At 72.4% G+C, this 56493-nt stretch carries 56 protein-coding genes and 1 pseudogene (2 of these 57 cut by a window edge); 45 read left to right on the forward strand and 12 right to left on the reverse strand.

What is annotated here, in order from left to right; genetic code table 11:
- A protein-coding gene (locus tag ABME02_RS17670) for an ABC transporter ATP-binding protein (RefSeq protein WP_353816677.1) crosses the window boundary here: on the reverse strand, positions 1-814 show its 5' portion. 161 nt of this gene lie to the left of the window's left edge; only the first 814 of its 975 coding nucleotides appear in the window; it begins with the start codon at positions 812-814; the stop codon falls past the left edge of the window.
- A gap of 42 nt (positions 815-856) precedes the next feature.
- Positions 857-1609 carry a TetR/AcrR family transcriptional regulator gene (locus ABME02_RS17675; RefSeq protein ID WP_353816678.1) on the reverse strand — a complete coding sequence of 251 codons (753 nt, stop codon included), beginning with the start codon at positions 1607-1609 and terminating at the stop codon, positions 857-859.
- Positions 1610-1794: 185 nt separating this feature from the next.
- Between ABME02_RS17675 and ABME02_RS17680 the strand changes: the two genes are divergently transcribed.
- Genes ABME02_RS17680 through ABME02_RS17690 form a run of 3 tightly spaced genes read left to right on the forward strand, consistent with a single transcriptional unit; the run spans position 1795 to position 4982 of the window.
- The gene (locus ABME02_RS17680) at positions 1795-2907 is read left to right on the forward strand and encodes an aldo/keto reductase (RefSeq protein ID WP_353816679.1); all 1113 of its coding nucleotides are present in this window, start codon (positions 1795-1797) and stop codon (positions 2905-2907) included.
- A 59-nt stretch (positions 2908-2966) separates the two neighbouring features.
- Positions 2967-4352, forward strand: coding sequence for a M16 family metallopeptidase (locus ABME02_RS17685; RefSeq protein WP_353816680.1), 1386 nt, complete (start codon positions 2967-2969; stop codon positions 4350-4352).
- Between the two features lie 24 nt (positions 4353-4376).
- Positions 4377-4982: a histidine phosphatase family protein gene (locus tag ABME02_RS17690; RefSeq protein ID WP_324613067.1), complete on the forward strand. Its 606-nt coding sequence runs from the start codon at positions 4377-4379 to the stop codon at positions 4980-4982.
- A 59-nt stretch (positions 4983-5041) separates the two neighbouring features.
- Here the strand turns inward: ABME02_RS17690 and ABME02_RS17695 are convergent, their stop codons facing one another.
- Entirely contained in the window at positions 5042-5533 is a 492-nt protein-coding gene (locus tag ABME02_RS17695; protein ID WP_353816681.1) for a GNAT family N-acetyltransferase, read from the reverse strand.
- Between ABME02_RS17695 and dapB the strand changes: the two genes are divergently transcribed.
- Together dapB and ABME02_RS17705 are read left to right on the forward strand one after the other, a co-directional pair.
- Positions 5532-6386, forward strand: a complete 855-nt coding sequence (gene dapB, locus ABME02_RS17700) for a 4-hydroxy-tetrahydrodipicolinate reductase (protein ID WP_353816682.1) — start codon at positions 5532-5534, stop codon at positions 6384-6386. The genes ABME02_RS17695 and dapB overlap by 2 nt on opposite strands.
- 26 nt (positions 6387-6412) lie before the next feature.
- The gene (locus tag ABME02_RS17705) at positions 6413-6826 is read left to right on the forward strand and encodes a hypothetical protein (protein ID WP_353816736.1); all 414 of its coding nucleotides are present in this window, start codon (positions 6413-6415) and stop codon (positions 6824-6826) included.
- Here the strand turns inward: ABME02_RS17705 and ABME02_RS17710 are convergent.
- From ABME02_RS17710 to ABME02_RS17725, 4 genes are all read right to left on the reverse strand, one after another.
- Positions 6798-7703: a TIGR01777 family oxidoreductase gene (locus tag ABME02_RS17710; RefSeq protein WP_353816683.1), complete on the reverse strand. Its 906-nt coding sequence runs from the start codon at positions 7701-7703 to the stop codon at positions 6798-6800. The two genes, ABME02_RS17705 and ABME02_RS17710, sit on opposite strands and share 29 nt — an antisense overlap.
- Before the next feature lie 2 nt (positions 7704-7705).
- On the reverse strand, positions 7706-8131 hold the full coding sequence (locus ABME02_RS17715; RefSeq protein ID WP_353816684.1) for an OsmC family peroxiredoxin: 426 nt from the start codon (positions 8129-8131) through the stop codon (positions 7706-7708).
- A gap of 87 nt (positions 8132-8218) precedes the next feature.
- Positions 8219-8704 carry a DUF4395 domain-containing protein gene (locus ABME02_RS17720; protein WP_353816685.1) on the reverse strand — a complete coding sequence of 162 codons (486 nt, stop codon included), beginning with the start codon at positions 8702-8704 and terminating at the stop codon, positions 8219-8221.
- Positions 8685-9179 carry a thioredoxin family protein gene (locus ABME02_RS17725; protein WP_353816686.1) on the reverse strand — a complete coding sequence of 165 codons (495 nt, stop codon included), beginning with the start codon at positions 9177-9179 and terminating at the stop codon, positions 8685-8687. Before ABME02_RS17725 ends, ABME02_RS17720 begins: the two co-directional genes overlap by 20 nt.
- A gap of 93 nt (positions 9180-9272) precedes the next feature.
- On the opposite strand from ABME02_RS17725, the gene ABME02_RS17730 reads away from it, so the two are divergent.
- The 9 genes from ABME02_RS17730 (at position 9273) to ABME02_RS17770 (ending at position 19554) form a co-directional block, all read left to right on the forward strand.
- Complete coding sequence (locus ABME02_RS17730; RefSeq protein ID WP_353816687.1) at positions 9273-10121, forward strand: thymidylate synthase; 849 nt, start codon at positions 9273-9275, stop codon at positions 10119-10121.
- Positions 10118-10645 carry a dihydrofolate reductase gene (locus ABME02_RS17735; protein ID WP_353816688.1) on the forward strand — a complete coding sequence of 176 codons (528 nt, stop codon included), beginning with the start codon at positions 10118-10120 and terminating at the stop codon, positions 10643-10645. Before ABME02_RS17730 ends, ABME02_RS17735 begins: the two co-directional genes overlap by 4 nt.
- A 176-nt stretch (positions 10646-10821) precedes the next feature.
- A complete protein-coding gene (locus tag ABME02_RS17740) occupies positions 10822-11766 on the forward strand; it encodes a type IV toxin-antitoxin system AbiEi family antitoxin domain-containing protein (protein WP_353816689.1) in 945 nt (314 codons plus the stop codon).
- A 221-nt stretch (positions 11767-11987) separates the two neighbouring features.
- Positions 11988-12962, forward strand: a complete 975-nt coding sequence (dapA, locus tag ABME02_RS17745; protein ID WP_353816690.1) for a 4-hydroxy-tetrahydrodipicolinate synthase — start codon at positions 11988-11990, stop codon at positions 12960-12962.
- Positions 12963-13093: 131 nt separating this feature from the next.
- Complete coding sequence (locus ABME02_RS17750; protein ID WP_353816691.1) at positions 13094-14770, forward strand: ribonuclease J; 1677 nt, start codon at positions 13094-13096, stop codon at positions 14768-14770.
- A gap of 89 nt (positions 14771-14859) precedes the next feature.
- On the forward strand, positions 14860-15351 hold the full coding sequence (locus ABME02_RS17755; protein ID WP_353816692.1) for a GNAT family N-acetyltransferase: 492 nt from the start codon (positions 14860-14862) through the stop codon (positions 15349-15351).
- 99 nt (positions 15352-15450) lie between these two features.
- On the forward strand, positions 15451-18375 hold the full coding sequence (locus ABME02_RS17760; RefSeq protein WP_353816693.1) for an FtsK/SpoIIIE family DNA translocase: 2925 nt from the start codon (positions 15451-15453) through the stop codon (positions 18373-18375).
- A 20-nt stretch (positions 18376-18395) separates the two neighbouring features.
- Entirely contained in the window at positions 18396-18998 is a 603-nt protein-coding gene (gene pgsA, locus ABME02_RS17765; protein ID WP_353816694.1) for a CDP-diacylglycerol--glycerol-3-phosphate 3-phosphatidyltransferase, read from the forward strand.
- A 40-nt stretch (positions 18999-19038) separates the two neighbouring features.
- Positions 19039-19554: a CinA family protein gene (locus tag ABME02_RS17770; RefSeq protein WP_353816737.1), complete on the forward strand. Its 516-nt coding sequence runs from the start codon at positions 19039-19041 to the stop codon at positions 19552-19554.
- Between the two features lie 19 nt (positions 19555-19573).
- On the opposite strand, the gene ABME02_RS17775 is transcribed toward ABME02_RS17770, so the two are convergent.
- Both ABME02_RS17775 and ABME02_RS17780 read right to left on the reverse strand, forming a co-directional pair.
- Positions 19574-20263: a response regulator gene (locus ABME02_RS17775; protein ID WP_353816695.1), complete on the reverse strand. Its 690-nt coding sequence runs from the start codon at positions 20261-20263 to the stop codon at positions 19574-19576.
- The gene (locus ABME02_RS17780; protein WP_353816696.1) at positions 20260-21927 is read right to left on the reverse strand and encodes an ATP-binding protein; all 1668 of its coding nucleotides are present in this window, start codon (positions 21925-21927) and stop codon (positions 20260-20262) included. Before ABME02_RS17780 ends, ABME02_RS17775 begins: the two co-directional genes overlap by 4 nt.
- A gap of 188 nt (positions 21928-22115) precedes the next feature.
- Here ABME02_RS17780 and ABME02_RS17785 point away from each other — a divergent pair, with 188 nt between their 5' ends.
- From ABME02_RS17785 to dapF, 10 genes are all read left to right on the forward strand, one after another.
- Positions 22116-23183: a Bug family tripartite tricarboxylate transporter substrate binding protein gene (locus tag ABME02_RS17785; RefSeq protein ID WP_353816697.1), complete on the forward strand. Its 1068-nt coding sequence runs from the start codon at positions 22116-22118 to the stop codon at positions 23181-23183.
- A complete protein-coding gene (locus ABME02_RS17790) occupies positions 23180-23770 on the forward strand; it encodes a tripartite tricarboxylate transporter TctB family protein (protein ID WP_353816698.1) in 591 nt (196 codons plus the stop codon). Before ABME02_RS17785 ends, ABME02_RS17790 begins: the two co-directional genes overlap by 4 nt.
- Positions 23763-25352: a tripartite tricarboxylate transporter permease gene (locus tag ABME02_RS17795; protein ID WP_353816699.1), complete on the forward strand. Its 1590-nt coding sequence runs from the start codon at positions 23763-23765 to the stop codon at positions 25350-25352. Before ABME02_RS17790 ends, ABME02_RS17795 begins: the two co-directional genes overlap by 8 nt.
- A 145-nt stretch (positions 25353-25497) precedes the next feature.
- Positions 25498-25812, forward strand: coding sequence for a helix-turn-helix domain-containing protein (locus ABME02_RS17800; protein WP_155050770.1), 315 nt, complete (start codon positions 25498-25500; stop codon positions 25810-25812).
- Between the two features lie 63 nt (positions 25813-25875).
- Positions 25876-26112, forward strand: a complete 237-nt coding sequence (locus ABME02_RS17805) for a DUF3046 domain-containing protein (RefSeq protein ID WP_353816700.1) — start codon at positions 25876-25878, stop codon at positions 26110-26112.
- Positions 26113-26393: 281 nt separating this feature from the next.
- Positions 26394-27458, forward strand: a complete 1065-nt coding sequence (recA, locus tag ABME02_RS17810) for a recombinase RecA (RefSeq protein ID WP_353816701.1) — start codon at positions 26394-26396, stop codon at positions 27456-27458.
- A gap of 13 nt (positions 27459-27471) precedes the next feature.
- The gene (locus ABME02_RS17815; RefSeq protein WP_353816702.1) at positions 27472-28101 is read left to right on the forward strand and encodes a regulatory protein RecX; all 630 of its coding nucleotides are present in this window, start codon (positions 27472-27474) and stop codon (positions 28099-28101) included.
- A 43-nt stretch (positions 28102-28144) separates the two neighbouring features.
- Positions 28145-29731, forward strand: a complete 1587-nt coding sequence (gene miaB, locus ABME02_RS17820; RefSeq protein ID WP_353816738.1) for a tRNA (N6-isopentenyl adenosine(37)-C2)-methylthiotransferase MiaB — start codon at positions 28145-28147, stop codon at positions 29729-29731.
- Between the two features lies 1 nt (position 29732).
- A complete protein-coding gene (miaA, locus tag ABME02_RS17825; RefSeq protein ID WP_353816703.1) occupies positions 29733-30653 on the forward strand; it encodes a tRNA (adenosine(37)-N6)-dimethylallyltransferase MiaA in 921 nt (306 codons plus the stop codon).
- A gap of 28 nt (positions 30654-30681) precedes the next feature.
- Positions 30682-31563, forward strand: coding sequence for a diaminopimelate epimerase (gene dapF, locus ABME02_RS17830; protein ID WP_353816704.1), 882 nt, complete (start codon positions 30682-30684; stop codon positions 31561-31563).
- Between the two features lie 5 nt (positions 31564-31568).
- Here the strand turns inward: dapF and ABME02_RS17835 are convergent, their stop codons facing one another.
- Entirely contained in the window at positions 31569-32180 is a 612-nt protein-coding gene (locus tag ABME02_RS17835; RefSeq protein ID WP_353816705.1) for a class I SAM-dependent methyltransferase, read from the reverse strand.
- A gap of 43 nt (positions 32181-32223) precedes the next feature.
- On the opposite strand from ABME02_RS17835, the gene hflX reads away from it, so the two are divergent.
- The 3 genes from hflX (at position 32224) to metE (ending at position 37306) form a co-directional block, all read left to right on the forward strand.
- Positions 32224-33750, forward strand: a complete 1527-nt coding sequence (gene hflX / locus ABME02_RS17840; protein ID WP_353816706.1) for a GTPase HflX — start codon at positions 32224-32226, stop codon at positions 33748-33750.
- Between the two features lie 227 nt (positions 33751-33977).
- Complete coding sequence (locus ABME02_RS17845; RefSeq protein ID WP_353816707.1) at positions 33978-34970, forward strand: methylenetetrahydrofolate reductase; 993 nt, start codon at positions 33978-33980, stop codon at positions 34968-34970.
- The gene (metE, locus tag ABME02_RS17850) at positions 34967-37306 is read left to right on the forward strand and encodes a 5-methyltetrahydropteroyltriglutamate--homocysteine S-methyltransferase (protein ID WP_353816708.1); all 2340 of its coding nucleotides are present in this window, start codon (positions 34967-34969) and stop codon (positions 37304-37306) included. The genes ABME02_RS17845 and metE overlap by 4 nt, the downstream gene beginning before the upstream one ends.
- A gap of 88 nt (positions 37307-37394) precedes the next feature.
- On the opposite strand, the gene lexA is transcribed toward metE, so the two are convergent.
- Positions 37395-38072, reverse strand: a complete 678-nt coding sequence (lexA, locus tag ABME02_RS17855; protein ID WP_353816739.1) for a transcriptional repressor LexA — start codon at positions 38070-38072, stop codon at positions 37395-37397.
- Positions 38073-38342: 270 nt separating this feature from the next.
- On the opposite strand from lexA, the gene ABME02_RS17860 reads away from it, so the two are divergent.
- The 9 genes and pseudogenes from ABME02_RS17860 (at position 38343) to ABME02_RS17900 (ending at position 49891) form a co-directional block, all read left to right on the forward strand.
- A complete protein-coding gene (locus tag ABME02_RS17860; protein ID WP_353816709.1) occupies positions 38343-38723 on the forward strand; it encodes a LysM peptidoglycan-binding domain-containing protein in 381 nt (126 codons plus the stop codon).
- Positions 38724-38782: 59 nt separating this feature from the next.
- A complete protein-coding gene (locus tag ABME02_RS17865; RefSeq protein WP_353816710.1) occupies positions 38783-39877 on the forward strand; it encodes a histidinol-phosphate transaminase in 1095 nt (364 codons plus the stop codon).
- Positions 39878-39921: 44 nt separating this feature from the next.
- Positions 39922-40536, forward strand: a complete 615-nt coding sequence (gene hisB, locus ABME02_RS17870; protein ID WP_353816711.1) for an imidazoleglycerol-phosphate dehydratase HisB — start codon at positions 39922-39924, stop codon at positions 40534-40536.
- Positions 40533-41171: an imidazole glycerol phosphate synthase subunit HisH gene (gene hisH, locus ABME02_RS17875; RefSeq protein ID WP_353816712.1), complete on the forward strand. Its 639-nt coding sequence runs from the start codon at positions 40533-40535 to the stop codon at positions 41169-41171. Before hisB ends, hisH begins: the two co-directional genes overlap by 4 nt.
- 113 nt (positions 41172-41284) lie before the next feature.
- Complete coding sequence (priA, locus tag ABME02_RS17880) at positions 41285-42031, forward strand: bifunctional 1-(5-phosphoribosyl)-5-((5-phosphoribosylamino)methylideneamino)imidazole-4-carboxamide isomerase/phosphoribosylanthranilate isomerase PriA (RefSeq protein ID WP_353816713.1); 747 nt, start codon at positions 41285-41287, stop codon at positions 42029-42031.
- On the forward strand, positions 42015-42878 hold the full coding sequence (locus tag ABME02_RS17885; protein WP_353816714.1) for an SseB family protein: 864 nt from the start codon (positions 42015-42017) through the stop codon (positions 42876-42878). Before priA ends, ABME02_RS17885 begins: the two co-directional genes overlap by 17 nt.
- A 116-nt stretch (positions 42879-42994) precedes the next feature.
- Positions 42995-44417 (forward strand): annotated as a pseudogene (locus tag ABME02_RS18470) (pyridoxal phosphate-dependent decarboxylase family protein).
- A gap of 49 nt (positions 44418-44466) precedes the next feature.
- On the forward strand, positions 44467-49113 hold the full coding sequence (locus ABME02_RS17895) for an ATP-dependent helicase (protein ID WP_353816715.1): 4647 nt from the start codon (positions 44467-44469) through the stop codon (positions 49111-49113).
- A gap of 1 nt (position 49114) precedes the next feature.
- Positions 49115-49891, forward strand: a complete 777-nt coding sequence (locus ABME02_RS17900; RefSeq protein WP_353816716.1) for a DNA-formamidopyrimidine glycosylase family protein — start codon at positions 49115-49117, stop codon at positions 49889-49891.
- A 31-nt stretch (positions 49892-49922) separates the two neighbouring features.
- Here ABME02_RS17900 and ABME02_RS17905 read toward each other — a convergent pair whose 3' ends face one another.
- On the reverse strand, positions 49923-50342 hold the full coding sequence (locus ABME02_RS17905) for a DUF1844 domain-containing protein (RefSeq protein ID WP_353816717.1): 420 nt from the start codon (positions 50340-50342) through the stop codon (positions 49923-49925).
- 267 nt (positions 50343-50609) lie between these two features.
- Between ABME02_RS17905 and infC the strand changes: the two genes are divergently transcribed.
- From infC to pheS, 9 genes are all read left to right on the forward strand, one after another.
- On the forward strand, positions 50610-51227 hold the full coding sequence (infC, locus tag ABME02_RS17910; RefSeq protein ID WP_353816740.1) for a translation initiation factor IF-3: 618 nt from the start codon (positions 50610-50612) through the stop codon (positions 51225-51227).
- A gap of 57 nt (positions 51228-51284) precedes the next feature.
- Positions 51285-51479 carry a 50S ribosomal protein L35 gene (rpmI, locus tag ABME02_RS17915; RefSeq protein ID WP_067949205.1) on the forward strand — a complete coding sequence of 65 codons (195 nt, stop codon included), beginning with the start codon at positions 51285-51287 and terminating at the stop codon, positions 51477-51479.
- A gap of 32 nt (positions 51480-51511) precedes the next feature.
- On the forward strand, positions 51512-51898 hold the full coding sequence (rplT, locus tag ABME02_RS17920) for a 50S ribosomal protein L20 (protein WP_129234085.1): 387 nt from the start codon (positions 51512-51514) through the stop codon (positions 51896-51898).
- Between the two features lie 175 nt (positions 51899-52073).
- Positions 52074-52889 carry a TrmH family RNA methyltransferase gene (locus tag ABME02_RS17925; protein ID WP_353816718.1) on the forward strand — a complete coding sequence of 272 codons (816 nt, stop codon included), beginning with the start codon at positions 52074-52076 and terminating at the stop codon, positions 52887-52889.
- Positions 52890-52942: 53 nt separating this feature from the next.
- Entirely contained in the window at positions 52943-53725 is a 783-nt protein-coding gene (locus tag ABME02_RS17930; protein WP_353816719.1) for an amino acid ABC transporter ATP-binding protein, read from the forward strand.
- A gap of 55 nt (positions 53726-53780) precedes the next feature.
- The gene (locus ABME02_RS17935; RefSeq protein ID WP_353816720.1) at positions 53781-54656 is read left to right on the forward strand and encodes a glutamate ABC transporter substrate-binding protein; all 876 of its coding nucleotides are present in this window, start codon (positions 53781-53783) and stop codon (positions 54654-54656) included.
- 81 nt (positions 54657-54737) lie between these two features.
- Positions 54738-55385, forward strand: a complete 648-nt coding sequence (locus ABME02_RS17940; RefSeq protein ID WP_353816721.1) for an amino acid ABC transporter permease — start codon at positions 54738-54740, stop codon at positions 55383-55385.
- On the forward strand, positions 55382-56320 hold the full coding sequence (locus ABME02_RS17945) for an amino acid ABC transporter permease (RefSeq protein WP_353816722.1): 939 nt from the start codon (positions 55382-55384) through the stop codon (positions 56318-56320). The genes ABME02_RS17940 and ABME02_RS17945 overlap by 4 nt, the downstream gene beginning before the upstream one ends.
- 11 nt (positions 56321-56331) lie before the next feature.
- On the forward strand, positions 56332-56493 hold the beginning of the coding sequence (gene pheS, locus ABME02_RS17950) for a phenylalanine--tRNA ligase subunit alpha (protein WP_166548694.1). 879 nt of this gene lie beyond the right edge of the window; the window shows 162 of its 1041 coding nt (coding positions 1-162); the start codon lies at positions 56332-56334; its stop codon lies beyond the right edge, outside the window.

The following is a 56493-nucleotide window of genomic DNA, read 5'->3' on the forward strand; positions in this document are numbered from 1 at the left end:
CGTCGAGGGTCGCGGAGAGCGCGACCGTGCCGGGACCGTTCGGTGCCGCAGCGAGGCCGGCCACGCCGTGCAGCGAGTCGAGCGTGGCGCGCGCGTCCGCGGCATCCGCCTCGGCCACCACGACCTTGACGTGCCGCACCGCGTTCTCGCGGAGGGCGGCGACGCTCGAACGCTCGACGATGCGGCCCTCCTTGAGGATCGCGATCTCGTGCGCCGTCTGCTGCACCTCGCTCAGGACGTGCGAGCTGAGGAACACGGTCTGCCCCTTCGCCTTCGCCTCGTGGAGCATGGCGTGGAACTCCTGCTGGACGAGTGGGTCGAGGCCGCTCGTCGGCTCGTCGAGCACGAGCAGCTCGGGTTCGTGCATGAAGGCCTGGATGAGCCCGACCTTCTGCTTGTTGCCCTTGGAGAGGCTGCGCACGGGGCGGCCGAGGTCGACGCCGAGCCGGTCGGCGAGGTCGTCGACCGCGCCCGTGCGGACGGGGCCGGAGATCTCCGCGTAGTGCGCGAGGAACTCGCGGCCCTTCACGCGCGTGCCGAGGTGCAGCTCGCCGGGCAGGTAGCCGATGCGTCGCCGTAGCTCGGCGCCGCCCTCGCGCGGTGCGCGGCCGAGCACGGAGAGCTCGCCGGCCGTCGGCCGGATGATGTCGAGCAGCAGTCGCATGGTGGTGGTCTTGCCCGCGCCGTTCGGCCCGATCATCCCGAACACGCTTCCGCGCGGGATGTCGAGGTCGAGGCCGTGCAGGGCCGTGGTCGCGCCGTAGCGCTTGGTCAGGCCGCGCGTGCTGACGGCGGCCGCGGTGTCGTCGGTCATGTGGATCCTCTCGTCGGTCGATGGATGGGATGCCGCGGCGCGTCAGGCGCGCGCGGAGTCCCCGACCGGCGGGTCCGGATCCTGGACGGGGTTGCCCGGCCCCTTGTCGGAGCGCACCCGGGGTGCCGGATCCTCCCGGCGCGACTCGGGTGCGTGGGCGCCGGACGCGGAGTCGATGGCCTCGCGCGCCGCGTCGAGCAGGTGGGTGTCGGCGTAGAGGCCCTGCGTGTAGAACTCGAGGGTCGGCAGCGTCATGCGACGGACGACCGCTGGCGAGTCGAGCGGGGCGCCGAGCACGCGCGCGAGCTGCCCGCGGAGGAGCAGTGGCGCGAGCCCGTAGGCGGTGATGAGCACGGCGCGAAGTTCGGGGTCGCTCGACCCGTGGATGCTGCCGTCCCCCACGCCGCGTTCGAGCATGGCGCTCGTCTCGGCGAGCAGGAGGTCGAAGAGGCGGTCGGCGCCGGGGGACTCGTCGGCGAGCATGGCGGCGAAGTAGGCGATCGACGTGCGGAAGCGAGCCGGGTCGTCGAGCCACTCGCGGATCGTCGCGGCGACGGATGCGCCGCCGAGCCGGTCCTTCTCGCCCATGAGCTCGTGCACGAGCCAGTCGTCGCACGCGCGGCGCAGGCCCTCCTTCGAGCCGTAGTGGTGGATGACGAGCGCCGCGCTCACGCCGGCATCGGCGGCGACCTCGCGGAGGCTGGTGCCGGCGTATCCGTGCGCGCCGAAGCGGGCGATCGCGGCGTCGCGGATGCGGGCGGCGGTCGTGGCATCCTCGGGACGCACTGAACGCATGTTCAATATCCTAAACACTTGTTCAATCCGCCGCAAGACCGGGCGCGCACCGCGGCGCGCGGCACGCCGTCGACCGTGCGTTCCCCGGCCGTTGACCAACGGTTTCGTAACGCTTCGTTGTCATGTTCAACCACACGGTTCATTCCTGACATACGCTCGACTCCAATCCTGGGGAGGAGGATCGCGTGGCACGACGACACGCACTGCAAGGAGGCAGGCGCGCAGCAGGCCCGTCGGGCGTCAGCGGCGAGCACGAGGACTCGGGTCCGGAGCGTGCGCACGCGGGCGGACAGGAGCAGGGACTCCGACCGACGACGGGGAGCCTCGCGCTGCCGACCGAGCAGCTCGCCACGAACGCCGACTCCGGGCCGATCACGGTGCCGAGGCGCGTCACGATCGGCGAGACCGGGTTCGAGGTGCACCCGCTCGCCCTCGGCACGAGCGCGTTCGGCTGGACCCTCGACGCGGAGGCGAGCAGCGACATCCTCGACCGTTTCGTCGCCCTCGGCGGCACCCTCGTCGACACGGCCGACAGCTACGCCGCCGGGCGCAGCGAGACGATCATCGGCGAGTGGCTGGCCTCGCGGGGGGCTCGCGACCGGGTCCGGATCGTCACGAGGGTCGGGCGGCACCCCGATCACGCCGGCCTCGAGCCGGCCTCGATCGCCCGCGCCGTCGACGCCTCGCTGGCGCGTCTCGGCACCGACCGTATCGACCTGCTCTGCTTCCACGGCGACGACCCCGACGTCCCCCTCGAGGAGAGCCTCGGCGCGATCGACGCGCTCATCGCCGCCGGCAAGGTGCTCGCGGTCGGTGCCTCCGACCTTTCGCCGGAGCGCCTCATCGAGGCGCGCGTGCTCGCGGCGAACGGCCTGCCGAGGTTCCAGGTGCTGACGACGCGCTACAACCTCATGGAGCGCCGGGCGTTCGAGGGCGCCCCCGAGCTCGTCGCCCACGCGCAGGGGCTCTCCGTGATGCCCGACTTCGCGCTCGCCGACGGATTCCTCGGCGGCGCGATCCGGCGTCGCGCCGACGTGCGACGCGACGCGCGCGGCGAACGCCAGGCACGCCACCTCGGTCGTCGAGGGCTCCGCGTGCTCCGCGCGCTCGACGAAGTCGCCGCCGCGCATGGAACCGTCCCCGCGGCGATCGCCATCGCGTGGCTGCTCGCGCGGCCGACGGTCGTCGCGCCGGTGACCGGGGTCAGTCGGCCCGAACAGGTCGACGCCCTCCTCGCTGCGGCCTCGCTCGAACTGCACCGATCCGAGCTCGTCGAGCTCGATCGGGCGTCGGCCTGACCGTCGCGCCGCGCGGGTGCACGCGGCTCGCCCCGCCGGCGGTGACATAGGCTGGAGTCGTGAACGGCGCCGTCGACCTCCCGCTCGGTGAGCCCGAACTGGCCTTCCACGCCGCAGGCGAGACGCTCGTTCGTCGATCGGTCCTCCCGTCCGGCATCCGCGTGCTCAGCGAGCAGGTCCCGGGAAGCCGCAGCGCGACCATCGGGTTCTGGGTCGCCGTCGGGTCCCGCGACGAGCACCCCGCTGAGAGCGGCCACCCCGCCACGTTCGGCTCGACGCACTTCCTCGAGCACCTGCTGTTCAAGGGCACCGAGACCCGGAGCGCCCTCGACATCGCGATCTCCTTCGACGCCGTCGGCGGCGAGCACAACGCCGTCACCGCGAAGGAGTACACCTGCTACTACGCCAAGGTGCAGGACCGCGACCTGCCCATGGCGGTCGACGTCCTCGCCGACATGTTCACGTCGTCCGTCCTCGACCCGGAGGACTTCGAGAGCGAGCGCCGCGTCATCCTCGAGGAACTCGCGATGGCCGGGGACGACCCCGCCGACGTCGCGAACGAGCGCTTCTTCGAGGCGGTGCTCGGCACGCATCCGCTCGCCCGCCCGATCGGCGGCGACCCCGAGACGATCGGCGTCGCCACCCGCGACGCGGTCCTCGAGCACTACCGCGCGAGCTATCGCGCGCGCGACCTCGTGGTCACCGCGGCGGGCGCCGTCGACCACGACGACCTCGTCGCACGCCTGGCCTCGGCACTCGAGGCGGCGGGCTGGGATCTCGACGATGCGGCCGCCCCGGTCGAACGTCGGCCGGCCCGGCTCGCCATGGTCGACGGGCGCGCGCCGCTCGCCGTCGTCGAGCGCCCCGGCGAGCAGGTCAACCTCGTGCTCGGCGTGCCCGGCCTCGTCGCGACCGACGAGCGCCGCGCCGTGCTGAGCGTCCTCAACACCGTCTTCGGCGGCGGGATGTCGTCGCGGCTGTTCCAGCAGATCCGGGAACGCCGCGGGCTCGCCTACGCCGTGTACTCGTTCGCACCGGGGTATTCCGACGCGGGGGTGTTCGGCATGTACGCCGGATGTGCGCCGAAGAACGCCGCGACCGTGGCCGCGCTCATGCGCACCGAGCTCGAGCGGCTCGCCCACCACGGAGTCACCGATGACGAACTCACCCGCGCGATCGGATACCTCGGCGGCGCCTCGGCGCTCGCGCTCGAGGACTCCGACACGCGGATGTCGCGACTCGGCCGCGCCGAGCTCGCCCTGGGGGAATTCGCCGACCTCGACGAGGCACTGCGCCGCGTCGGACGCGTCACCGCCGACGACGTCCGCGCGCTCGCAGGGGAGCTGGCCGACCGGCCGTTCTCGCTCGTCGCGGTCGGCCCCGTCGACGAGCACGCGTTCCGCTCGATCGTCGACCAGCCCGAAACCCGACCCGACGTCGCCTAGCGGCGTCCGACCACAGGATCAGACGTGCCCCACCACCTCTACCTCGTCCGCCACGGCGAGCAGCTCGACGCCGAGCACGGCCTTCCCGACGGCCCGCTGTCCCCGCGCGGACGACGACAGGCCGAATTGCTCGCCGAACGCCTCGGCGGCATCCCGTTCGACGCCGCCTACCACTCGCCCCTGCAGCGCGCCGCGGAGACGGCCGACATCATCGCCTCGAAGCTGCCGTCGCTGAAGCCCGAGCCCTCGCCGCTGCTGTTCGACTGCGTGCCGTCCGGCCCGGCACCCGAGACGCCCGCCGCCTACGCCCCGTTCTTCGGCTCCTTCACCGAGCTCGACTTCGAGGCTGGTCGTGCGCAGATGGCCGACGCGAACGCCGAGTTCCTCCGATCGCACCGCGAGGACCGCCACGACCTGCTCATCACGCACAACTTCGTGATCGGATGGTTCGTGCGCGAGGTCCTCGGCGCGCCCGAGTGGCGCTGGGCGACGATCAACCAGGCCAACTGCGGGCTCACCGTCCTGACCCAGCGCGCTCCCGGCCGGCCGTGGAACCTCGTCGTGCACAACGACCTCGCGCACCTGCCGCCCGAGCTACGGACCGGGCTGCCGGAGCCGTTCGCGCTCTGAGCCGCCGGCGCGCACGCGCCACGACGGCGTGCCGCGCGGCCACGCAGGCCGGGTCCGGCTCAGCCCGCGGCCGGTTCGACCCGCTTGCCGTACCAGTTCGTCGCATTCGGGTTGTCGTTGTACGGCTCGATGGCGACGTACCCGCTCGCCGCGTAGAGGCCGCCCGCAGCGGCGAGGCTCGCGTTCGTGTCGAGCACGAGCTCCTCGGCGCCGAACTCGACGGCGCGCCGCTCCAGCTCGCGCAGGAGCGCCCGCCCGCCGCCGCGTCCGCGCGCCGCCGGCGCCAGCCAGAGGTGCTTCACCTCGTACCGCACGAGCCCGTCGTCGGCCGAGGGGATGCGGCGCACCCCGCCGCATCCGACCGCCGCTCCCGCCTCGTCCTCGACCACGACGAAGACGCCCGCGGGCGCGGTGAACTGCGCGGCATCCGGCCAGGTCGGACGGTACTCGCCCTGCTCGGGCGGGAAGCCCGCCGCCCGCTCGGCGAAGTAGTCGCCGATCAGCCGGTTCGCGTCGGGGTCGGTCACGGCGGCGTCGCGGAAGCGGAGCATGCGCCAAGCCTACGGCGCGGGCCAGCGGCATCCGCCGCCCGGCCCGCCGGCCCCGGTGCGGGTGCCGGTGCCGGTGCCGGTGCCGGTTGCTAGGGTGAACGTCGTGACGATCACGGTGGCGGTCGCTGGCGCGACGGGGAAGATGGGGCGCCTCGCGACCCGACTGATCGACGAGGCCGACGACCTCCAACTGCACGCGGGGCTCGACTCGAGCTCGAGCCTCGACGAGCTCGCGGGGGCCGACGTCGTCCTCGACGTCACGCATCCCGCCGCCAGCGCGGCGATCGTCGAGGCCGCGATCGAGGCCGGCGCCGCGGTCGTGGTCGGCACGTCGGGCTGGTCGCGCGAGCGCATCGCGGAGGTCGAGACGCGTCTGCGCGAGGCCGACGCGACGACGGGCGTGATCTTCGTGCCGAACTTCTCGATCGGCAGCGTCCTCGGTTCGGCGTTCGCGGCCTTCGCGGCGCGGCACTTCGACTCCATCGAGATCGTCGAGACGCACCACGCCGGCAAGGTCGACTCGCCGTCGGGCACGGCCGTGCGCACCGCCGAGCTCATCGCCGCCTCGCGCGGCGAGCTCGGGCCGGTCTCCGCTCCGCACGCCGACCAGCGGGCACGCGGCCAGCTCGTCTCGGGCGTCCCGATCCACAGCCTCCGCATGGACGGCATCCTCGCCGACCAGCGCGTCGTCCTCGGCGCCCCGGGGGAGAGCCTGCAGATCACCCACTCGACGATCGCAGCGACCGCGTACGAGGCCGGCATCCTGCTCGCCCTGCGTCGTGCCGCGTCGGCCGAGGGCGTCACCGTGGGGCTCGACGCGCTGCTCGGCCTCGAGCTGCCGGACGGCCGGTGAGCGGCGCGAAGCTCGGCGCCGTCGTCATGGCGGTGCTGCTCGTGCTCTACCTCGCGCTCGTGGGATGGCGCGCCGTGCAGTTCGTCCTCACGGGCGAGCCGGTGGCCGTCGCGATGGGCGTGGCGCTCATCGTGCTGCCGATCGTCGCGGTGTGGGCGATCTGGCGGGAGTTCGCCTTCGGGATCCGGTCGCAGCGACTCGTCGAGCGGCTCGAGTCCGAGGGCGCGCTCGACCTCGGCATCCCGGTGCGTCCGAGCGGGCGCCCCGAGCGATCCGAGGCGGATGCCGCGTTCCCCGAGTTCCGAGCCGCGGTCGAGTCGGAACCGGGATCCTGGCGGGCGTGGTTGCGACTCGGCCTCGCCTACGACGCCGCGGGGGACCGCCGCCGGGCGCGGCGGGCGGTGCGGCGGGCTATCGAGCTGGAGCGGGCTCGGGACTGAGCATCGCGTCGATTGCCGACTCGATGCTCGGGTGCCGGAACCGGTAGCCGTCGTCGATGAGACGCTGCGGTCGCACCTTCTGGCTCGAGAGCAGCAGGTCGTCGGCGGCCTTGCCGAGCGCGGCCTCCAGCAGCTTCTCGGGCACCGGGATCACGTACGGCCGGTGCATGCGCTCGGCGAGCGCCGCCATGACGCGATCGGCCGTCGCTGGCGTCGGCCCCACCAGGTTCACGGCGCCCGACAGGTGTGAGTCGAGCAGGTGCACGATCGCGCCCACCTCGTCGTCGAGGGCGATCCACGGCCAGTGCTGCCCGCCCGTGCCGAGGCGCCCGGAGACGCCGATCGTCGTGAGCGCCCGGATGCGCTGCATCGCGCCGCCGCGGCCGACGACGATGCCCGTCCGGAACACCACGGTCCGCGTCTCGTGCGGGGCGAGCTGCGCCGCCGCCTCCCAGCGGCCGACCACCTCGGCGAGGAACCCGGTGCCGGCCGCGGAGTGCTCGGTCAGGAGCTCACCCGGCCGGTCGCCGTAGTACCCGACGGCCGATGCGCTCAGGAAGGTCGCGGGCGGCGTGCGCGCCTTGCGCATCGCGTCCGCGAGCGTGCGGGTCGCGGCGATCCGCGACTCGAGGATCTCGTCGCGGTAGCGTCGCGTCCACGGCAGCCGGGCGAGCGAGGCGCCGGAGAGGTTCAGCACGGCATCGACCCGGTCCATCACGGTGAAGTCGATGATGCCCGACGACGGCGACCAGCTGACCTCGTCGGCGGACTGCGCGCGACGTCGAACGAGCCGCACCACGTCGTGGCCGTCGGCCACGAGTCGGTCGCGGACGGCCGTGCCGATGAAGCCGGAGGCACCGGCGACGAGGACCCGCACCGCTACGCGAGCTCCGCCTCGATCGTGATCGGGATCCCGGTCAGCGCCTTCGAGATCGGGCAGTTCGCCTTGGCGTCGTCGGCGAAGGCCTCGAACTCCGCCTCCGTGATGCCCGGCACGCGTGCGCTCACGAGCAGGTGGCTTCCGGTCACGCCCTCACCGGGCTGGAAGGTCACTGCCGCGGTGGTCTGGATGCTCTCGGGCGTGTGACCCGCCTGGGCGAGGATGTTCGAGAGGGCCATCGAGAAGCAGGCCGAGTGCGCGGCGCCGAGCAGTTCCTCGGGGTTCGTGGTGCCGGCCTCGCCCTCGGCGCGCGCCTTCCAGTTGACCGGGAACTCGGCCACCTTCGAGGAGTCCAGCCGCGTGGTGCCGGAACCCTCCAGGAGGCTTCCCGTCCAGACCGTCGTCGATTCGCTCGTCAGTGCCAATGGGTCCTCCTCCTCGAGCCGGGCTCCCAGCCTATCGAGCGGATGCCGCGTGCGGCAGTCGCTCCGAGTGCGCGTCACCGCACACGGTCACGCGGTCCGGATGACCCGCGCTCGGACGAGCAGGAGGTACACCCGGCACCCGAGGCAGTACGCGAACGCGGCGTTGAGGAACGCGGCGAGGAACGCCGCGGCGGCCGCGATCGGCACGGCGACGGCGACGCCGAGCAGGCCGAGGACGACGCCCGTCGCCGTGACGACCAGCCCGACGAGCTGGGCGAAGGTCGGCGGACGCGGGTCCTCGAGTTCGGTGGGCGGCGCGAGCCGCGGGCGGACGAGCGCCCGGAACAGCAGGCCGAACGGGTGGCGCGCGACGCCGGCGATCGCGCCCCAGGCGAACAGCGCCGCGAGGAGGGCGAGCAGCACGAGCGCTGCCGCGTCGAGGCCGCCGACCGCGAGCACGACGACGGCGAGCAGCAGCACGGAGGTGATCGCCGCCGAGAAGCGGGGCCCGCGCGGGTCGATGCCGGGGCGTCCGCTGGGCGCAGCGCCGGGCTCAGGCGTGGTGGCGGACACGTGATCTCCCGGTGGTGGTGTCGAGTCGGTCGCGGAGCTCGTCGAGGCGGGGCACCCCGGTCACGCGTGCGGTCGCGCGCCCGTCCGCGTCGAGGACGAGGACGGTCGGCGTCTGGGTGACGCGGAACCCCTGGGCGAGGTCTGGCCGGTGGGTGAGGTCGATGTCGACGTGCCGGACGCCGTCGTACTCGGAGGCCAGCCCGACGAGCGCGCGCGCCGTGCCGGGGCAGCGACTGCAGAACTCGGTCGAGAACTGCACGAGAGTCGCGTCGGTGCCGACCACGTCGGCCTCGAGTCCGAGTCGTTCGGCCTCCGGCGGCGTGCGCGGATGGATCGCCGAAGCCGCGGCGCCGGGGACGACCGCCGGCCGGTCGAGGTGCCGCACCCGCCCGTCGCGCGCACGCCACACGAGCCCGACCACGAGCGCGACCGCGGGCAGCCCGAGGCCGACGACGAGGGCGGGCGCGAGGTCCATGTCCCGCAGGCTACGTCGCGCGGGCCGGTGCGGTCACGCCGTGTGACGCCGGGTGACGCCGTCCGTCGCGGCCGCGACATCCGCCCGCCTGTCATGCCGGCGGTGTCGGCCGGGCGGCGTAGCCTTGACGCCGTGGCCAGCGCGATCCCCACCCCGTACGAAGACCTGCTCCGAGACGTGCTCGAGCACGGCACGCCGAAGTCCGACCGCACCGGCACCGGAACGCGGAGCGTGTTCGGCCGCCAGATCCGGTTCGACCTGTCGCAGGGCTTCCCGCTCGTGACCACCAAGCGGGTCCACTTCAAGTCGATCGCGTACGAGTTGCTCTGGTTCCTCAGGGGCGAGTCGAACGTCGGCTGGCTCCAGGAGCACGGCGTCACCATCTGGGACGAGTGGGCGGATGCCGCCGGTGAGCTCGGCCCCGTCTACGGCGTGCAGTGGCGCAGCTGGCCGACCCCGTCGGGCGACCAGGTCGACCAGGTCGCCCAGGTGATCGAGCAGATCCGCACGAACCCCGACTCGCGCCGGCACATCGTCTCGGCGTGGAACCCGGCCGACATCCCCGACATGGCGCTCGCGCCGTGCCATGCGCTGTTCCAGTTCCACGTCGCCGACGGGCGCCTGTCGTGCCAGCTCTACCAGCGCAGCGCCGACCTCTTCCTCGGCGTGCCGTTCAACATCGCCTCGTACGCCCTACTCACGCACATGATCGCCCAGCAGACCGGCCTCGAGGTCGGCGACTTCGTGTGGACGGGCGGCGACTGCCACATCTACGACAACCACGTCGAGCAGGTCACCGAGCAGCTCACGCGCGAGCCGTTCGCGTACCCGACCCTCCGCATCGCGCGCCGCCCCGACTCGATCGACGACTACCGCTTCGAGGACTTCGAGGTCGTCGGCTACGAGCACCACCCGGCGATCCGCGCGGCCGTCGCCGTATGAGCGACGCGTTCGACGACGAGGCGACCCCTCGGGTCGGCCTGATCTGGGCCGAGGCGCGCGGGGGAATGATCGGAGCCGCCGGCGGCATGCCGTGGCACGTCCCGGAGGACCTCGCGCACTTCAAGCGCACCACGCATGGCGCCCCGGTCGTCATGGGCCGCCGCACCTGGGACTCGCTGCCCGTGCGGTTCCGGCCCCTGCCCGGCAGGGCGAACATCGTCGTGACGCGGCAGGCCGACTGGCGTGCCGACGGCGCGGTGCGGGCCGCGTCGGTCGACGAGGCGCTCGCACTCGCGGCCTCCGACGCCGACGACCGCATCTGGGTCATCGGGGGTGCGGAGCTGTTCGCGCGCACCATCGACCTCGCCGACCGCCTCGTGGTCACCGAGCTCGACCTCGAGGTCGATGGCGACACGTTCGCACCCGACCGGTCGGGCTGGCGCGTCGTCGCCGCCGATCCCGCAGACGGATGGCACGACTCGCGCTCCGGCATCCGCCACCGCTTCCTCACGCTCGAGCGCTGACCCGCGCGACCCGCGCGCCCCGCGCGCCGCGCCCCGCGCGCCGCGCGCCGCGCGCCGCGCGCCGCTGTCCAATTCGGCGGATATACGATCCGACTCCCCGCCGCGTCCTCGTTCGACGCGGTGCGTCGGATCGCATATCCGCCGAACTGAGCACGCGAGTCCTCCTCCCCAGACGGATGGCCCCGGGCCGTGCGCGCAGCGCTGGCGGCGAGCCCATCGGCACGGTCTCGGCGGCCGACCATGGCGACGTGTGGAGTCCCGAACAGGTGGCCGGACTGTGCGACGACCTCGGGTCGGTCGCTCGGCGCTCCGAGTTCGCCGCCCATGGCGTGGACGGCCGTGCGTTGCGGCGTGCGGTTGCAGCCGGCGCTATCGTTCGCGTCAGATCCGGCTTCTATGCCGCGCCGGGCCTGCCCAGGCCGACGACTGTGGCGCTGCGGCACGGCGGCGTCCTCGGGTGCGTGTCGGTCGCGCGGCTGCGAGGCCTCTGGGTGCTGCCGCTCGACGACATCGTGCACGTGTCGCTCCCGGCGCACGGTCACTCGCATCCGCATGACGACTGCTCGTGCGTTCAGCACTGGAATGAGCTGGCGCCGGCACGCACCGAAGTGTCGCTCGTCGACGCCCTGCTGCAGATCCGCGGATGCCACGGCGACGACGCGTTCTTCGCCACGTTGGAGTCGGCGCTGCACGATCGCGTGCTGACTCCGGCGCAGCACGACGAGCTTCGCGAAGGCATCACGGAATCGGCACGCTGGCTTGTTGACCTCGCCCGGACCGATGCCGAATCCGGCCTGGAGTCGTTGCTGCGGTTGCGCCTGCACCGGCTCGGGCTCGAACTGCGAACGCAGGTGGACGTACCGGGCGTCGGCCGGGTCGACTTCGTCATCGGCGACCGACTGATCGTCGAGGTGGATGGGCGGAACGGACACGAGGACGCGTCCGATCGGCACAAGGACCGCGTTCGGGACGCGGTGGCTGCGGCGCACGGATTCGACACCATCCGCTTCGACTACCACCTCGTCGTGCACGAGTGGCGACTCGTCGAGGACGCGATACTGGCCAAGGTGGGGTCGGGCCTGCATCTCGATCCATGGGCTGAGCAGCAGCGCTCCGCCTGACGCTAGGCTCGAACGATCGCATACGTGCGCTCGGCCGAGTTCAGATCTGCGGAGATACGATCGCCCATCCCGGTGGATCCCGACCCGGCCCGGTGCGCCGGATCGTATATCCGCAGCGAGGGGCTCGGGGACACGCCGCGAGCGGCGCGGCGAAGAGTGGCGCGGACTCTCGGCCCGACACGGGTCGGCCCGACGACGCGCGAGCCGATAGCCTGTAGGGCGTGACTGCAGAGAACCCCTTCGGCCAGGTGCTCGTCGCGCTCGTCACGCCGATGACGGCGGACGGCGAGGTCGATTGGCCGGCGGTGGAGAAGCACATCGACGACGTCATCACGGCAGGCGCCGACGGCATCGTCGTGACGGGCACCACGGGCGAGACGTCGACGCTCACCGACCCCGAGAAGATCCGCCTCGTGGAGGTCGGCAAGGACGTCGCCGCCGGTCGGGCGAAGATCATCACGGGCGGCGGCTCGAACGAGACCGCGCACGCCATCGAGCTCTACAAGCACAGCGAGCAGGCCGGCGCCGACGGCATCATGATCGTCACGCCGTACTACAACAAGCCGACGCAGGCCGGCATCCTGACGCACTTCCGGTTGGTGGCGGATGCCACCGACCTGCCCGTGATCCTCTACGACATCCCGGGTCGCACCGGCGTGCCGATCAAGTACGAGACGATCCTGAGGCTCGCCAAGCACCCGAACATCCTCGCCATCAAGGACGCCAAGGGCGACTTCAGCGAGGTCAGCCGCGTGCTGAACCAGACCGACCTCATGTACTTCTCCGGCGACGACGCGAACGTGCTCCCGCACCTCTCGATCGGCGCCACTGGCCTCATCGGCGTGACGGCGAACATCGCCCCCGCCCCGTACCGCACCATCGTCGACGCCGTGAACCGCGGCGACCTGAAGGCCGCCACGGCGGAGCACATGCGACTCGAGCCGCTCGTGCGCGCCGTGATGACGCACGTGCCGGGCACGGTCGCGGCGAAGTACATCCTGCACGGCCTCGGCCGCATCGGCAGCCCGCGCGTCCGCCTGCCCCTCGTCGGCCCCGAGGAGTGGGAGGCCGCGCTCATCGAGGACGAGCTCGACCTCGTGCAGGGCGTGCCCGGCGCCGACTTCCGCAACTTCCGCCCCGATCGCAACGCCGCCGCCGGCGGTGCGCTGCCGAAGGTGGCCGGCACGACACGCTGACGGGCGGCGGATGCCGCGGACCGGCTGCACAGGCGGCGCACCGACGAGGCATCCGACGGGCGAACCCCGACCGAGACATCCGCGACCACGAGGGTCGCACCGAACTGAACACCGCAACGTGAGGAGGGCACATGCCCGACGAGATCATCGACCCCGAGCCGCTCGAACCGGGGACGCTCCGCGTCGTCCCCGTCGGCGGCCTCGGCGAGGTCGGACGCAACATGACGCTCTTCGAGATCGACGGCAAGCTGCTGATCGTCGACTGCGGCGTGCTCTTCCCCGAGGAGCACCAGCCGGGCGTCGACCTGATCCTGCCCGACTTCGGCTTCCTCCGGGAGCGCCTCGACGATGTGGTGGCCGTCGTGCTCACGCACGGCCACGAGGACCACATCGGCGCCGTCCCCTACCTGCTGAAGCTGCGCGCCGACATCCCGCTCGTGGGCTCCCAGCTCACGCTCGCGCTCGTCGAGGCGAAGCTCAAGGAGCATCGCATCGCGCCGTACAGCCTCACGGTGAAGGAGGGGCAGACCGAGAAGCTCGGGCCGTTCGAGCTCGAGTTCGTCGCCGTGAACCACTCGATCCCCGACGCGCTGGCGGTCGCCATCCGCACCGACGCCGGGACGGTGCTCGCCACCGGCGACTTCAAGATGGACCAGCTGCCGCTCGACGGCCGACTGACCGACCTGCGCGAGTTCGCCCGTCTCGGCCAAGAGGGCGTCGACCTCTTCCTCGTCGACTCGACGAACGCCGACGTGCCCGGCTTCACGCCGCTCGAGCGCGCGATCGGTCCGGTGCTCGACGAGGTCATCGCGCGCTCACCGCGGCGCGTCATCGTCGCGAGCTTCTCGAGCCACGTGCACCGGGTGCAGCAGGTGCTGCACGCGGCGCACCAGAACGGCCGACGCGTCGCACTGCTCGGCCGCAGCATGGTGCGCAACATGACCATCGCGGCCGACCTGGGCTACCTCGACGTCCCAGAGGGCGTGCTGGTCGACTTCAAGAAGGCCGGCGACATCCCCGACGACAAGATCGTGTACATGTCGACGGGCTCGCAGGGCGAGCCGATGGCGGTGCTCAGCCGCATGGCGAACCGCGACCACCAGATCGAGATCGGCGAGGGCGACACGGTGATCCTCGCCTCGAGCCTGATCCCGGGCAACGAGAACGCCGTGTACCGCGTGATCGACGGGCTCACGAAGCTCGGCGCGAACGTCGTGCACAAGGGCAACGCGAAGGTGCACGTCTCGGGCCACGCGGCCGCCGGCGAGCTGCTGTACTGCTACAACATCCTCCAGCCGCGCAACGTGCTGCCGGTGCACGGCGAGTACCGCCACCTCGTCGCGAACGCGCGGCTGGCCCAGGACACGGGCATCCCGGCGGAGCGCACGTTCCTCGCCGAGAACGGCACCGTGCTCGACCTGCGCGACGGCGAGGTGACGCTCGCCGGCCAGCTCGACCTGGGATTCGTCTACGTCGACGGCTCGACCGTCGGCGAGATCACCGACGCCGACCTGAAGGACCGTCGGATCCTCGGCGAGGAGGGCTTCATCTCGGTGATCGTCGTGGTGGACGCCTCGACCGGCCGCGTCATCGTCGGCCCCGAGATCCACGCGCGCGGCTTCGCCGAGGACGACGCCGTGTTCGAGGACGTGAAGCCGAAGATCGTGGCAGCGCTCGCGGATGCCGCGCACCACGGTGTGCGCGACCCGCACGCCCTCCAGCAGACGGTTCGCCGCACCGTCGGGAGCTGGGTGAACCGCCGCCTGCGGCGCCGGCCGATGCTGGTGCCGCTCGTCATCGAGGCGTAGCCCCGACGATCGTTGCGACCGGGCGACGGATGCCGCGGCATCCGTCGCCTCGAAACACCGCCGTAACAGGCGCCGCGTACCCTCCGGTCATGGCGGCCTTCACCATCAGGTCCGCGCTCCCCGCGGACGGCGGCTTCCTCGCCGACATGGTCGTCGAGGCGGCCAACTGGCGAGCGGGCGCCACGCGCCCGCGGCCCGTGGTCCTCGCCGACGCCAGCCACGCCGCCTACATCTCCGGGTGGCAGCGCCCGGCCGACCGCGGCGTCGTCGCGATCGACCCGGAGGAACGTCCCGTCGGTGCCGCCTGGTACCGCCTGTTCGGCGCCGACCGCCCGTCGATGGGGTTCGTCGCGACCGGCGTCCCGGAATTGATCATCGGCGTGAAGCCGCTGTGGCGCGCGCAGGGACTCGGGCGCGCACTGCTGAGGGCGCTCACCGAGGACGCGCGCGCCGGAGGGTACGCGCGCCTCGCGCTCTCCGTCGAGCGCGACAACTTCGCGCACGACCTCTACCGCTCGGAGGGGTTCTCAGTCGTCGCCTCGGCGGAGGGCCGCGACACCATGGTGCGGCTCCTGCGCTGACCGGGCAGGCCCGCTCCTCCAGGCTGGGCGGGCCTCGACTGCGCCGACACTCGACCGGCCTCCCGGTCCGCGTCGGCGGCGGGCCGTAACGTGGACCGCATGGCTACGAGCACCAGGTCGAACGGGCGCGCCTCCGGCGCGTCCGGGCGTGGCTCGTCGACGCGCACCGCCCCCACGAAGAAACTGCCGGCGAAGCGCACGTCGACGCGCACGGCGCGCAGCGCGCCGCCGAAGTCCGATCGACCGGGGGTCCTCGTGCGCGCCTGGATGGGGCTCGCCCACCTCACGGGCGGTGCCGCGCGCGCGCTCGGCCCCGAGACCCTCGCGAAGGAGGAGCGCCGCGATGGCCTCCCCTTCTTCCTCGTGCTGCTCGCCGTCTCGGGCGCGATCGTCGAGTGGTTCTTCATCAACGACCCCGTGGCCCAGACGCTCGACGCGTACACCTTCGGCGGGCTGTTCGGCCGCGTGGCGTTCGCCCTGCCGGTCGTGATGCTCATGTTCGCGGTGTGGCTGTTCCGTCACCCCAGCTCGGTGCACGACAACACGCGCATCGGCATCGGCCTCGGCATGCTGCTCATCACCGTCTCCGGGCTCTGCCACCTGTTCGGCGGCCAGCCCTCGCCGAGCGAGGGGATGCCCGTTCTGGCCGGCGCCGGCGGCATCCTCGGCTGGATGCTCGCCGAGCCGCTGATCCTCCTCATCACGGAGGTCGGCGCGGGCATCGTGCTCGCCCTGCTGGTGCTGCTCTCCCTCCTCATCCTCACGAAGACGCCGCCGAACCGGATCCCGCAGCGCTTCCGCGAGCTGTACTCCTGGCTGTTCGGGGCGCTCGACGGCGAGGCCGACGACGCGGCGGCGCGCAGCGCCGAGGCGGAGGCGAAGCCGAAGCGCCGGTCGAAGGGCGGCCGCTCCGAGCAGGTCGAGCTCGACGGCGTCGACGACGACGAGGCGCCGTCCGGCGGGATGCTGCCGTGGTGGCGCCGCAACGCCTCGAACCGCGAGGAGGACCCCGAGTTCGCCGACGCGGGCGCCGACGGCATCACCGAGGTCTTCGGCGAGGGTTCGGCGGCGGGCAGCTTCGACACGCCCCTCGAAGGCGTGCGCCCGGCCGACCCGTACGGCGCGGGCGTCATCGACGACCTCGAGCGGGCGGAGTCGGCGCTGCAGCAGTTCACCGGCGAGGTCGCCGGCACCGGCACGGGTCTCCGGGGCGACGATGCCGGGGCGACCGAGGTGCTCGCCCCCGCCGGTGCGTCGGCCGGGCTCGCGTCCGGGGCCGGGTCCGGCGATGCCTCGGCGGCGGCCGCGCCCGCGGCATCCGCCGACGACACGGGCGACGACCTGCCCGACCGGCCGTACCACCTGCCCGCCTCCTCGACCCTCGCGGCGGGCGCCCCCGCCAAGACCCGCTCGGCGGTGAACGACGAGGTCGTGCGCCAGATCACGGGCGTGCTCGAGCAGTTCGGCGTCGACGCGAAGGTGACCGGCTTCTCGCGCGGGCCGACGGTGACCCAGTACGAGATCGAGCTCGGGCCCGGCGTCAAGGTCGAGCGCGTGACCGCGCTGTCGAAGAACCTGTCGTACGCGGTCGCGTCGAACGAGGTGCGCATCCTCTCGCCGATCCCCGGGAAGTCGGCGATCGGCGTCGAGATCCCGAACGCCGATCGCGAGACGGTCACCCTCGGCGACGTGCTCCGCTCGGGCGCGGCGGTGAACGCGAAGCACCCGATGACGATCGGCGTCGGCAAGGACGTGGGCGGTGGGTACGTCGTGGCCAACCTCGCGAAGATGCCCCACCTGCTCGTGGCCGGTTCCACCGGCTCGGGCAAGTCCAGCTTCGTCAACTCGATGATCACGAGCCTGCTGATGCGGGCCAAGCCGTCCGAAGTGCGGATGGTGCTCATCGACCCGAAGCGCGTCGAGCTCGCGCCGTACGCGGGCGTGCCGCACCTGATCACGCCGATCATCACGAACCCCAAGAAGGCGGCCGAGGCGCTGCAGTGGGTCGTGAAGGAGATGGACATGCGGTACGACGACCTCGCGTCGTTCGGGTTCCGCCACATCGACGACTTCAACGCGGCCGTGGTCGGCGACGAGATCAAGCTGCCCGCGGGCAGCGAGCGCAAGCTCAAGCCGTACCCGTACCTGCTCGTCGTGGTCGACGAGCTCGCCGACCTCATGATGGTCGCGCCGCGCGACGTCGAGGACTCGATCGTGCGCATCACGCAGCTCGCGCGCGCGTCGGGCATCCACCTCGTGCTGGCGACGCAGCGGCCTTCGGTCGACGTCGTCACCGGCCTCATCAAGGCGAACGTGCCGTCGCGGCTCGCGTTCGCGGTCACGAGCGTCACGGACTCGCGCGTCATCCTCGACCAGCCCGGCGCAGACAAGCTCATCGGCCAGGGCGACGCGCTGTTCCTTCCGATGGGCGCGTCGAAGCCGATCCGCGTGCAGGGCGCCTGGGTCACCGAGACCGAGAGCGACCGCGTCGTGAAGCACGTCACGCGCCAGGCTCGCCCCGAGTACCGAAAGGACGTCGAGGCGGCCGTCGAGAAGAAGGAGATCGACTCCGACATCGGCGACGACCTCGAGCTGCTCCTCGCGGCCGCGGAGCTCGTCGTGTCGACCCAGTTCGGTTCGACGTCGATGCTGCAGCGCAAGCTCCGCGTCGGCTTCGCCAAGGCCGGCCGCCTCATGGACCTCCTCGAGTCGCGCGAGATCGTCGGCCCGTCCGAGGGGTCGAAGGCGCGCGACGTGCTCGTGACGCCCGAGCAGCTGCCGGGCGTGCTCGCGAAGCTTCGCGGCGAGGAGCCGGTGGCACCGGCCGCGCCCGCGGCATCCGCCTCGCCCGCGGCGTCGCCCGCCATGTCGCCTGCGCCGGCTCCATCCGAGCCCGCTCCGGTCGCGCCGTCGGGCGACGCCGACGACCGCTACGACGACCCGGTCGGGCGGATCCCGGAGGGCCTGGAAGAGGTCGAGGCGGACGGCGACGAGGACGCCTGGGGGCTCACCGGCCGCGACTGACCGACGGCTAGGCTGAGGCCATGACCGATGCCGCTGGCCGTGATCGCACGTCGAACTGGAACCTCCCGAACGCGATCACGATCGTCCGGATCGTCATGGCGCCGATCTTCTTCTGGCTGCTGCTCGCCGATGGCGGCGCCGACGGCCCGATGCGGTGGTGGGCCGCGGTCATCTTCATCGTGGCGATCTCGACCGACTGGGTCGACGGGCACCTCGCGCGGTCGCGCGGGCTGGTCACCGACCTCGGCAAGATCCTCGACCCGATCGCCGACAAGCTCCTGACGAGCGGCGCGCTCGTGTGCCTGTCGATCCTCGGCGAGCTGTGGTGGTGGGTGACGATCCTCATCGTGGTGCGCGAGGTGGGCATCACGGTCTGGCGTCTCGTCGAGCTGCGACGGGGCACGGTCGTCCCGGCCTCCTCGGGCGGCAAGGCGAAGACGTTCGCACAGGCGATCGCGATCTCGCTGTTCCTGACGCCGCTCTGGACGTTCCTCGGCGACTGGATCCTGTGGATCAACTGGGCGGCGATGGCGGTCGCGCTCGTGCTCACCGTCTGGTCGGGCCTGCTGTACGTGCGCGACGCGATCCGGCTCGCGCGCGAGCACCGCAGCGAGGCGAAGTGAGCCCGCGAGCGGGTGGTGACACGCGGTGAGCGGTGAGCGGATGTCGCCGCCGGTCGAGCCGGGCGCCGACCCGACCGCCGAGCTCATCGGCGAACTCACCCGGCGGGGCCTGCGCATCGCGGTCGCCGAGTCGCTCACGGGCGGGCTCCTCGCCGCTGAGCTCACGCGCATCCCCGGCGCCTCGCTCGCCGTGAACGGCGGCATCGTCGCCTACGACACGGGCGTGAAGCGGTCGCTGCTCGGGGTCCCGGCCGACCTGCTCGCCGCCGAGGGCGCCGTGCATCCCGAGGTCGCGCGGCGGATGGCGGACGGCGTGCGCCTCGCCCTCGCGGTCGATGACCGCCCGGCCGACCTCGGCCTCGCGACGACGGGGGTCGCCGGACCCGACCCGCAGGACGGGGAGGCGGTCGGCACGGTCTACGTCGGCATCGCGACGGCCGGCGGGATCGACGCGATCGCCCTCGAGCTGGCCGGGGCGGGCGATCGCGACGCGATCCGCGCGGCGACGGTGCGGGCGGCGATCGCCGCGGCGCTCGCGCGCGTGCGCGAGGGCTGACCTCCGACTGCGGGCGGCGTCAGCGCGGCGGCATCCGGTACCGGTGCTCGGGCCGGCCCGCGCTGCCGTACCGCGGCGCGACCTCGGCGGCGCCGCTCACCACCAGGTGTTCGAGGTAGCGGCGTGCGCTCACGCGCGACATCCCGAGCGCCTCGGCGATCTCGGCGGCGGATGCATCGGTGCCGCGGGCCGCGAGGCCCGCGGCGACACGGTCGAGGCTGACCTGCGAGAGGCCCTTCGGGAGGGCGACACGACGCATCGTCGCCGTCGTCCCGCCGAGGATCCGGTCGACGCCGTGCTGGTCGAGGGCGCCGGCCGGCGCCGCGCGCTCTGCGGCGATGCCGCGACGCACGTCGTCGAGCCGATCGACGAGGCTCGCGCCCGAGAACGGCTTCACGAGGTAGTGGCGCACGCCGAGCAGCCGTGCCTGCCGCACGGTGTCGAGGTCGCGCGCGGCGGTCACGGCGATGACCTCGACGTCGTCGCCCGCGGCGCGCAGTCGACGCAGCACGTCGAGGCCGCCGAGGTCGGGCAGGTAGACGTCGAGGAGCACGAGTTGCGGCCGGTGCCGCTCGATCGCCTCGAGCGCGGCCGCTCCGGTATGCGCCTCCGCGACGACCGTGAAGCCGGGCTGGGCGTCGACGAACGCCCGATTGACCTGGGCGACGGCGAAGTCGTCGTCGATGATGACGACCCGGATCCCGCTCATGCGCGCCCTCCGGATGCGCCGGCCGGGGCGTCCGACGCCACCGCCGATGCGCTCGCGTCGGCGGTCGACGCGTCCCTTGCGCGCCACGGCAGCCGCACGACGAATCGCGCCCCGCCCGCCGGCGAGGTGTCGACGTCCACGCCGCCGCCGGCTCGCGCCGCCACCCGCTGCACGATCGTGAGTCCGATGCCGCGTCGCGCCTTGCCAGGTGCGGGCGCCTTGCCGCTGACGTCGGGCTCGAAGATGGCGGCACGGCGGTCGGGAGGCACCCCGGGGCCGTCGTCGTCGACGCGCACGACGACGACGCCGGGCTCGACGTCGTCCCGGACGGACAGCTCGATGCGTCCGCCGAGCACGCACGCCTCGATCGCGTTGTCGACGAGGTTGCCGATGACCGTCGCGAGGTCGGTCCGCTCGCGCGCACCGTCGGTCGCGTCGAGGTGCGACGCGGCGTCGACGTCCAGGCTGAGCCCGAGCTCGCCCGCGCGCGATCGCTTCGCGAGGACGAGCGCGGCGGTCTCGACGTCGGCGATCCCGTCGTGCTCGCCGAGCGTCGAGAGCGGACCTCCGCTTCCGACGCGCTGGATGAACGTTATCGCCGCCTCGATGTGGCCCAGCTCGAGCAGGCCGCTCACGACGTGGAGCTTGTTGGAGAACTCGTGCGACTGGGCGCGAAGCCCCTCGGCGAGGCCCTGCGCGCCCTCGAGCTCGCGGAGCGTGGTCTCGAGCTCGGTGCGGTCGCGGAGGATCGCGATCGAACCGACCTCCCGTCCTTCGACGCTGACCCGGTCGCCGTGCACGAGCAGCACGCGCTCGCCCGAGAGCACCGGCGCCTCCCGGTCCTCGCCCGACGCGATGAAGCTCGCGAGGTCGCGGTCGAGCACCTCCTCGACGGGCATTCCGAGCAGGCGCTCGGGAGCGTCGACGTCGAGCAGCCGCGCCGCGGCGTCGTTCATGAGCACGATGCGGCCCCGGTCGTCGACCGCGACGATGCCCTCCCGGATGCCGTGCAGCATGGCCTCCCGCGTCTCGAGCATCGCGCGGATCTCGTCGGGTTCGAGCCCGTAGATGCGGCGACGGATGACGCGTCCGATCCACGCCGACCCGACGACGCCGACGAGCGCCGCCACGGCCAGCGCACCGAGCAGTCCGCCGAGCCCGCCGAGGAAGTCGGCACGAAGCTCGGACTCGAGGATGCCGACCGACACCTGCCCCATCACGTCGCCGTCATCGTCGAAGATCGGGATCTTCACCCGCCACGATTCACCGAGCGTCCCCGTCTGCGTGCCGACGTACACCTCGCCCGACAGGGGGATGGTCGGGTCGGTCGAGACGCGCTCGCCGATGCGGTCGGGGTTGGGGTGCGAATAGCGGATGCCGTCCTCGTTGGCGACCACGACGTAGGTGACGTCGGACGCGTTCCGGATCACCTCGGCGACCGGTTGGATCGTCGCGGAGGGATCGGGGTCGTCGAATGCGTCGAGGATGACCGGCAGCCCGGCGACGGACTGGGCCACCGCGATCATCCGGTCCTGGTAGCCCTCGCGGAGCTGTCGCTCCTGGATGAGCATCGCGGTCACACCCGTGCCGACGACGGTCGTGAGCACGATCGCGACCTGCAACAGCAGCAGCTGCATGCCCAGCGTCATCCTCGACCGGCCCACCCCACCAGTGTGCCGCACGCCTCAGCGCCCATCGCCGCCGAGGCCGTGACCAATACGACCGAATCGACCGCAACGACCAGTACGACCCGTACGACCGCAACGTTCCGAGGGGATGCGGTGCCGACCTAGCGTCGTCGGCACCGACGATCGTCGGCCCGGCGACGGAGCCGGGCACTCAAGGAGGAGCATTGCGATCACACAGCCGGCCGACCCCCTCGGCCACCCCTCACCGGTTCCGCAGCGCGGCCGCGCGTGCGGCGCTCGCGGGCCTCGGCATCACCGCACTGGTCGGACTGGCCGGGTGCAGCGCCACGACTGCGAACGCGGGCGGTGACGGGGCGGATGCCGCGGCCTCACTCGACGCGGTCAACCTGATCGCCCCCGCCGACCCGGGCGGCGGCTGGGACCAGACGGCCCGCGCCCTGGCGCAGGTGATGACCGACGAGGGCCTCGTCGGCTCCGCGCCCGTCCAGAACATCGGCGGCGCCGGCGGCACCGTCGGCCTCGCGGCGCTCGCCAACGAGAGGGACCCGGCCACGCTCATGGTTACCGGCCTCGTCATGGTCGGTGCGGTCGAGACGAACGCGTCCCCCGTGCGCATCGAGGACATGACGCCCATCGCGAAGCTCACGGAGGAGGCGCTCGTCCTCGTCGTGCCGGCGGCCTCGCCGTACGACACGGCGGAGGACCTCGTCGACGCGATCCTGGAGGAGGGCGCGGCGATCTCCGTCACCGGCGGGTCGGCCGGCGGCGCCGACCACATCCTCGCGGGCATGCTCCTCACGGAGGCGGGCGTCGACCCGGCCGACATCCCGTCGACGCTGAACTACATCCCGAACTCCGGCGGCGGCGAGGCCGTGACGATGCTACTCGGCAACACGGTGCAGGCCGGGATCTCCGGCGTCGGCGAGTTCGTCGAGCAGATCGCGGCGGGCGAGCTGCGCGCGCTCGCCGTCTCGTCGGCAGAACCGGTCGAGCTGCTGCCCGACACGCCCACGCTCGTCGACGAGGGCTACGACGTGACCCTCACGAACTGGCGCGGGCTCCTCGCACCCGGCGGCATCGACGAGGCCGACGCCGAGGCGCTCAGCGCCCTCGTGACCGACCTGCACGATTCCGAGGCGTGGGCGGCCACGCTCGAGGAGAAGGGCTGGGCCGACGCGTTCCTCACGGGCGACGAGTTCGCGCAGTTCCTCGACGGCGACATCGCCGAGGTGACGCAGACGCTCCAGACGATCGGACTGGTCGCACCGTGACCGACTCCATCCCGGTTCCCCTCGGCGCGACCGCGCCGGGGGGAACCCCCGATCCGCCCGATGCCGCCGGAGGGGTCGTCCGCGCCCGGCGGGGTGTCGCGGGCGAGGTCGCCTTCGCCGCCGTGAGCGCCGCCCTCGGCGTCTACGCGATCATCGGCGCGGGGTACATCCGGGTGCCGCCGGGCTCGGCGAGCGTGCTCGGGCCGCGGGCGTTCCCGTACGCCGTCGGGGTGCTGCTCGTCGTGGCATCCGTCGCCGTCGTCGTGCAGATCGCCCGCGGCCGACGCGGCGTGCCCGACGACGGCGAGGACGTCGACCCCGACGCCCCCACCGACTGGCTCACGGTCGCGAAGCTCGTCGCGATCTTCCTCTCGCAGCTCGTGCTCATCGAGTGGGCGGGCTGGCCCATCGCGGTCGCGGTGGTCTTCGCCGGGGCGGCCATCGTGCTCGGTGCGAAGCGCTGGTGGATGGCGCTCCTCATCGGGCTCGGCCTCGGACTCGTCACGCAACTCGTCTTCGGCGCCTGGCTCGGGCTGTCCCTGCCCGCCGGCCCGCTCCTCGACTGGATCCCGATCTTCCATGGATAGCCTCACCGCACTGCTCGAGGGCTTCGCGACCGCGCTGCAGCCCCAGTACCTCCTCATCGCGCTCTTCGGCGTGTTCATCGGCACGGCCGTCGGCGTGCTGCCGGGCATCGGCCCGGCCATGACGGTCGCCCTGCTGCTGCCCCTGACCTACACGCTCGACCCGACCGGCGCGCTCATCCTCTTCGCGGGCATCTACTACGGCGGCATGTACGGCGGGTCGACGACCTCGATCCTGCTGAACACACCGGGGGAGTCGGCCTCGATCGTCACGGCGCTCGAGGGCAACCGGATGGCGAAGGCCGGCCGAGGCGCGGCGGCACTGGCGACCGCGGCCATCGGGTCGTTCGTCGCGGGCACGGTCGCCACGGTCCTGCTGACGTTCCTCGCACCGGGGATCGCGAAGCTCGCGGTCCAGCTCGGCCCGGCCGACTACTTCGCCCTGATCGTCGTCGCCTTCCTCACGGTCGGCGCACTGCTCGGCTCGAGCGTGCCGCGAGGCCTCGTCTCGCTCGGCCTCGGACTGATGCTCGGACTCGTGGGCACGGAGGTGCTCTCGGGCCAGCAGCGCTACACGCTCGGCGTCCCGAGCCTCGCCGACGGCATCGACGTCGTGCTCATCGCGGTGGGCCTCTTCGCGCTCGGCGAGACGCTCTACGTCGCGTCGCGACTGCGCCACGGTCCGGTTCGCGTGATCCCGGTGACGCGCGGATGGCGCAGCTGGCTCACGCGCGACGACCTCCGCCGCTCGTGGAAACCGTGGCTCCGCGGCACCGCCATCGGCTTCCCGATCGGCACCATCCCGGCCGGTGGAGCGGATGTCGCGACGTTCCTGTCGTACGCCGCCGAGCGACGGCTCGCGAAGGGCCGTGCCCGCGAGCAGTTCGGGCGCGGCGCGATCGAGGGCGTGGCGGGACCCGAGTCGGCGAACAACGCGGCCGCCGCCGGCGTGCTCGTGCCGCTGCTCACGCTGGGCCTGCCCACGACCGCGACCGCGGCGATCATCATCTCCGCGTTCCAGTCGTACGGCATCCGACCGGGCCCGCTGCTGTTCGAGACCCAGTCGGGGCTCGTGTGGGCGCTCATCGCGAGCCTGTACATCGGCAACGTGCTGCTGCTCGTGCTCAACCTGCCGCTCGTGGGCATGTGGGTGAAGGTGCTGCGGATCCCGCGGCCCTACCTCTACGCGGGCATCCTCGCGTTCGCCGGACTCGGCGCGTACGCGCTGCACTTCAACGTGTTCGACACGCTCACGCTGCTCGTCGTCGGGATCGTGGGATTCCTGATGCGCCGGTACGGGTACCCGGTCGCCCCGATGGTCGTCGGCGGCATCCTCGGGCCGATGGCGGAGGAGCAGCTCCGCAAGTCGATGGCGATCAGCCAGGGCGACCTCGGCTACCTGGTGCACAGCCCGTTCGCGATCGCCGCGTACACCACGCTCGCCGTCATCATCGCGACGGGCGTCTGGCTGAAGCGGCGGAAGGCGCGGCTCGAGGCGTCGCCGACGCTCGTGCCGACGGGCGCGATCGCCGCGGTCGACGTCGTCGACGCTTCGGCCGACGCGGCCGCGCGCGACCGGGAATAGCCCACGTGAACACCCTGTTACAGGTGTCGGGTTCAGAGCAAAACACCAGTGACCAAGGGTAGGCTCGGTGAACGGGAAGAGGCGCTAGACTGACCTCCCCGTACCGGCCCCGGTCGGGTCGCAAGGTGAGACGAGGGAGGTTCCGATGGTTCTGGTTCGACAGGAGATCGGCGACGTGCTGAGGGACTTCCGCCTGCAGAAGGGCCGGACTCTCCGCCAGGTCGCCAGCAAGGCGAGCGTCGCGCTCGGCTACCTCAGCGAGGTGGAGCGCGGCCAGAAGGAAGCATCGAGCGAGATCCTCGCGTCCGTCGCGGACGCGCTCGACACTCCCATCTCCGTGATCATGCACGAGGTCGGCGACCGCATCGCGGTGCTCGAGGGGCTCAACACCCCGGCAGTGCCCGACAGCCTCCCCGACGAGCTGGTGGCGGAGTTCGACGCGGACATGATGGTCCGCTGATCCACAGATCCACTCGAACGGCCGGTCCTGGTGACCGGCCGTTCGCACGTCCGGAGGTCATCGGTGAAGCGCAGTGAGTTCGCGCTGGCGGTCGAGCAGGAGTTCGGCCCGGGGTACGGGGACGTCGTGGTGAACGACCTCGTGCTCGTCGAGCTCGGCAACCGCACCCCGCGCGAGGCGCTCGCGGCGGGCCTCGCCCCCCGCGACGTCTGGTTCGCGCTGTGCGCGGCGACGGATGTCCCGGAGGAGCGCCGTCACGGCGTCGGACGCCCCGAGCCGGGGGAGCAGCACGCCGGGTAGCGGCCGTCTCCGCCGGCGCGATCTCGCCCGAAGACGCGTTCGACACGCCGATCGTGGCATCGAACATCCGTTCGGGTGCTGCGTTAGGCTCCTCAACAGCAGGAGGAACGACGCGTCCATCCACAACCGAAGCCCTCGGGCGGCGGATGTCGGTGGCCGGCCATACGGTCGGAGGCGTCGGAACACACCGCAAAGCGCCTTGTCGCGAGACGTGCCGGGTCACGGCCTGGCACGCGGAACGACAGCCTAGAGGCAGCCGTCACCACCACGAAGGAGCACCGATGCCATCACCCGCAGACCGCGAGAAGGCCCTCGAGACCGCACTCGCCCAGATCGACCGCCAGTTCGGCAAGGGCTCGGTGATGCGCCTCGGCAGTGAGGAGCGCGCACCGGTCGAGATCATCCCCACCGGTTCCATCGCACTCGACGTCGCGCTCGGCGTCGGCGGCCTGCCGCGCGGCCGCATCATCGAGATCTACGGTCCGGAGTCCTCGGGCAAGACGACCCTGACGCTCCACGCGATCGCGAACGTGCAGCGCGCCGGTGGCATCGCGGCGTTCATCGACGCCGAGCACGCACTCGACCCCGACTACGCGAAGAAGCTCGGCGTCGACATCGACTCACTGCTCGTCTCCCAGCCCGACACGGGTGAGCAGGCGCTCGAGATCGCCGACATGCTGATCCGCTCGGGCTCGATCGACCTCGTCGTCATCGACTCCGTCGCGGCGCTCGTGCCGCGCGCCGAGATCGAGGGCGAGATGGGCGACTCGCACGTGGGCCTCCAGGCGCGACTCATGTCGCAGGCCCTGCGCAAGCTCACCGGTGGGCTCAACCAGACCAAGACGACGGCGATCTTCATCAACCAGCTCCGCGAGAAGATCGGCGTGTTCTTCGGCAGCCCCGAGACGACCGCGGGCGGCAAGGCGCTGAAGTTCTACGCGTCGGTGCGTCTCGACATCCGTCGCATCGAGACCCTGAAGGACGGGTCCGACGCGGTCGGCAACCGCACGCGCGTGAAGGTGGTGAAGAACAAGATGGCCCCGCCCTTCAAGCAGGCCGAGTTCGACATCCTCTACGGCGTCGGCATCTCGCGCGAAGGCAGCCTCATCGACTACGGCGTCGACCAGGGCATCGTGAAGAAGTCCGGCGCGTGGTACACCTACGACGGCGACCAGCTCGGCCAGGGCAAGGAGAACGCCCGCAGCTTCCTCATCAAGAACCCCGACATCGCCGCGGACATCGAGAAGAAGATCCTCGCGAAGCTCGGCATCGGCCAGCCGGCGGCGGCTCCGGCGGCGGCTCCGGCCAACGTCGAGTCGATCGCGTCGAAGCGCAAGGGCGCCTGAGCCGGCGGGTCCGATGACCGACCAGCGGAACGAGCGACTCGCGCCGGTCACCTACCTGCCGTGGGTGGCGCCGTCGGAGGAGTCCGGCGGCACCACCCGTCGCGGTGCGGAACAGCGCCGCGCGTCGTCGGGCATCCGGGCCGAGGTCGAGGTGCCCGACGAGACCGGCCTCGAGCGCGACGACCGCATCGACCGTCTGATCGTCTCGCGGCTGCGTCGGTCGTCCCTGTCGGTGTCCGAGGTGCGCGCGGCCCTCGTCGAGCACGGCCTCGACGAGGGCGAGGTCGAGGAGTGGATCGAGCGGTACGAGCGACTCGGCTACCTCGACGACCGTCGGCTGGCCGAGCAGTTGGTGCACAGCCATGGCGTACGCCGGGGCCGGGGGAGCGGCGCCGTGCTGCACGAGCTCGGCCGCAGGGGCATCGACGACGAGCTCGCACGTGAGGCAGTCGACACGCTCGACCCCGACGTGGAGTTCGAGCATGCGCTCCTGATCGCGGAGCGCCGCGCGCGTCAGCTGGGCGGGCTCGATCGCCAGGTCGCCGAGCGGCGACTCTCGGCGTTCCTCCTCCGGCGCGGGTACGGCAGCGAGCTCGTGCGGCGCGCGGTGTCCGCCGCGCTCGAGGGCGACGACGCAGACTGACGGATCGTAGACTGGTGCGATCATGAGCACCATTCACGAGGCGATGCCCGCCCTCGCGGAGCCCGTCGTCGCAGCGACGGCAGCGCCCCGCACCTACGAGGTCCGCACCTTCGGGTGCCAGATGAACGTGCACGATTCCGAGCGGCTCAGCGGTTCGCTCGAGGCTGCAGGATACGTGCCGGCCGACGGCGCCGAGCCCGACATCGTCGTGATCAACACGTGCGCGGTGCGCGAGAACGCCGACAACAAGCTCTACGGCAACCTCGGGCACCTCGCCGGCGTGAAGCGCCGCCACGCGGGCATGCAGATCGCCGTCGGCGGCTGCCTCGCCCAGAAGGACAAGAACGTCATCCTCGAGAAGGCGCCGTGGGTCGACGTCGTCTTCGGCACGCACAACATGGGGTCGCTCCCGAGCCTGCTCGAACGCGCGCGCCACAACGACGAGGCGCAGCTCGAGATCCTCGACGCGCTCGAGGTGTTCCCGTCGACCCTGCCCACCAAGCGCGACTCCACCTACTCCGGCTGGGTCTCGATCTCGGTCGGCTGCAACAACACCTGCACGTTCTGCATAGTGCCCGCGCTCCGCGGCAAGGAGAAGGACCGTCGGCCGGGCGAGATCCTCGCCGAGGTGCAGGCGCTCGTCGACGACGGCGCCGTCGAGGTGACCCTCCTCGGCCAGAACGTGAACTCGTACGGCGTCGAGTTCGGCGACCGGCAGGCGTTCGGCAAGCTCCTCCGCGCCGCCGGCGGGATCGACGGCCTCGAGCGCATCCGCTTCACCAGTCCGCACCCGGCCGCGTTCACCGACGACGTCATCGACGCGATGGCCGAGACCCCGAACGTGATGCCCCAGCTGCACATGCCGCTGCAGTCGGGCTCCGACCGCATCCTCAAGGCCATGCGCCGCTCGTACCGGTCGGAGAGGTTCCTCGGCATCCTCGACCGCGTCCGCGCGAAGATCCCGAACGCGGCGATCTCGACCGACATCATCGTCGGGTTCCCGGGTGAGACCGAGGAGGACTTCCAGGAGACGCTCCGGGTCGTCGAGGCCGCGCGGTTCGCCTCGGCGTTCACGTTCCAGTACTCGATTCGCCCCGGCACGCCCGCCGCCACCATGGACGACCAGGTGCCGAAGGAGGTCGTGCAGGAGCGCTACGAGCGCCTCATCGCCCTCCAGGAGCGCATCTCGTGGGAGGAGAACCAGCAGCTCGTCGGCACCGCCGTCGAGGTGCTCGTCTCCACGGGCGAGGGCAAGAAGGACGCCGAGACGCACCGCCTGAGCGGTCGCGCGGAGGACAGCCGCCTCGTCCACTTCGAGGTGCCCGCAGGGTCGGACCTGCCTCGGCCCGGCGACGTCGTCTCGGTCGAGATCACGCAGGCCGCGCCGTTCCACCTGCTCGCGGACTCGATCGACGGTGCGCCGCTGCGCATCCGCCGCACGCGAGCGGGCGACGCGTGGGACCGCGCACAGGCCGAGAGCTGCGGGGTTCCCGCCGCACCGGGTGCCGTCGCATCCGCGACCGGGCGCGTCTCGCTCGGGCTGCCGTCGCTGCGCGTCGGCGGCGAGCCGCTGACGAGCCCGGGCGTCGGCACGATGCCGATCTACGACCCAGCCGACGGCCAGCGCTGACGTGACGCTGATCGCGGTCGTCGGCGCCACGGGCACCGGCAAGTCGCGCTTCGCGCTCGACCTCGCGCATGCGGTCGCCGACCGCGGCGGCGTCGCCGAGGTCGTCAACGCCGACGCGATGCAGCTCTACCGCGGCATGGACATCGGCACCGCCAAGCTCCCGGTCGAAGAACGGGAGGGCGTGCCGCATCACCTCCTCGACGTGCTCGATGTCACCGACGAGGCATCCGTCGCCGCCTACCAGGTCGAAGCCCGTCGTGTCGTCGACGAGATCGCGGCGCGCGACGGCGTCGCGCTCCTCACCGGGGGGTCGGGGCTGTACGTCTCGAGCGTGATCCACGACCTCCGGTTCCCCGGGACGGACGCCGCGATCCGCGCGCGCCTCGAGGCCGAACTCGAGGAGGTCGGGCCCGGACTGATGCACCGCCGGCTGCGAGAACTCGACGCCGAGACGGCCGCGAGCGTCGACCCGCAGAACGGCCGCCGGATCGTGCGCGCCCTCGAGGTCATCGAGCTCACCGGCGAGCCGAAGGCCGCCCGCCTGCCGGAGGAACCCGTGCCGTGGCGGCCGCACCGCATCGTGCACCTGCGCGCCGACCGCGCCGAGCTCGTCGCGAGGCTCGACGCCCGCGCCGCCGGCATGTGGGACGGTGGCCTCCTCGACGAGGTCCGCGGGCTCATCCCGCTCGGGCTCGAACGCGGCGTGACCGCGCGCAAGGCGATCGGCTACGCCCAGGCGCTCGCGCAGGTGCAGGGTCGGATGACCGAGGCCGACGCGATCGCGGAGACGCAGGCGCTGACCAGGACCTACGCGCGACGGCAGGTCGGATGGTTCAAGCGGTACGCCGCGGCATCCGTCGTCGATGCCGGCGACCCGGCCGCCGTCGCGGCCGAGGTGGCACGGCAGGCGAACGTCATCTGAGGCCTGCGGCGCTCCATAGACTGGTGCGATGGCGTTCGATCTGCGCTTCACCAAGGGCCAGGGCACGGGCAACGACTTCGTGCTGTTCAGCGACCCCGAGGGCGAGCACGAGCTCTCGCCCACGCAGATCGCGGCGGTCTGCGACCGCCGCTTCGGCGTCGGGGGCGACGGCGTCATCCGGGCCGTCCGCTCGGACCGGCTGGCCGACGGTGCCGGTGCGCTCGCGGAGGACCCGCAGGCGACGTGGTTCATGGACTACTGGAACGCCGACGGCAGCCTGTCGGAGATGTGCGGCAACGGCATCCGCGTCTTCGTGCGATACCTGATCGACCAGGGGCACGTCGCCCCGGCGGGCGACGAGTGGATCGCGATCGGCACTCGCGCGGGCGTCCGGCGCGTGCGGGTCACGGGCGCGGGCTTCGAGGCCGACCTCGGCGTGTGGCGCCTCGACGGCGGTGAGCCGCTCGTGCGCGCGAAGAACCTGCCTGTCGCCCGCCCCGGCCTCGGCATCGACGTCGGCAACCCGCACGTCGTCGTGGCCCTCGCCGACGACGACGAGCTCGACGGCCTCGACCTGGGGTACCTGCCGATCCTCGAACCGCAGCCGCAGGCGGGTGCGAACGTCGAGTTCGTCGTCCCGGCCGAACCGCTCGTCGAGAACGGGCGCGGCCGCATCCGCATGCGCGTGCACGAGCGCGGGTCGGGCGAGACCCTCTCCTGCGGCACCGGGGCGGTGGCCGCCGCCCTCGCCGTCCGGCACTGGGCCGGCGAGCACGCACCCGACACGTGGGTGGTGCAGGTCCCGGGCGGCGCGCTCGGGGTGCGGATGGAGTCGCGGCCCGAAGGGGAGCACGTGCTGCTCTCGGGGCCCGGCGAGCTCGTCTTCGACGGGGTGCTCGCCCTCGCCTGAGGGGGTCAGGCGTCGCGCGTCACCGTCAGGACGCGGAAGCCCTTCGAGGTGGCCGCGCGCTCGACCGTCCACCCGTCTCCGAACTCCTCGCCGAGCCAGCGCTGCAGCGAGTCGGAGCCGAGGTTCTTCTGCACGACGAGCCACGCGGTCGCGCCGGTCTCGAGCCGGGGCAGCCATCGACGCAGCACTGCGTGCAGCTCGGCCTTCCCGATGCGGATGGGCGGATTCGACCAGATCACGGAGAATCGCAGGTCGTCGGGAACATCGTCGGGCATCGCCGCGTTGACGTTCGTGAGCCCGAGGCGGAACGCGTTCCTGCGGACGAGGTCGAGTGCACGTTCGTTGACGTCGACCGCCCAGACGGCGGCCCCAGGCGACTGGAGTCCGAGCGTGAGCGCGATCGGGCCCCAGCCGGCGCCGAGGTCGAGCAGCTGACCCGAGGCCGGTGCCGAGGGGACCTCGTCGAGCAGCACGCGAGTGCCGAGGTCGACGTGGTCGGGGCTGAAGACGCCGCCGGCGGTCTGCACCTCGACATCGCGGCCGGCGAGTCGCACGGGGACGGTCCGGAGCGCCGCCCCATCGGCGGGCTTGGACTGGAAGTAGTGCTCCTGCGGCATACGGGGAAACCTATCGCAGGCGAACGGAAGTAGGCTGGACAGGATGAACGACGCGGCACCCGAGACCCACGACGACGCGGTCGAGCGCGTGCTGCGCACGGCCGACACCCGAGCGGGCGTGTCCCGATTCGGGGCGTCCGACGCCTCGTCGATCCAGCGCGCCGGACTCGCAGACCGCGACGGCGACGGCTTCGACGGCGAGCAGTACGACCGCGAGGCGCGCGCGGCGCTCCGACGCGTGAGCGGTCTCTCGACCGAGCTCGAGGACGTCACCGAGGTCGAGTACCGGCAGCTGCGGCTCGAGAACGTCGTGCTCATCGGCGTGTACCCGCAGGGCTCGCTCGAGGACGCGGAGAACTCGCTCCGCGAGCTCGCCGCCCTCGCGGAGACTGCCGGCGCGCGCGTGCTCGACGGCGTGCTCCAGCGCCGTCCGCACCCCGACCCCAGCACCTACCTCGGTCGCGGCAAGACCGAGGAGCTCCGGCACGTGGTCGCCGCGCTCGGCGCCGACACGGTCGTCGCCGACACCGAGCTCGCTCCGAGCCAGCGTCGAGCGCTGGAGGATGCGGTCAAGGTCAAGGTCATCGACCGCACCGCGGTGATCCTCGACATCTTCAGCCAGCACGCAAAGAGCCGTGAGGGCAAGGCGCAGGTCGAGCTCGCGCAGCTCGAGTACCTCCTCCCGCGCCTGCGCGGTTGGGGCGAGTCGATGTCCCGCCAGGCCGGTGGCCAGGTGGGCGGCGCGGGCGCCGGCATGGGTTCGCGCGGCCCCGGTGAGACGAAGATCGAACTCGACCGCCGCCGCATCCATTCGCGGATGGCGAAGCTCCGCCGGCAGATCGCGGGCATGAAGCCCGCGCGCGACGCCAAGCGCGCCAACCGCAGGCGCAACGCCGTGCCGTCGGTCGCGATCGCGGGCTACACGAACGCCGGCAAGTCGAGCCTGCTCAACCGCATCACGGGCGCGGGCGTGCTGGTCGAGAACGCGCTGTTCGCGACGCTCGACGCGACGGTGCGTCGCAACACGACCGCCGACGGCCGCGTGTACACGATCGCCGACACGGTCGGCTTCGTGCGCAACCTCCCGCACCAGCTCGTCGAGGCGTTCCGCTCGACGCTCGAGGAGGTCGGCGACGCCGACCTGATCGTGCACGTGGTCGACGCGGCGCACCCCGACCCCGCACAGCAGATCGCGACCGTGCGCGACGTCATCGGCGAAGTGGGTGCACGCGACATCCCCGAGCTCGTCGTCTTCAACAAGGCCGACCTCGTCACTCCCGAGGACCGCCTGGTCCTGCAGGGGCTCGAGCCGAACGCGGTGTTCGCGTCGGCACGGACCGGCGAGGGCGTCGCCGAGGTGCTCGCCGCCATCGGTCGCATGCTGCCCGACCCCGCCGTCGAGGTCGACCTGCTCGTCCCGTACGACCGGGGCGACATCGTGTCGACGCTGCACGAGAGCGGTCGCGTCCTCTCGACCGACTACGTCGAGGACGGCACGCGCATCCGTGCGCTGGCCTCGCCCGAACAGGCGGCGCAGCTCGAGGAGTTCAGCGCCGCGGCGCTGGCGTAGCATCCCGCACGCCGTACCGCCCGAGTCACTCGTCGTAACAACGGGAGCGGAGCCGGGCGACCCGGCGTATCGTCGCACCTGATCGTGGCGAGCGGCCGGATGCCGCCCGCCTGGAGCGACCGCCGAGCCCGGCACCCGCCCGCGAGAACCCACCTGCCGTTCCGGCCGGTCGGGCGCGGCGTGCCGTGCACTCGACCTCCCCGGGACTGCTCGCCACCTGGAGCGACATGACCGGAACCCAGCCCGACGGCGTCGCCGCCCGGCCGCGCGTGCCGATCTCGTTCGAGCTGTTCCCGCCGCGGACCGATGCGGCGGCGATCGCGCTCGGCCGCACCATCGATCGCCTCGCCGAGGTCGACCCCGCATTCATCTCGGTGACCTTCGGGGCGGGCGGGTCGAGCCGGGACCGATCGCTCACCGTGCTCCGATACATGCTCGAGCACACGAACGTCGAGCCGATGGCGCACCTGACGTGCGTGGGATCGAGCCACGCCGAGGCGAACCGGCTCGTGCGGGAGTTCCTCGACGCGGGCATCACGAGCTTCCTGGCGCTCCGTGGCGACCCGCCGGTCGGGGCCGCGGACGCCGAGGACGCGATCGGCGACCTGCACAGCGCCGCCGAGCTCGTGCAGCTGATCCACCGCGTCCAGGAGGAGCGCGAGCCGTTCGGGCAGTCGCGCATCCCGGGGATGCCGGGGGTCACCGCGATCCGCGAGCGGCCCCGGCCGGAGCGCGTCGCCGTTGCGGCGTTCCCGTCGGGCCACCCACGTTCGCGCGGGTCGAACCAGGACGTCGACGTGCTGCTCGCGAAGGAGGTCGCGGGTGCGAACCTCGCGATCACGCAGCTGTTCTGGCACGCCGACGACTACCTGGCCTTCGTCCAGCGCGCACGCGCGGGCGGCGTGACCATCCCGATCCTGCCGGGCATCATGCCCGTGACCACGCCCGCCCGACTCGCTCGCCTCGAGCAGCTCACGGGGGTTCCGGCGCCCGCCGAGCTGGCGATCGACCTCGAGATCGAGCCAGACCCCGACGCCCAGTTCGAGCTCGGCGTCGACTACGCCGCGCGACTGGCCGGCGAGGTGCTCGCCGGCGGCGCCCCCGGACTCCACCTGTACACCTTCAACCGTCACGAGGCCGTGCTCGCCGTCCTGGACCGGCTCGGCCTCGCCACCGCCCCCGCCCATGCGGGCACCGAGAGGAACACGAGAGAACGATGACCGCACCCGCCTTCCCCACCGGAACGATCCTCGGCTACCCGCGCATCGGGCGCCGCCGTGAGCTCAAGCACGCCGTCGAGGCGTTCTGGGCCGGCCGGATCGACGCCGACGAGCTCGAGCGCACCGCTGCCGGCCTCCGGGCCGCGACGCGCGAGCGCCTCGCCGCACTCGGCCTCGGCCGCACGGACTCGGCGATCCCCGAGTCGTTCTCGTACTACGACCAGGTGCTCGACGCCGCCGTCGCCGTGGGCGCGATCCCGACGCGATTCGAGCGCCTGCTCGACGCCGACGGCCGACTCGACCTCGCCGGCTACTTCACGGTGGCCCGCGGCGAGGGTGCGGACGCCCCGCTCGAGATGACGAAGTGGTTCGACTCGAACTACCACTACCTCGTGCCCGAGATCGGCCCCGACACCGCGTTCGCCGCGCACGCGGACGCGCTCGTCGCGCAGGTGCGCGAGGCGCGCGACGCGGGCTTCGTCACGCGACCGGTGCTCGTCGGCCCCGTCACGTTCCTCCTGCTGTCGAAGGCGGCGGATGGCGCGCCCGACGGCTTCCGTCCCATCGACCGTCTCGCAGACCTCGTCCCCGTCTACCGGGCGCTCCTCGCCGAGCTCGCCGCAGCGGGCGCCGAGTGGGTGCAGCTCGACGAGCCGGGGCTCGTCAGCGAGAGCCTCGACGAGCCGCGCGAGCGCGTGCTCGAAGCCGTGGCGGAGGCGTACGACGAGCTCGGTGCGGCCGACGCGCGGCCGGCGATCTTCGTCGCGGCGCCGTACGGCGACCTCGCTGAGGCGCTGCCGGCGCTCGCGGCCACCCCGGTCGAGGCCGTCGGACTCGACCTCGTCCGCGGCGGCCTCCCCGCGCAGCTCGACCCGGTGACCGAGGAGGCGCTCGCCGCGAAGGTCCTCGTCGCCGGCGTCGTCGACGGCCACAACATCTGGCGCGGCGACCTCGCCCACGCGTTCGCGCGTGCCGAGGCGCTCCGCTCGTTCTCGGGCTCCGTCGCCGTCTCGACCTCCACGTCGCTCCTGCACGTCCCGCACGACGTCGACGAGGAGACCGCGCTCGATGCGCGCCTCGTGAGCTGGCTCGCGTTCGCCGACCAGAAGGTCGCGCAGGTCGCGGCGCTCGCGCGCGGCCTCGCCGAGGGGCGCGAGGCCATCGCGGCCGACCTCGACGCGGCATCCGCCGCTCTCGCCGACCGGGCCGCCGCGCCGGGCGTGCGCGTGCCGGCCGTGCGCGACCGCCTCGCCGCGCTCGACGCGACCGCGTTCGCCCGTGCGGCCTACGACGACCGCGTCGCCGCGCAGGAGGACCTCGCGCTGCCGGCGCTGCCGACCACCACGATCGGCTCCTTCCCGCAGACGGCCGACATCCGTCGCGCCCGGGCCCGCCTGGTGAAGGGCGAACTGACGGATGCCGCGTACCGCGAGCTCATGCGCGAGGAGATCGCGCGCGTGATCCGGCTGCAGGAGGACCTCGGCCTCGACGTCCTGGTGCACGGCGAGCCAGAGCGCAACGACATGGTGCAGTACTTCGCCGAGCTGCTCGACGGCTTCGCGGTCACGCAGCACGGCTGGGTGCAGTCGTACGGCTCGCGCTGCACGCGCCCGTCGATCCTCTGGGGCGACGTCTCGCGCCCGGCGCCGATGACGGTCGAGTGGTCGGCGTACGCGCAGTCGCTCGCCGAGAAGCCGGTGAAGGGCATGCTCACGGGGCCGGTCACGATCCTCGCGTGGTCGTTCGTGCGCGACGACCAGCCCCTCGGCGACACCGCCCGGCAGGTCGCGCTCGCGCTGCGCGACGAGATCGGCGACCTCGAGCAGGCCGGCATCCGTGTCATCCAGGTCGACGAGCCGGCGCTGCGCGAGCTCCTGCCGCTGAAGCTCGCCGACCAGCCCGCCTACCTCGACTGGTCGGTCGGCTCGTTCCGCCTCGCCACGGGCGGCGCGGCGCCCGCGACGCAGGTGCACACGCACCTCTGCTACTCGGAGTTCGGCGTCGTCATCGACGCGATCCGCGAGCTCGACGCCGACGTCACCTCGATCGAGGCGGCGCGCAGCCGCATGGAGGTCGTGGGCGACCTGGCCGCGAGCGGGTTCGACCACGGCGTGGGTCCGGGGGTGTACGACATCCACTCGCCGCGCGTGCCCAGCGTCGAGGAGGTGCGCTCGCTCCTCGAGCGCGCGGTCGACGGCGTGCCCGCCGGACGGCTCTGGGTGAACCCCGACTGCGGCCTGAAGACGCGCGGCTACGACGAGACGGTCGCGTCGCTCGCGAACATCGTGGAGGCGACGCGCTCGGTGCGCGAGGGTGTCGCGGTGGCGACGTCCTGACTCCGGTGATCGAGGGCGGATGCCGCGGGGCGAGCCCGCGGCATCCGCCCTCGTCGTCGGTGCCGGTGCAGGCCGGGCGATCCGCTCGCTAGACGGTGCGGAGGACTGCGACGACCTTGCCGAGCACCTCGGACTCGTCGCCGAGGATCGGCTCGAACGCCGAATTGCGGGGGAGCAGCCAGGTGTGGCCGTCGCGCTGGCGGAAGACCTTGACGGTGGCCTCGCCGTCGAGCATCGCCGCCACGATCTCGCCGTTCTCGGCCGTGCGCTGCGAGCGCACGACGACCCAGTCGCCGTCGCAGATCGCGGCGTCGATCATCGAGTCGCCGACGACCTTCAGGATGAACAGCTCGCCCTTGCCGACGAGCTGGCGGGGGAGCGGGAAGACCTCTTCGATCTGCTGCTCGGCGGTGATGGGCACGCCGGCGGCGATGCGGCCGACCAGGGGGACCATGGCCGCGTCGCCCACCGGCGCGGGCTCGGCCGACGACGGGCGCTGCTCGGCGCCGGGCACGTCGATGAGGATCTCGAGCGCGCGGGGGCGGTTCGGGTCGCGTCGCAGGTAGCCGGCGAGCTCGAGCTGGTTGAGCTGGTGCGTGACGCTCGAGAGCGAGGAGAGCCCGACGGCGTCGCCGATCTCGCGCATGCTCGGCGGGTAGCCGCGGTCGGCGACCGAGCCCCGGATGACCTCGAGGATGGCCAGCTGCTTCGGGCTCAGCGTCTTGCGCCGACGCGACCGGCCGCTCGCGCCGCGTGCCTGGTCGATGTCGATGCTCACGTGCCTCGCCTCTCGTCGGGACCGCGTCGGCCCGGATGTCGGTGGTCGGTGTTCGACTGTCGTCGGACATTCGAAACTGTATCCGCCTCGCACACGCGCGACAAACATCCGTTCGAGTGTGTCGCGGATTCCCGGCCGGATTCCCACCCGTCCGGTGCTTGCGGCTTCGATTGTTCGAAGATATATTCGGAACACAGCTTCGCATCCGGCCCTCCCGGCCGAGGGCCGGATGCGGGGCTGGAGCCCGGGAGGTGCGGAATGAGTGCAGTGGTGATGGGGGCCGCGAGTGCGGCCTCGACGATGCCCGCGTTCGGGTCGGCGACCCCGCGTACCAGGCTCAGGCTCACCAGGCGCGGTCGCGTCGTCGTCACCGGGCTCGCCGCGCTCCCGCTGGTGCTCGGGGCGCTGATCGGTGCTCTCTCGAGCGGCGGCGCCGTCGCCGGGATCGACGACGGCCGAGCACCGGCGGCGTTCGAGACCGTCGAGGTCGGCGCCGGCGACACGCTCTGGGGCATCGCCGAGGCGATCGCGCCGTCGTCCGACCCGCGCGACGTCATCTACGAGATCATGCGGCTGAACGGCCTCGACGACGCCGTGGTGCAGCCCGGGCAGCAGCTCGTCCTCCCCGCGCTCGGCTGACCGCCGCCGGGCAGGTCGCGCGCACGAAACACGCCGATGCACGCGGATAGCATTGATCGGTGACGAGTCTCGACGACCTTCCCATCCGTGACGACCTCCGCGGCAAGTCCCCGTACGGCGCCCCGCAGAAGCACGTGCCCGTCGCACTCAACGTCAACGAGAACACGCATCCGATCCCCGAGGACGTCGCGCACGACATCGTCGCCCGGGTCGCTGCCGCGATCATCGGGCTCAATCGATACCCCGACCGCGAGTTCACCGAGCTGCGCACGGCCCTCGCGCGCTACCTCGGCCACGACCTCCGGCCCGAGCAGCTCTGGGCGGCGAACGGCTCGAACGAGGTCCTCCAGCACGTGCTGCAGGCCTTCGGCGGGCCGGGCCGCACCGCGCTCGGCTTCTCGCCGACCTACTCGATGTACGGCCTGCTCTCCTCGGGCACGGGCACCGGGTGGATCGCGACCGATCGCGACGCCGACTTCGAGCTCTCGCCCGAGACCGCCGTCGCGACGATCGAGCGCCACGACCCCGACATCGTGCTGCTGTGCTCGCCGAACAACCCGACGGGCACGCCGCTCGCGCTCGAGACCATCGCCGCGGTCGCCGACGCCGCGCGCGGCGTGGTCGTCGTCGACGAGGCGTACCACGAGTTCGCCGACCCGGGCACGCCGAGCGCGCTCACGCTCCTCGAGGGGCGGCCGAGGATCCTCGTCTCCCGCACGATGAGCAAGGCGTTCGCCTTCGCGGGTGCGCGCGTGGGCTACCTCGCCGCCGACCCCGCCGTCATCGACGCGCTGCGGCTCGTCCGGCTCCCGTACCACCTCTCCGCCCTCACGCAGGCCGCAGCGCTCGGCGCCCTCGCCCACTCCGGCGAGATGCTGGCGATGGTCGACGAGATCCGCGCCCAGCGCGAGCGGATCACGCACGAGCTCCGCGCGCTCGGCTTCCGTCCGTACCGCAGCGGCGCGAACTTCGTGCTCTTCGGCGGCGTCGACGATCCCCACGCGGTGTTCGAGGCGCTCCTCGAGCGCGGCATCCTGATCCGCGAGATCGGGCTGCCGGGCTGCCTGCGAGTCACTGCGGGCACCGAGGCCGAGACGACCGCCTTCCTCGAGGCCATGGCGTCGTTCGCGCCCGCCGCCGCGGCGAACGCCTGATCGAGCCCGGAATCCACCCCGACCCTCCCGAATAGGATGACCCCATGAGCACCGACCGCCCCGCGCGCACCGCGCGCGTGCAGCGCGAGACCAGCGAGTCGAGCATCGACCTCTCGATCGACCTCGACGGCACCGGCACGAGCGACATCGAGACGAGCGTGCCCTTCTACGACCACCTGCTCACCGCGTTCGCGAAGCACTCGCTCACCGACCTCACCGTGCGGGCGAAGGGCGACATCGAGATCGACGTGCACCACACCGTCGAGGACGTCGGCATCGCGCTCGGCACCGCGATCCGCCAGGCGCTCGGCGACAAGCGCGGCATCTCGCGGTACGGCGACGCGCTCGTCCCGCTCGACGAGGCGCTCGCGCAGGCCGTCGTCGACATCTCCGGCCGGCCGTACCTCGTCCACACGGGCGAGCCGGCGGGCTTCGAGTTCCACCTCATCGGCGGGCACTTCACCGGTTCGATGGTCCGCCACGTGTTCGAGGCGATCGCGTTCAACGCCGCGCTCACGGTCCACGTGAACGTGCTCGGCGGACGCGACCCGCACCACATCGCCGAGGCGGAGTTCAAGGCGTTCGCTCGCGCGTTCCGCCAGGCCAAGGCGTGGGACCCGCTGGTCACCGGCGTCCCGTCGACGAAGGGCGCCCTGTGAGCCCCACGCGCCGCGTCGCCGTCCTCGACTACGGTTCGGGCAACGTCCACTCCGCCGTCAAGGCGCTCGAGCGCGCGGGCGCCGAGGTCGACCTCACGGCGGATCGTCGCGCGGTCATGGAGGCGGACGGCCTCGTCGTCCCAGGGGTCGGGGCCTTCGCGGCCGTCATGGAGGGGCTGCGCTCGGTGCGGGGCGACGAGCTCATCGACCGCCGCCTCGCGGGCGGCCGCCCCGTGCTCGGCATCTGCGTCGGCATGCAGGTCATGTTCGAGCGCGGCGTCGAGCGCGGCGTCGACACCGAGGGCCTCGGCGAGTGGCCGGGCGCCGTCACCGAACTGCCGAGCGACGTGCTGCCGCACATGGGCTGGAACACCGTGAAACCCGATGTGGGCTCGGTGCTGTTCGAGGGGCTCGAGGACGAGCGCTTCTACTTCGTGCACTCGTACGGTGCGCAGTCGTGGAGCCTCGACGTCATCCCGCCCTTCCCCCAGCCCAAGCTGACGTGGTCGGAGCACGGCGGGCGCTTCCTCGCCGCCGTGGAGAACGGCCCGCTGTCGGCGACCCAGTTCCACCCGGAGAAGTCGTCGGATGCCGGCATCCGCCTGCTCTCGAACTGGATCCGGTCGCTCGGCTGACGCCGGGTACGACCTCCCGAGACCTTCGATGCGTCACGGCGTTCCGGTGCGGACTAGGATGCTGTGACTGTGCCGAGGCCGCGTCGTCCGCGGCATCCGATTCGAGGACAGTGATGAGTGAGTTCAGCAAGACCCCCCGCCTGGTGCTGCTTCCGGCAGTGGACGTGGCGGGAGGCAAGGCGGTCCGCCTGACGCAGGGCGAGGCGGGCACCGAGACGAACTACGGCGACCCCGTCGACGCGGCCGCCGACTGGGCCGACCAGGGGGCCGAGTGGATCCACCTGGTCGACCTCGACGCCGCCTTCGGCCGCGGGTCGAACGCCGGGATCCTGAAGAAGGTCATCCGCCAGGTGCGCGGCGTGAACGTCGAGCTCTCCGGCGGCATCCGCGACGACCGGTCGCTCGAGAACGCCCTCGAGATCGGCGCGAAGCGCATCAACCTCGGCACCGCGGCCCTCGAGAACCCGGAGTGGGCGGCATCCGTCATCGCCCAGTACGGGGAGGCGATCGCGATCGGCCTCGACGTCCGAGGGACGACGCTCGCCGCGCGCGGCTGGACCAAGGACGGCGGCGACCTCTGGCAGGTCATGGACCGCCTCGAGGACGCCGGAGCGGCCCGCTACGTCGTGACCGACGTCACGAAGGACGGCACGCTGCAGGGCCCGAACGTCGACCTGCTGCGGCAGATCATGGAGCGCACCCGCCGCCCCGTCATCGCATCGGGCGGCGTGTCGAGCCTCGACGACATCGCGGCGCTGCGCCAGCTCGTGCCCCAGGGCCTCGAGGGCACGATCATCGGCAAGGCCCTCTACGCGGGCGCGTTCACGCTGCCCGAGGCCCTGGATGTCGCTTCCCACTGATCCCGCGGCCGACTCCGCCGGGCGTCCGTGGGCGGGCCGGTCGTTCCAGTCGAACCCGCACGCGGCCGACGACGGGCGGATGCCGGAGGCGCTCGGGTCGGCGCTCGCCCGGTTCCGGTCCGGCGACGGCGGCCAGGCCGACGTCGTCGCCGCATTCGGCGTGTCGCGGCTGCTCATCCCGCTGCTCGCCGAACTCGGCGACGGCGGGACCGAGGTCGGCGCGCACGGCCACGCCGTCGACAAGAGCCAGGAGCTCTCGATCGTCACGGTCGAGGGCCCCGACGGGCGACGGGTGCTGCCCGTGTTCGGTTCGGTCGAGGCGATGTCACGATGGAATCCGGTCGCCCGACCCGTGCCCGCCGACGGCGTGCGCGTCGCGCTCGCCGCGGCCGACGACGGCACCGAGCTCGTCGTCCTCGACCCCGGCTCGCCGACCGAGTTCGTGCTGCGCCGGCCCGCGGTCTGGGCGGTCGCGCAGCAGCAGCCGTGGCACCCGCCCGTCGAGTCCCAGGCGATCCGGAACGCGTTCGAGCGCTCGATCGGCGGCGAGCTCGCGGTGCTCGGCGTGGACCTCGTCGCGGGCGACCCCGACGCGCGGCTGCGGGGTCCCGAGCTCGTCGTCAGGCTGCGTCTCGTCGCGGGACTCACGCGCACCGAGCTCGATGCGACGACCGCGCGGCTCGCGCGACGCTGGGCCGGAGACGACGCCATCGCGACCGGGGTGGACTCGCTCGCGGTGAAGCTCGTCGCGGGCGACGCGGGCGACGCGGGCGACGCGGGCGTCGCGGGCGACGCGGGCGACGCGGGCGTCGCGGGCGTCGCGGGGGACTCCGCGCCCGAGGCCTGAGCGGCCGCCCTCCGGGACGACGATCGCTCGCCTGCAGGGCTGGGCGTTGACCGCGCCCGCGCGGGGGGAGCAGGATCGGGACTGCGCGACGATGCGCGGAAGTCCAGGTGGAAACGATGTCCGACGCACGCTCACGAACGACCCCGGCTCCCGATCTCCGACCGCTCGACGACGACCTGCTCGATCTCGCCCATCGACACGCGGCGGCGTGGCTCGGCACGCTTCCCGAGCGTCCGATCCCGCCGCGTGCGGGCGTCGAGGAGGTGATGGACGCGCTCGGGCGCGAGCTGCCCGAGCACGGCGAGCCCGCCGATGCCGTCATCGACCGGCTCGCCGGGGGCGCGGAGCCCGGCCTGATCGCCATCGGGTCGCCGCGGTTCTTCGGGTGGGTGATCGGCGGCACGCAGCCGGTGGCGCTCGCGGCGGACTGGTTGGTGTCGGCCTGGGACCAGAACTCCGGGCTCAGGACGATCACCCCGGGGGCGGTCGCCGCCGAGGAGATCGCGTCCTCGTGGCTCCTCGACCTGCTCGGCCTGCCGGCCGGCAGCGACGTGGGCTTCGCGACGGGCGACCACCGCGCAGTTCGCGTGCCTCGCCGCGGCGCGCGACGAGGTCCTCCGCCGGGTGGACTGGGACGTCGAGGAGCAGGGGCTCGGCGGCGCGCCCCGCATCCGGTGGATCGCCGGCGCCGAACGGCACGGCACCATGGACCTCGCAGCGCGCTACCTGGGGCTCGGCTCGCCGACGGCGGTCGCCAGCGACGACCAGGGCCGCATCCGAGTCGACGCGCTCGCCGAGGAGCTCGCGCGCGGCGAGGGCCCGGCCATCGTGGCGCTGCAGGCCGGCAACATCCACTCGGGAGCGTTCGACCCCTTCGCCGAGGCGTGCCGCGTCGCGCACGACGCGGGCGCCTGGGTGCACGTCGACGGTGCGTTCGGGCTGTGGGCCGCGGCATCCCCGCGCCTCAGGCACCTGACGGTCGGGCTCGCCGACGCCGACTCGTGGTCGACCGACGCGCACAAGACGCTGAGCGTGCCCTACGACTGCGGCATCGCGATCGTGCGCGACTCGGCGGCGATGCGCCACGCGCTCAGCATGCACGCCAGCTACCTCCAGGCCACCGACGTCGGCGCCGATCCGCACGAGAAGGTGGCCGAACTGTCGCGTCGAGCCCGCGGCATCCCGACCTGGGCGGTGCTGCGGCACCTCGGCCGCGAGGGGATCGCGGAGCTCATCGACCGGCTCGCCGGGTCGGCGAGGATCATCGCCGACGGGCTGGCCGGGCTGCCCGGGGTCGAGGTGCTGAACGAGGTGGTGTTCACGCAGGTGTGCATCGCGCTCGAGGACGACTCGGCGACCGAGGCGCTGAGCACGGCGCTCTGGGAGGACGGCGAGGTGCTCGCGATGACCTCGCGCTGGCACGATCGGGCCGTCGTCCGCTTCTCCGTGAGCAACTGGGGCACGGATGCCGCGCAGGCGCGCCGCACGGTCGACGCCGTCGCCCGCGTGCTCGGCGGACTGCGAGCCACCGGTCGCTGACGGGGGCCGGATCGGCGACGCTGTCGGTGGCATCCGCTTGAATGGAGGGATGACCGGGGCGCTCGACTCCTTCGCGCCCGCGACGCGGGCGTGGTTCACCGAGTCCTTCCACGAGCCGACGCCCGTGCAGGAGGCGGCGTGGCGCGCGATCGCCGGTGGCGAGCACGCGCTCGTCGTCGCGCCCACTGGCTCCGGCAAGACGCTCGCCGCCTTCCTGTCGGCGATCGATCGCCTCCACCACGAGGGTCCGGCCGTCGACGCGGCGACCGGCGAGGTGGCGGATGGCGCGCCACGCGCCACGCGCGTCGTCTACCTCTCACCGCTCAAGGCCCTGGGCGTCGACGTCGAGCGCAACCTCCGCGCCCCGCTCGTCGGCATCGCCCGCACGGCTGCGACGCTCGGCGTCGACGTGCCCGAGGTCACGGTCGGCGTCCGCTCGGGCGACACGTCGCCGACCGACCGCCGGGCGCTCGTGAAGCGCCCGCCCGACATCCTCATCACGACGCCCGAGTCGCTCTTCCTCATGCTCACGTCGCAGGCGCGCGAGACCCTCGCGGGCGTCGAGACGGTCATCGTCGACGAGATCCACGCGCTCGCCGGCACCAAGCGCGGCGCCCACCTCGCGCTCTCCCTCGAGCGGCTCGACGAACTCGTCGCGCGCCCCGTGCAGCGCATCGGCCTGTCGGCGACCGTGCGTCCGCACGAGGAGGTCGCGCGGTTCCTCGCCGGGACTCGTCCGGTGTCGATCGTGGCGCCGCCGTCGGGCAAGCGGTTCGACCTGCGGGTCACGGTCCCGGTCGACGACCTCGGCGACCTCTCGGGCGAGGCGGGCGGGTCGGTGTGGCCGCACGTCGAGGAGGCGATCCTCGACGAGGTGCTCGCGCATCGCTCCACGATCGTGTTCGCCAACTCCCGCCGTCTCGCCGAGCGCCTGACGGCCCGGCTCAACGAGCTCTGGGTCGAGCGCACCGCGCCCGACGACGACGAGCCGGAGACCGGTGCGGGCGCGCCTGCGGCGGAGATCGCGCCGGTCGGTGCCGCCGTGGAGGCGCCGGCCGGGGCATCCGTCGCCGCGCGCACCTCGCCGGTCCCGGCCGCCGTCCGGCGGCCGCCGTCCGAGCTGCCCGGCGCATCGGGCATCACCGCCGGCGCCGAGCCGATCATCGCCCGGTCGCACCACGGCTCGGTGAGCAAGGAGGAGCGCGCACTCGTCGAGGCCGACCTCAAGGCGGGGCGCCTGAAGTGCGTCGTCGCGACCTCGAGCCTCGAGCTCGGCATCGACATGGGTGCGGTCGACCTCGTCATGCAGGTCGAGTCGCCGCCGTCGGTCGCGAGCGGCCTGCAGCGCATCGGCCGCGCGGGCCACCAGGTCGGCGAGGTCTCGAAGGGCGTGCTGTTCCCGAAGCACCGCGCCGACCTGCTGCACTCCGCGGTCGTCGCCGAGCGCATGGTCGAGGGTGCCATCGAACCCATGCGGATCCCCGCGAACCCGCTCGACGTGCTCGCGCAGCAGACCGTCGCGGCATCCGCGATCGACGAGTGGGAGGTCGAGCGCTGGTTCGACGTCGTCCGACGCGCGGCGCCCTTCGGCTCGCTGCCGCGCTCGGCGTTCGACGCGACCCTCGACCTGCTCGCGGGCCGCTACCCGTCCGATCGCTTCGGCGAGTTGCGGCCCCGCATCGTGTGGGACCGCGACGCCGGCACGATCACGGGTCGTCGGGGTGCGCAGCGCCTCGCCGTCACGAGCGGCGGCACCATCCCCGACCGCGGCCTCTTCGGCGTGTTCATGATCGGCGACGCCGGTCCGGGCCGGCGGGTCGGCGAGCTCGACGAGGAGATGGTCTACGAGTCGCGCGTCGGCGACGTGTTCGCCCTGGGGGCGACGAGCTGGCGCATCCAGGAGATCACCCATGACCGCGTGCTCGTCTCGCCCGCCTTCGGCGAGCCCGGGCGGCTGCCGTTCTGGAAGGGCGACGGGATCGGCCGGCCCGCGGAACTCGGCGCCGCGATCGGGACGTTCATCGGCGAGCTCGCCGCCGCTGACGAACCCGCCGCGCTCGCCCGCACCACGGCCGCCGGCCTCGACGAGCGCGCCGGCGCGAACCTCGTGCGCTTCATCGCCGACCAGCGCGAGGCGACGCGCGTCGTGCCCGACGCCGAGCACCTCGTCGTCGAGCGGTTCCGCGACGAGCTCGGCGACTGGCGGATCGTGCTGCACTCGCCCTACGGCATGCGCGTGCACGCCCCATGGGCGCTCGCTGTGGACGCGCGCGTGATGGAGCGCCTCGGCGTCGAGGCGCACGCCGTCGCGAGCGACGACGGCATCGTGCTGCGGATCCCCGACACTGCCGACGAGTTGCCGGGCAGCGAGTTGTTCGAGTTCGACCCGGAGGAGCTCGCCCAGCTCGCGACCGAGCGCGTCGGCGACTCGGCGCTCTTCGCCTCCCGCTTCCGCGAGTGCGCCGCGCGCGCCCTGCTCCTTCCGAGGCAGAATCCGGGGCGGCGCTCGCCACTCTGGCAGCAGCGGCAGAAGGCGTCGCAGCTGCTCGAGGTCGCACGCGACTACCCCGACTTCCCGGTCGTGCTCGAGGCCGTGCGCGAGTGCCTGCAGGACGTCTACGACCTGCCCGCACTGACGGCGCTCGCGGGGCGCATCCGAGGCCGGCGGGTGAGGTTCGTGGACGTCGCCACCGAGACCGCGAGCCCGTTCGCGGCGAGCCTGCTGTTCGGCTACGTCGGCGCCTTCATGTACGAGGGCGACGCGCCGCTCGCCGAGCGGCGTGCGGCCGCGCTCTCGCTCGATCCCGGCCTGCTCGCCGAACTCCTCGGCACGGTGGAGCTGCGGGAGCTGCTCGACCCCGCGGTGGTCGAGGAGACCGAGCGGATGCTCCAGCGCCGCCACCCCGATCGGCTCGCGCGAGGCGAGGAGGGCGTCGCCGACCTGCTCCGCGAGCTCGGGCCGCTCACCGATGCCGAGATCGGCGAGCGGGTGGACGAATCGACGGATGCCGCGGCATCCGTCGCCGCGCTCGTCGCCGCGCGCCGCGGCGCCCGCGTGCGGTTCGCGGGAACGGAGTGGGTCGTTGCCGTGGAGGACCTGAGTCGCCTCCGCGACGCGCTCGGCGTGCCGATCCCGCCGGGGCTGCCGGACGCGTTCGGCGAGGCGGTGCGCGACCCGCTCGGCGACCTCGTGAGCCGGTACGCCCGCACCCACGGGCCGTTCACGACCGTCGCCGTCGCCGAGCGGTTCGGCATCGGCGGCGCCATCGCGCACACCGCGCTCGCGCGCCTGGCGGGGGAGCGGAGGCTCGTCGAGGGCGCGTTCCTGCCGCACGGCAGCGGTGCCGAGTGGTGCGACGCCGAGGTCCTGCGTCGGCTCCGCCGGCGGTCGCTCGCCGCGCTGCGAGAGGAGGTCGAGCCGGTCGCGCCCCGCGAGTTCGGACGCTTCCTGCCCGACTGGCAGCACGTCGGCGGGCGACTCCGCGGGGTGGACGGCGTCGCGGCGGTGGTCGAGCAGCTGGAAGGGGTGCGGATCCCCGCGTCGGCGTGGGAGTCGCTCGTGCTCCCTGCGCGCGTCGGCGATTACCGTCCCGAGTTCCTCGACGAGCTCACCTCGAGTGGCGAGGTGCTCTGGGTCGGGCAGGGGGCGCTCGCGGGCGACGACGGCTGGGTCGGCCTGCACCTCGCCGACACCGCCAAGCTCACCATGCCCGCGCCCGTCGACCAGCCCCTCGACGCGATCGAGACGGAACTGCTCGCCGTGCTCGGCGGGGGCGGCGCCTACTTCTACCGCCAACTCGCCGAGGCCGTGGGCGCGACCGAGGACGCCCCGGTCCTCGACGCACTGTGGCGGCTCGCGTGGGCCGGGCTCGTGACCAACGACACGTTCGCGCCGGTGCGCGGACTCCTCACCGGCGGAGGCGCCCACAAGACCCGCGCGTCGACGCCCCGAGCGCGCATCCGCGGGCGGACCGTGTCGCGCCGGGTGCTCGCTCAGGCGGCGGCCGCGGCGGAGGGCGCCCGCTCGCCGCGATCGGCGCCCCCGCGAGCGGCCGGCCGCTGGTCGGTGCTCCCCGTGCCGAGCGACGCCGCCACCCCGCGCGCGCACGCGCTCGGCGAGACGCTCCTCGAGCGCTACGGCGTCGTCACGCGCGGCTCGGTCGTCGCCGAGGACCACCTCGGCGGCTTCGCACTCGCCTACCGCACGCTCGCGGGCTTCGAGGAGACCGGTCGCGTGCGGCGCGGCTACTTCGTCGACGGCCAGGGCGGCGCGCAGTTCGCCACGAGCGCCGCAGTGGACCGACTCCGGCAGGCCCCGCAGGGCGGCGCGTTCGCGCTCGCCGCCACGGACCCGGCGAACCCGTTCGGCGCCGCGCTCGACTGGCCCGACCCGGTCGTCGAACTCACCCACCGACCGGCGCGCAAGGCCGGCGCCGTCGTGGCGATCGTCGACGGCGAGGCCGCGTTCTACCTCGAGCGCGGCGGACGCACCGCGCTCGTCTTCACCGACGACGACGCGGCGCTCGTGCAGGGCGCGACCGCACTCGCCGACGCGCTCGCACGGGCCCGCGGCGCGCGGTTCCGCGTCGAGACCGTGAACGGCGCCGGCGTGTTCGGCTCCGCACTCGACGCCCCGCTCCGCGCCGCCGGCTTCCGCGAGACTCCGCAGGGCCTCCGCTTCGAGGCGCGGGGCTGAGATGCCCGAGGGCGACACCGTCTTCCGCGCCGCACGTCGGCTCGACGACGCGCTCGCAGGGCGCACCGTGGTCCGAAGCGACATCCGGGTGCCGGCGTACGCCACGGTCGACCTCGCCGGCGAGACGGTCCACTCGGTCGCCAGCCGCGGCAAGCACCTGCTCATGCGCATCGGCGACGTGGTGCTGCACACGCACCTCAAGATGGAGGGCGAGTGGCGCGTCATCCCACCGGGACGTCGCTGGCCCCGACCCGCGCACCGCGCCCGCGCGATCATCGAGATGGCGGATGCCACGGCCGTCGGCTTCGACCTCGGGCTCGTCGAGGTCTTCCCGGCGAGCGAGGAGGGCGAGCGGCTCGCCTACCTCGGCCCCGACCTGCTCGGGCCCGACTGGGACGCCGGCGAGGCCGAGCGCCGCCTCGCCGTCGAACCCGACGTGGCGGCGGTCGTCGCGCTCGCCGACCAGCGGAACCTCGCCGGGCTCGGCAACGTCCTCGTCAATGAGGTGTGCTTCCTCCGCGGCATCCGCCCCGACCGCCCGATCGGCGAGGTCGACCTCGCGCCGACGATCGACCTCGCGCGCCGGGTCATCCACGCCAACCGCGATCGCCTCGAGCGGACGACGACGGGCGACACGCGACCGGGCCGGCGGCTCTGGGTCTACGCGCGCGCGGGCGAGCCGTGCCGGCGCTGCGGCACGCGCATCGAGCACGGCCGTTTCGGGCGCAACGACGTCGAGCTGCGCGAGACGTACTGGTGCCCGCACTGCCAGCGGTGATCGAGGGCCGTGCCCGGCGAACCGCGCGGGGTCAGGTGACCGGGCCGGTCCACTTCTCGCCGGGGCCCTTGCCGAGCTCGTCGGGGATCGCCGACGCCTCGCGGAACGCGAGCTGCAGCGAGCGGAGGCCGTCGCGCAGCGAACGGGCGTGCATGTCGGCGATCTCGGGCGCACCCGCGGTGATGAGGCCGGCGAGGGCGTTGATCAGCTTGCGCGCCTCGTCGAGGTCGGTCTGCGAGCCGGGGTCGTCGGCGAGGCCGACCTTGACGGCCGCGGCGCTCATGAGGTGCACGGCCGCCGTCGTGATGACCTCGACCGCGGGAACCTCGGCGATATCGCGCGTCGCGTCGGCGACGGCATCGGCCGCACCCTGATCGGCGCCGGCGGGATCGAGCGTCTCGGGGTGGTCGTGCTCGGGCGCACGCGTGGACTCGGGCGAAGTGTCGCTCACCGGGGAATTCCTCTGCTAGACTACTGCGGGCTCCGGGGCCAGTCCCCGGTACGAAAGTGGAGAGACTCCCACCCGCGCATACCGCTTCATCAAGGTTACCGGGTCGTTCGCACTCCGCTTCCCCGCTCCGGCGGGGGAGTAGCAAGGGTGCCGCATGAGCCCGCGGTGAGATTCCGCGGGGCGTCATCGCGTGGATTTCCGCTCTCGTCTTCGGGCGGCATCCGTCTCCCGAAGAGCTGGAAACCAGTTCGAGTAGAGGAGACTCGCATCAGCGATCCGCGTACCAATGACCGTATCCGCGTTCCCGAGGTCCGCCTCGTGGGCCCAGGCGGAGAGCAGGTCGGCGTCGTGAAGATCGAGGTGGCACTGCGGCTCGCGCAGGAGGCCGACCTCGATCTCGTCGAGGTCGCGCCGAACTCCCGTCCGCCGGTCGTCAAGATCATGGACTACGGCAAGTACAAGTACGAGGCTGCGCAGAAGGCGAAGGAGGCCCGGCGCAACCAGGCGAACACGATCCTCAAGGAGGTTCGGTTCCGCCTCAAGATCGACAAGCACGACTACGAGACCAAGATGAAGCGCGCCGTCGGCTTCCTGAAGTCCGGCGACAAGGTCAAGGCCATGATCCTGTTCCGCGGACGCGAGCAGTCGCGTCCCGAGATGGGCGTGCGCCTCCTGCAGCGCTTCGCGGAGGACGTCGCCGAGTACGGCACCGTGGAGCACAACCCGACGATCGACGGGCGCAACATGGTCATGGTCATCGCCCCCCTCAAGAACAAGTCCGAGGCCAAGGCCGAGGCGAACGCACAGCGTGCTGCGGCGAAGCAGCGCCCGGCGGCGGATGCCGCGGGCGACGAGTCGCAGACGGCCGCGGCCGACGAGGCCTAGGCCAGCACAGAACGTCCGCCACCTCGGTGGCGGCAGAACCAAGGAGAGAGACGAGAGATGCCGAAGCAGAAGACCCACTCCGGGTCCAAGAAGCGCTTCAAGGTCACCGGCAGCGGCAAGATCAAGAAGCAGCAGGCCGGTATGCGCCACAACCTCGAGGGCAAGTCCTCGGTGCGCACCCGCCGCCTGAACCAGGACAAGGTCGCCTCGGCGCCCGACACCAAGGTCATCAAGAAGCTGCTCGGTCGCTGAGCGACGAGACCCGGTAAGGAAGAGACACAGTCATGGCAAGAGTCAAGCGCGCAGTCAACGCGCACAAGAAGCGTCGGGTCATCCTCGAGCGCGCCGAGGGCTACCGCGGTCAGCGGTCGCGCCTCTACCGCAAGGCGAAGGAGCAGGTCACCCACTCGCTCGTCTACTCGTACAACGACCGCCGCAAGAAGAAGGGCGACTTCCGTCGCCTCTGGATCCAGCGGATCAACGCCGCTGCGCGCCAGAACGGCATCACGTACAACCGCCTCATCCAGGGCCTCGGCCTCGCCGGCATCGAGGTCGACCGTCGCATCCTCGCCGACCTCGCGGTCAACGAGCCGGCGACCTTCGCGGGCCTCGTCGAGGCCGCCAAGAAGGCGCTCCCGAGCGACGTGAACGCTCCGAAGAACGCGGCCTGATCTCCGCTTCGGCCAGAACGGCCCGACACCCTCGTGGTGCCGGGCCGTTCGTCGTCTCCGGGGGTCGGGCGCCTCAACCGCACCGAACGGAGCGAGGGCACGGCCGGGACGGCGGGCGCGACGCGGCGCGGCGGGGGAGCGGCGGCGGCGCGGCATCCGTCGCTAGGCTGGACGCGTGCTGGAGAACCCGAGGTCGCCGCGAGTGCGGGCCGTCGCGAAGCTCGCGAAGAAGCCCGCGCGCGTCGAGACGGGCATGTTCCTCCTCGAGGGGCCGCAGGCGGTCGCCGAGGCGCTGACGTTCCGGCCGCAGCTCGTCGTCGAGCTCTACGCGACGCCGACCGCGCTCGAGCGCTACGCCGACATCGGCGACACCGCGATCGATGCAGGCGTCGACGTCGAGTACGTCACCGAGGAGGTCCTGAACGCGATGGCCGACACGGTCACGCCGCAGGGCTTCGTCGCGGTCTGCCACCAGTTCCCGACCGCGGTGAAGGACGTCTTCGCGACGCATCCGAAGCTCGTCGCGATCCTCGAGGAGGTGCGCGACCCCGGCAACGCGGGCACGATCGTGCGCGCCGCCGACGCCGCCGGCGCCGATGCGGTCGTCTTCACGGGGCGCGCGGTCGACCTCTACAACCCGAAGGTCGTGCGCTCGTCGACGGGGTCGATCTTCCACCTGCCGGTCGCCGTGGGCGCCGAACTCGACGACGTGCTCGCTCGGGCCCGGGAGGCCGGCCTCACGATCCTCGCCGCCGACGTGAAGGGCGAGGACCTCCTGGACGCCCGCCGCGACGGCGTCCTCGCGCAGCCGACCGCATGGCTCTTCGGCAACGAGGCCCACGGGTTGCCCGACGAGAAGCTCGCACTCGCGGACCGCGTCGTCACGGTGCCGATCTACGGGCACGCCGAGTCGATGAACCTCGCGACGGCCGCGTCGGTCTGCCTCTACGAGAGCGCGTTCGCTCAGCGCAGCGAGGTAACGGAACGGTAAACCCGTGTCCGAGCGGTGGCCGCGGGACCGCCCGGAGCCCTAGTTTGGGGGATATGCCGGACACTGCTCCTCCAACGTCGAACATCTCGGTCCGTCGGGGCGAGCCCCTCGTCGTGGTCGACCACGTCGACAAGTACTACGGCGACCTGCATGTGCTGAACGACATCAACACGGTCGTCAACCGGGGCGAGGTCGTCGTCGTCATCGGGCCGTCCGGCTCCGGCAAGTCGACGCTGTGCCGAGCCATCAACCGGCTCGAGACGATCGACTCGGGCACGATCACGATCGACGGCAACGTGCTCCCCGACGAGGGCGCGGCCCTCGCGAAGCTCCGCGCCGACGTCGGCATGGTCTTCCAGTCGTTCAACCTGTTCGCGCACAAGACCGTGCTCGAGAACGTCACGATCGCGCCGATCCGGGTCAAGCGGATGTCGCGGAAGGACGCCGAGGCCAAGGCCATGGAGCTCCTCGAACGGGTGGGCGTCGCCAACCAGGCGAAGAAGATGCCCGCGCAGCTCTCGGGCGGCCAGCAGCAGCGCGTGGCCATCGCGCGATCGCTCGCCATGAACCCGAAGCTCATCCTCATGGACGAGCCGACGAGCGCGCTGGACCCCGAGATGATCAACGAGGTCCTCGACGTCATGGTCGGCCTCGCCGAGCAGGGCATGACGATGATCGTCGTCACCCACGAGATGGGCTTCGCCCGCAAGGCCGCCGATCGCGTGCTCTTCATGGCCGACGGCGCCATCGTCGAGGAGGCCGTGCCGGCGGAGTTCTTCGACCACCCCAAGACCGATCGCGCGAAGGACTTCCTCTCGAAGATCCTCGCGCACTAGACCTCCGCTGCCACGAGCGGCGGGGACCCGAACGACACGAGAGATGAGGCACGACATGAGACGCAGCAGAATCGCCCTGGTCGCCGCGGCGGCCGCGACCGCGCTCCTGTTCGCCGGCTGCGCCGGCGACGCCGGCAGCCCCGGCGACGACGGCGGTGAGCCGAGCGTCGAGGAGGCGCCCGAGTTCGAGGAGGGCACGACGATGGCGGCGCTCGCCGAGGCGGGCACCGTCACGGTCGGCACCAAGTTCGACCAGCCGCTGTTCGGCCTCGTCGGCCCCGACGGCGTCCCCGTCGGGTTCGACGTGGAGATCGCGAAGATCATCGCCGCCGAGCTCGGCATCGCGCCCGAGGACATCGAGTGGGTCGAGACGGTCTCGGCCAACCGCGAGCCGTTCATCGAGAACGGCCAGGTCGACTTCGTCGTCGCGACGTACACGATCAACGACGATCGCAAGGAGGTCGTCGACTTCGCCGGGCCGTACTTCGAGGCAGGCCAGTCGATCCTGGTGCTCGCCGACAACGAGGACATCACGAGCGAGGACGACCTCGTCGGGCAGCCCGTCTGCTCGGTCACGGGTTCGACCCCCGCCGCGAACCTCAAGGAGCTCGGCGCCGAGGTCATCGAGACCGACACGTACAGCAACTGCCTCGAGCCGCTGCGCGGCGGCCAGGCCGTGGCCGTCTCCACCGACAACGTGATCCTCGCGGGCCTGGTCGACCAGAACCCCGGTGAGTTCAAGGTCGTCGGCGAGCCGTTCACGCAGGAGCCGTACGGCATCGGCGTGATGCTGGGCGACGACGACTTCCGTTCGTGGATCAACGACGTCCTCGAGCAGTCCTACGAGGACGGCTCGTACGAGGCCGCCTGGGATGCCACGGCGGGAACCGTGCTCGAGTTCCGCGAGCCGCCGGCCGTCGACCGGTACTGATCCGAACGCGAGGTCCGGGTGCCGATCGGCACCCGGACCTCCCGGGTCGGTCCGCCGGCCGCACACACAGGAAGGAAGCGCGTGGACGCGGTCCTCGACAACTTCCCGCTCTACCTGCAGGGCTTCGGCACGACCGTGCTGCTGCTGCTGGTCTCGGGAATCGCCGCTCTCGTCATCGGCACGCTCATCGCCGCCATGCGCATCTCCCCGGTGCCGTCGCTGCGGTGGTTCGCGACGGTCTACACCGAGCTCGTGCGGAACACCCCGCTGACGCTCGTGCTCTTCTTCTGCGCCTTCGTGCTGCCGCAGCTCGGCTCGCGCCTCGACTACGTCACGGCGGCGGCCATCGGCCTGTCGGTCTACACGTCGCCGTTCGTGGCCGAGGCCCTGCGCTCCGGCGTGAACGGCGTGCCGGTCGGCCAGGCCGAGGCCGCGCGGAGCGTCGGGTTCGGGTTCGCGCAGACCGTGGGCCTGATCGTCCTGCCGCAGGCCTTCCGGATGACGATCCCGCCGCTCATCAACGTGTTCATCGCCCTGACGAAGAACACCTCGGTCGCGGGCGGCTTCTTCGTGGTCGAGCTCTTCGCGGTCGGGCGCACCGTGGCGAACGCGCGCGGCGACCAGGTGATCCCGGTCCTGCTCGGGGTCGCCACGTTCTACCTCCTCATCACGGTGCCGCTCGGGTTGCTCGCGGCACGCCTCGAACGACGTTGGGTGGTGCAGCGATGACGAACGTGCTCTTCGACGCCCCGGGTCCGGTCGCCCGGCGCAATTCGCTGATCGCCTCGATCGCGGGCGGTATCGCCATCCTCGGCGGGCTCGCGTGGATCTTCTTCACGCTGAACGCCCCGCGCGGTGACCTGCCCGGCTACTTCGACCCGTCGCGATGGGACGTCTTCGCCGACCCGACCGTCTGGCGCTACATCTTCGTCGCCGGCGTCTGGGGCACCCTGCGTGCCGCGCTCACGGCCGCGGTGCTCGCCGTCGCCCTCGGCATCGTCTTCTCGCTCCTGCGCAGCGCGCAGACCGCGTGGATCCGCATCCCGACGGCGATCGTGCTCGAGTTCGTGCGCGGCATGCCCGTGCTGCTCATGATGCTGTTCATCCTGCTCGTGCTGAACACCGGCTCGTTCTGGGCGGTCGTCGCCGCGCTCACGCTCTACAACGGCGCGCTCATCGGCGAGGCCCTGCGCGCGGGTCTCGCGTCGCTTCCTCGCGGCCAGCGCGAGGCGGGCCTCAGCCTCGGCATGCGGCCGATGCAGTCGAAGATGCTGATCGAGTTCCCGCAGGCGTTCCGCCAGATGCTGCCGATCATCATCGCCCAGCTCGTGGTGCTCCTGAAGGACACCTCGCTCGGCTACATCGTCGGATACGTCGAGCTGCTGCGCGTCAACATGAACCAGCTCGCGAGCTTCTACGGCAACTACTACCTGTTCTCGTTCTTCGTCGTCACGCTCGTCCTCTACCTCGCGATGAACCTGTCGCTGTCGTGGTTCGCACGCTGGGTCGCGAAGCGCACCGCGCGCCGCACGGGCCAGAAGCCGCCGAACCCCGACGAGGAGAACGAGGAACTGCTCGTGGGGCTCGCGAAGGCGGATTCCCAGCGGGGGCAGACGGGCGGAGGGTCGGTCTACGGGCCGCGGTCGGGCGCGCGCGACGACTAGACTCGTACTTCGTGTCCGAGCCCCTCCAGATCACCGAACCGGCCGTCGCGGCCGCGGTCGACGCGGCCCTCGCCGCGATCGCCGCAGCGGGCGACTCCGCCGCGCTCAAGGCCGTCCGCGCCGAGCACACCGGCGAGAAGTCGACCCTCGCGCGACTCAACGCGTCGCTCCGC

This window comes from Agromyces zhanjiangensis, from assembly GCF_040496055.1.
GTDB classification, from domain to species: Bacteria; Actinomycetota; Actinomycetes; order Actinomycetales; family Microbacteriaceae; genus Agromyces; species Agromyces zhanjiangensis.

Coding starts and splice junctions, on each gene's coding strand:
- hflX (WP_353816706.1), top strand. CDS start 32,224: ATGAACGACGCGGCACCCGAGACCCACGACGACGCGGTCGAGCGCGTG.
- ABME02_RS17760 (WP_353816693.1), top strand. CDS start 15,451: ATGGCTACGAGCACCAGGTCGAACGGGCGCGCCTCCGGCGCGTCCGGG.
- ABME02_RS17800 (WP_155050770.1), top strand. CDS start 25,498: ATGGTTCTGGTTCGACAGGAGATCGGCGACGTGCTGAGGGACTTCCGC.
- ABME02_RS17695 (WP_353816681.1), bottom strand. CDS start 5,533: ATGCTCCGCTTCCGCGACGCCGCCGTGACCGACCCCGACGCGAACCGG.
- ABME02_RS17705 (WP_353816736.1), top strand. CDS start 6,413: ATGGCGGTGCTGCTCGTGCTCTACCTCGCGCTCGTGGGATGGCGCGCC.
- ABME02_RS17795 (WP_353816699.1), top strand. CDS start 23,763: ATGGATAGCCTCACCGCACTGCTCGAGGGCTTCGCGACCGCGCTGCAG.
- ABME02_RS17835 (WP_353816705.1), bottom strand. CDS start 32,180: ATGCCGCAGGAGCACTACTTCCAGTCCAAGCCCGCCGATGGGGCGGCG.
- priA (WP_353816713.1), top strand. CDS start 41,285: ATGAGTGAGTTCAGCAAGACCCCCCGCCTGGTGCTGCTTCCGGCAGTG.
- ABME02_RS17735 (WP_353816688.1), top strand. CDS start 10,118: ATGAGCGACGCGTTCGACGACGAGGCGACCCCTCGGGTCGGCCTGATC.
- metE (WP_353816708.1), top strand. CDS start 34,967: ATGACCGCACCCGCCTTCCCCACCGGAACGATCCTCGGCTACCCGCGC.
- recA (WP_353816701.1), top strand. CDS start 26,394: ATGCCATCACCCGCAGACCGCGAGAAGGCCCTCGAGACCGCACTCGCC.
- ABME02_RS17845 (WP_353816707.1), top strand. CDS start 33,978: ATGACCGGAACCCAGCCCGACGGCGTCGCCGCCCGGCCGCGCGTGCCG.
- ABME02_RS17725 (WP_353816686.1), bottom strand. CDS start 9,179: ATGGACCTCGCGCCCGCCCTCGTCGTCGGCCTCGGGCTGCCCGCGGTC.
- dapB (WP_353816682.1), top strand. CDS start 5,532: ATGCGCCAAGCCTACGGCGCGGGCCAGCGGCATCCGCCGCCCGGCCCG.
- ABME02_RS17770 (WP_353816737.1), top strand. CDS start 19,039: ATGTCGCCGCCGGTCGAGCCGGGCGCCGACCCGACCGCCGAGCTCATC.
- ABME02_RS17775 (WP_353816695.1), bottom strand. CDS start 20,263: ATGAGCGGGATCCGGGTCGTCATCATCGACGACGACTTCGCCGTCGCC.
- dapF (WP_353816704.1), top strand. CDS start 30,682: ATGGCGTTCGATCTGCGCTTCACCAAGGGCCAGGGCACGGGCAACGAC.
- pgsA (WP_353816694.1), top strand. CDS start 18,396: ATGACCGATGCCGCTGGCCGTGATCGCACGTCGAACTGGAACCTCCCG.
- rpmI (WP_067949205.1), top strand. CDS start 51,285: ATGCCGAAGCAGAAGACCCACTCCGGGTCCAAGAAGCGCTTCAAGGTC.
- hisB (WP_353816711.1), top strand. CDS start 39,922: ATGAGCACCGACCGCCCCGCGCGCACCGCGCGCGTGCAGCGCGAGACC.
- ABME02_RS17895 (WP_353816715.1), top strand. CDS start 44,467: ATGACCGGGGCGCTCGACTCCTTCGCGCCCGCGACGCGGGCGTGGTTC.
- miaB (WP_353816738.1), top strand. CDS start 28,145: ATGCCCGCCCTCGCGGAGCCCGTCGTCGCAGCGACGGCAGCGCCCCGC.
- ABME02_RS17675 (WP_353816678.1), bottom strand. CDS start 1,609: ATGCGTTCAGTGCGTCCCGAGGATGCCACGACCGCCGCCCGCATCCGC.
- ABME02_RS17945 (WP_353816722.1), top strand. CDS start 55,382: ATGACGAACGTGCTCTTCGACGCCCCGGGTCCGGTCGCCCGGCGCAAT.
- ABME02_RS17900 (WP_353816716.1), top strand. CDS start 49,115: ATGCCCGAGGGCGACACCGTCTTCCGCGCCGCACGTCGGCTCGACGAC.
- rplT (WP_129234085.1), top strand. CDS start 51,512: ATGGCAAGAGTCAAGCGCGCAGTCAACGCGCACAAGAAGCGTCGGGTC.
- ABME02_RS17755 (WP_353816692.1), top strand. CDS start 14,860: ATGGCGGCCTTCACCATCAGGTCCGCGCTCCCCGCGGACGGCGGCTTC.
- ABME02_RS17750 (WP_353816691.1), top strand. CDS start 13,094: ATGCCCGACGAGATCATCGACCCCGAGCCGCTCGAACCGGGGACGCTC.
- ABME02_RS17815 (WP_353816702.1), top strand. CDS start 27,472: ATGACCGACCAGCGGAACGAGCGACTCGCGCCGGTCACCTACCTGCCG.
- ABME02_RS17860 (WP_353816709.1), top strand. CDS start 38,343: ATGAGTGCAGTGGTGATGGGGGCCGCGAGTGCGGCCTCGACGATGCCC.
- ABME02_RS17930 (WP_353816719.1), top strand. CDS start 52,943: ATGCCGGACACTGCTCCTCCAACGTCGAACATCTCGGTCCGTCGGGGC.
- ABME02_RS17935 (WP_353816720.1), top strand. CDS start 53,781: ATGAGACGCAGCAGAATCGCCCTGGTCGCCGCGGCGGCCGCGACCGCG.
- ABME02_RS17885 (WP_353816714.1), top strand. CDS start 42,015: ATGTCGCTTCCCACTGATCCCGCGGCCGACTCCGCCGGGCGTCCGTGG.
- ABME02_RS17740 (WP_353816689.1), top strand. CDS start 10,822: ATGGCCCCGGGCCGTGCGCGCAGCGCTGGCGGCGAGCCCATCGGCACG.
- ABME02_RS17730 (WP_353816687.1), top strand. CDS start 9,273: ATGCCGGCGGTGTCGGCCGGGCGGCGTAGCCTTGACGCCGTGGCCAGC.